Below are 56611 nucleotides of genomic sequence, written 5' to 3'. Positions count from 1 at the left end.
CGAAGCTGGAGAACCGGCATCGCTGGGGCCTGGTCGTGCTGGGTTACCTGCTGCTCGCCACCGCTTTCGCTTATGGCGCCTACCGCAACATCTGGCGCGGCAAGAAGCATTGATCCGAAGCGCCGGCCGTGACTGACCCGGCGCTTCTTTCCATTTCGATGTTGGCCGTCTTCGCGCTCGCGCTGGGCGGCGGCTGGATCGTGGTCAATCGAGCCGAAAAGCGCCAGGGCGTGCTGATGCTGGTGGCGGCCTTGGTCCTCCTCGCAAACGTGCTGATCTGGGCATGGCCGGTCCCAAAGCCGTAGGGTGAGTTTCCCGTTCGGCGGGAAACGGATAGAAGTCAGAAATGCCAGAAATCGACGATGCCACTGCCGCCGCCGCCTTCCGCCGCCTGGTGGCACATCTTCAGCACCGCACCGACGCGCAGAATGTCGATCTGATGGGGCTGGCGGGCTTCTGCCGCAATTGCCTGGGCGACTGGCTGTCGGAAGCGTCCCATGGAACGCTGACCAGTGCCGAAGGGCGGGAGCATGTCTACGGCATGCCTTATGCCCAATGGAAGGCACAGCACCAGCAGCCGGCCAGCGCCGAGCAGCTTCAGCGCATGGAAGAAAGCCTCAAGCGCAATCCCGCCTGATCGTCAGACGATATCGCGTCCGGTCGTGAAATTCGGCAGGATCGTCGAATGATGCTCTTCGTCCGCGCCAAGGCGTCCCGCGATAAGCTGGCGAACCGCTTCCTCGCGATCCGGTTTCGGATCGTCATGGCGGGATATCCATGCGTCGATCGCCGCCATCTGTTCGGCGGTGAAAACCACCGTGACCGTCGTTTCGGATGCTGGGCCTGACATATCCGCAAGCTGGCCGCTCGCTGCCGGCCGGTCAAGCGAATCTCCCTTCCGTTCGCCGGCCCGCAGCCGCTAAGCCTGCGCCGGTGAGCGGCGAACCAACCCCGATGATGGCGCAATATCTCGCGCTCAAGGCCGAGGCGCCCGATTGCCTGCTCTTCTACCGGATGGGCGACTTTTTCGAATTGTTTTTCGAGGATGCCCGGCTCGCCGCCGCCACGCTCGACATTGCGTTGACCGCGCGTGGCGAACATGACGGGGCACCGATCCCGATGTGCGGCGTGCCTGTCCACAGCCACGAAGCCTATCTCGCCCGGCTGATCAAAGGCGGCCACCGCGTCGCTATCGCCGAGCAGACGGAGAGCCCCGAGCAGGCGCGCAAGCGCGGCGGCAAGGCGCTGGTCAGCCGTGCGATCGTGCGCATCGTCACCCCTGGCACGCTGACCGAGGAGGTGCTGCTCGATGCGCGCGCCGCCAATTGGCTGGTCGCGGTCGCGCAGGCCGGCGGCGCACTGGGGCTCGCCGCCGCGGATATTTCGACCGGCCGCTTCGAGATCGCCAGCCTCGGCGCGACCACGCTCGACGCCGAGCTCGCCCGGCTCGGCCCGGCCGAAGTGGTCGTGCCGGAAAATTTCGATCTGGCGACGGATCACGCGCTCACCATCGCCGGTGGATTCGACAGCAATGCTGCCGAGCGTCGGCTCAAATCTCTGTTCAATGTCGCGACGCTCGATGGTTGGGGCGCGTTCAGCCGTGCCGAATTGTGCGCCGCCGGCGGCCTGCTCGCTTATCTTGAGCGGGCGGGGCAGGGCGCCTTGCCCTTCCTCCAACCGCCCGTGCGCCGTGCCGCCGCCGATCACATGATGATCGACGCCGCGACGCGCGAGAGCCTGGAAATCGTCTGCGCGACCAATGGCAGCCGCAAGGGCAGCCTGCTCGACGCGATCGACCGGACGGTCACCGGCGGCGGCGCGCGCCTGCTCGGCGGCGATCTGGCCGCGCCGCTGACGGATCGCGCCACGATCGACGAACGGCTCGATCTGGTCGGCTTCCTCCATGACGATGGCGATCTGCGCGCGCGGTTGCGGGCGACGCTGCGGGCGCTGCCGGACATCGGCCGGGCGCTCGGCCGGCTCGCCGCCGGGCGCGGCAGCCCGCGCGATCTCGGTCAGCTGCGCGACGGCCTCGATCAGGGCTACCGGCTGCACGAGATGCTGAGCGTCGCACCCCGCCCGGCGCTGCTGACCCGGCTGCTGCCCGCCTTCCTCGGGCATGGCGAACTGGTGGACCGTCTCCAGCGCGCACTGGTGCCGGCGCCGCCGATCGATACTGCCCAGGGCGGCTATATCGCCGAGGGCTATGATGCCGCGCTCGACGCCCTGCGCGCACGCGGCGGAGAGGGGCGGCGCGCGATCGCCGCATTGGAAGCGCGCTATCGCGCGTCGACCGGCATTTCCCAGCTCAAGATCCGCCACAACAATGTGCTGGGTTTCCATGTCGAGGTGCCGGCCAAGGTCGCCGATCCGCTGATGCGCGCGGACTCGGGTTTCACCCACCGGCAGACCCTGGCCGGAGTCGTCCGCTTCAATGCACCCGAATTGCACGACCATGCCAGCGAAGTAGGGCAGGCGGGCAGCCACGCGCTGGCGGCGGAGGCCGCTCATCTCGAGGAGCTGACCGCGCTCACGCTGGGCCATGCGCGGGAAATCGCCGTCACCGCCGATGCGCTGGCGCGCCTCGATGTCGCCGCAGGTCTGGCCGAACGTGCCGCCGAAGGGGGGTGGTGCCGGCCGGCATTGGTCGACCATCCCTGCCTGGAGGTGACCGAAGGGCGGCACCCCGTCGTCGAGAATGCCGTGGCTTTGTCGGGCGGACGGTTCGTCGCCAACGATTGCCGGCTCGGCCAGCATGACCGGCTATGGCTCGTCACCGGCCCCAATATGGGCGGCAAGTCGACCTTCCTGCGCCAGAATGCAGCGATCCTCATCCTCGCGCAGGCGGGCAGCTTCGTCCCCGCCGCCACGGCGACGCTGGGCCTGTGCGACCGCCTGTTCAGCCGCGTCGGCGCGTCCGACAATCTCGCGCGCGGCCGCTCGACCTTCATGGTCGAGATGGTCGAGACGGCGGCCATCCTTGCCCAGGCAACCGAGCGCAGCTTCGTCATTCTGGATGAGGTCGGGCGCGGCACCTCCACCTATGACGGCCTCGCCATCGCCTGGGCGGTGGTGGAAGCGGTGCACGACATCAACAAGTGCCGCTGCCTGTTCGCCACCCATTATCACGAACTGACGCGGCTGGCCGAACGGCTCGACGCGCTGAGCCTGCACCATGTTCGCGCCCGCGAATGGAAGGGCGAGCTCGTGCTGTTGCATGAAGTCGCCTCCGGTCCCGCCGATCGAAGCTACGGCCTTGCGGTTGCGCGCCTCGCCGGCCTGTCGCCGGCGGTGGTCGCGCGCGCCAAGGACGTCTTGAAGCGCTTGGAGGCAGGGAGGGCGGCCACCGGCGGGCTGGCCGCGGGGCTGGACGACTTGCCATTGTTTGCCGCGGCTGCGGCGGTCGAAGAGGCGCGGTCCGATCCGTTGCGCGAAGCGGTGGCAGGGATCGACGCCGACGCGCTGACCCCGCGCGAGGCGCTCGATCTGCTATATCGTCTCAAGGCGCTGCTCGCCGACGGCGGTTCATGACGCGGCAATCCGCCCTTGGCCAAGGCCCCGCTCATGCAGCGCCCTAGCCATATTCTGAACGCAGCGTCCAACCTGCTGGGGATCGCGCTGGTCATCATTGCCGGCCTCAATGTCAGCCACGTCGCCGACAAGAACTTCGCCGACGAGATTGCGTGGCTGGCGGCGATCTGCCTCGCGACCAGTTGCCTCCTGTCTTACTTGGCGCTGCGCCACGAACGGCGCGCCGCCGTCACCGAAAAATGGGCCGACCGCATCTTCCTGCTCGGGCTCGGCGCGCTGATCGGCTCGATTCTGGTGCTGGCGATCACCAACCGTTGAGCGCCTTGCCGCGACCGCGCCCCGCCGATTTTCCGATCCGGGTGACGCGGGCGGCAACAATCCTTATCTGCAGGCCATGGCCACACGTTTCGAAGCCCTGCCGCAGCGCCGCGCGATCATCGATCGGCGCGCACTTGCGGACGCGCTGGCGGCCCTGGGAGGCGAGGGGCCGGCCGTTTTGCGCGCCGCTGCCACCCCCCTGTTGCGGGATGCGCTCGAAAAAGGCCGCACCGAAATCGCGCGCCGCCTGGCCGAACATCCTAGCCGTGGCGCGGAAATTGCGGCTTCCTATGCCTTTCTCACCGATCAGCTCTTGCGGCTGTGCTTCGATTTCACGGTGCAGCGGCTCTATCCCAACAATCACCCGACCAAGGGCGAGCGCCTGACGCTGGTGGCGGTCGGCGGCTACGGGCGCGGCGAGATGGCGCTCCATTCCGATATCGACATCGCCTTCCTGACGCCGTGGAAGCAGACCGGCTGGGCGGAACAGATCATTGAATCGATGCTCTACATGTTGTGGGATCTCGGCCTGAAGGTCGGGCATTCGAGCCGATCGCTCGACGACATGGTGCGCATGGCAAAGAGCGACCTCACCATCTGCACCGCCCTGCTGGAGGGGCGCTATGTGTGGGGCGACCAGCAACTTTACGATGAGGGCGCCGCGCGCTTCGACCGCGAGGTGCAGGCCGGCACCGCCCGCACCTTCGTCACGAACAAGCTTCTGGAACGCACCGCACGGCATGAGCGGATGGGGGACAGCCGCTATGTGGTCGAGCCCAACCTCAAGGAGGGCAAGGGGGGGTTGCGCGACCTGCACACGCTCTTCTGGATCGGCAAATATGTCTACAAGGTGCGCAACGTCGCCGAACTGGTCGACAAGGGGCTGTTCACTGCCGACGAACTGCGCCGCTTCCGCCGTGCCGAGAATTTCCTGTGGGCCGTGCGATGTCATCTCCACATCCTCGCGCGGCGCGCCGAGGACCGGCTGACATTCGACGTCCAGGCGGAGATTGCTGCCCGGATGCATTATGCCGATCGGCCCGGGCGCAGCGCGGTCGAACGCTTCATGCGCCATTATTTCCTGACCGCGAAGGAGGTCGGCGATCTGACCGCGGTGTTCCTGGCGCATCTCGACGAGGAGTTCGCCGGCCGCGGGCGCCGCTTCGGGCTGCCGCATTTGCAGCGGCGGCCGCGCAAGCTGGACGGTTTCCTGCTCGATCGCGGGCGGCTACGGGCGCCGAATGACGGCTTCTTCGCCGCCGACCCTAAGCAGTTGATCAACCTGTTCGCGCTCGCCGATCGCCATGGGTTGGAGATCCACCCCCTCACCATGCGCCAGGCCGGGCGCGACGCTCGCCTGATCGATGGCAATTTACGGCAGGACGCGAAGGCCAACGCGCTGTTCCTCGACGTCCTGACCTCGCCCCGCAGCCCCGAGCGCGTGTTGCGCTGGATGAACGAGGCGGGGGTGTTCGGGCGGTTCATGCCGGACTTCGGCCGCGTCGTCGCGCAGATGCAGTTCGACATGTATCATCATTATACGGTCGACGAACATTCGCTGCGCGCGATCGGCCTGCTCTCGCGCATCGAAAAGGGAGAATTGAGCGGAGACCATCCGCTCATGTCGAAAATCTTCAAACAGATCGTGTCGCGCCGCGCATTATACGTGTCGGTGCTGCTGCATGACATCGCCAAAGGGCGGGGCGGGGACCATTCGATCCTCGGTGCTCAGGTCGCCGAGAAGCTCTGCCCCCGCCTCGGTATGAGCGCTGCCGAGACCGAGACGGTCGCCTGGCTGGTGCGCTACCATTTGTTGATGTCGGCGACCGCGTTCAAGCGGGATTTGTCCGATTTCAAGACGATCCTGGATTTCACCGCGATCGTACAAAGCCCCGAGCGGCTGCGGCTGCTGCTGGCACTGACGATCGTCGACATCCGCGCGGTCGGCCCGGGCGTGTGGAACGGCTGGAAGCGCCAGCTGCTCACCGACCTCTATGACGCGGCCGAAGAGGTGCTCCGGCTGGGTCACAAGCAGCGCGGCCGCGGCGAACGCGTCGCCGCCAAGCGAGCGGAGCTGGAAAGCCATCTCGGCTGGCCGCGCGACCGTTTCGAGGCCTTCGCCAGGCGTTTTCCCGAGAGCTATTGGGTCGCCGAGGGCATCGATATACTCGAGCGCAATGCCGGCCAGATCGCGGCAGCCGACGCCGCGGGCAATCCGCTGTCGATCGTCGCGCAGGCCGACCCGCAGCGCGGGGCAACCCTGGTGAGCATCTATGCCGGCGATCATCCCGGCTTGTTCTATCGCATCGCCGGCGCGATCCATCTCGCCGGCGGCAACATTATCGATGCCCGCATCCACACCACCCGTGATGGCATGGCGATCGACAATTTCCTGGTGCAGGATCCGTTCGGCCAGGCGTTTGACGATCCGCATCGGCTCGACCGGCTCGCCCGCGGGATCGAGGATGCACTGGCGGCGCGCAACCAGATGGCGACCAAGCTTGCGGCCAAGCCCGCGCCGCGCACGCGCGCCCATGCCTTCGAGACCGTGCCCAACGTGCTGGTCGATAACAATGCGTCCAACCGCTACACGGTGGTGGAGGTCAATGCCGGCGACCGGCCGGCGCTGCTATACGCACTCGCCCGCGCGCTTTTCCAGGCCAAGGTGACGATCCACTCGGCGCATATCGCCACTTATGGTGAACGGGCGATCGACGTTTTCTACGTGACCGACCTGATCGGCGACAAGATCGAGACGCCGGGGCGGCTGCGCACGATGGAGCGGCTGCTGCTGGAGGCGGCGGGCGGCGAGCCCGAGACCGCCGAGCGGAGCAGCGAAAGACAACCCGCGGCCGCCTGAAGCTTTGCGTGCCGGTCCGCTTAGCGGCCCTGCATATCGCGCGCTTCGGACGGGATGCGCACGGTCAGGCTACCCCATTCCTCCTCCAGCCAGATCTGGCAGGCGAGGCGGCTGGTGCGCGTCACATGAGCGGCGAGATCGAGCAGATCGTCCTCGTCGGCGCTGGCAACGGGCAGTTTGCCGAAATCCTCTTCGGAGACGATGACATGGCAGGTGGAGCACGCCATCTGGCCTTCGCACGTCCCTTCGAGCGGTTGGCCATCGGCTTGCGCGATATCGAGCAACCGCTCGCCCGCGGCTGCCTCCACTTCACGCACACTGTCCCCGTCGGCCGCAACGAACCTGATCTTCATGCCCACTCCAGCTGGCGTGCCGCCGCCGCCTTGATCGCGCCGGCGGCGGCAATAATCTCTTCCATCGTCGTATAGCGCCCGAAACCCAGGCGGATCGAGGAGCGTGCTTCTGCATCGCTCAACCCGATCGCGCGCAGCACATGGCTCGGCCTTCCCGACCCGCTCGCGCACGCCGAACCCGCCGAAAACGCGACGTCGCGCACCTCCGAAATCAACCGGCCGGCGTCGACCCCGGCACGGCGCAGGTTGAGGTTGCCGCGATACCGTGCCTGGCGATCGCCGTTGATCGTCCACTCCTCGAACGAGGCCTCGAGTAGGGAGGCCAAAACGTTGAGATGTCGATTATCTTCTTGGCGACGCTGGTCGCCAATTTGTGCGGCAATACCAAATCCGGCGCACAGCATCGGGCTCAGCGTCCCCGATCGCAGGCCGTGCTGCTGGCCGCCGCCATGGAGCAACGCAGGCCAGCGAAGGTCCTGCCGCAGCCAAAGCGCGCCGATGCCCTTGGGCCCGTGAAGTTTGTGCGCGGAGATTGCGACGAGATCGCAGGCAGCAAGCGGCAAATCGACCCGCGCAAAGCCCTGCACGGCATCGCAAAAGAACAGGGCACCCGCTGCGTGCGCCAGATCCGCCAGCGCCTGGATCGGCTGGATCACCCCGATTTCGTTATTGACGAGCATTGCGGCGACGAGGGCCGTGCGGTCATCAATCGCCGCGGCGGCGGCATCGAGATCGACGAGACCATTGGCATCGACGGGCAGCACGACCAGCTCGACCTGCGACCGTTCAAGCCAGCGCGCGGTATCGAGCACACAGGCATGCTCCGTCGCGATCGTCACGATCTTGCGCCGGATTCCTTCGGCCACGGCGCCCTGCAGCGCCCAATTGGCCGCCTCGGTCGCGCCCGAGGTGAAGATCAATTTTCCCGCAGCCGACATGTCCCCCAGCGCCGATCCGACCTGAGCGGCCGCCAGCTCGACTGCCGCAGCGGCCTCGCGGCCGAGGCGGTGGGGTGAGTGCGGGTTACCAAAGCTGTCGAGCCATGGGAGCATCGCCGCGCGCGCCTCAGGCGCGAGTGGGGTAGTGGCCTGATAATCGAGATAGATCATGCGGCCCGCCGCCGTTCGGCGATCGTGGCGAACACCTCCAGGAAACGCTCCACCTCTGCCTCAGTGGTTTCCGGAGCGAGGCTGACGCGGATAACCTCGCGCGCGGCCACTTCGTCCCATCCCATCGCCAGCAAGACCGGGCTGGCCTTTAACGTGCCGGAGGAACAGGCGCTGCCGGCGGAGACGGCGATTCCGGCCAGGTCGAGCGTGATCAATTGTGCCGCCGCGGCAACGCCGGGCAGGCGGTAGGAGGCGATCTCGGGCAGGCGGGCACTTGCCGCCGCTACCACGATGCCGCCCGAGCTGCTGACGCCATCGTCCAACCGCGCACGCAGCGACGCGAGCCGATCGCGCTGCCCACGGCCCTCGATCGCCGCGGCGAAGCCCATCGCGGCCGGCAAATTCTCGGTGCCGCCGCGATACCCTTTCTCTTGCCCGCCATCGGGAACAAGCACGGATAAATCCTTGATAAGCAAGGCGCCGATGCCGGGAGGCCCGCCGAGCTTGTGCGACGATATGATGATCATGTCGGCATCCGGCAGGGGCAATTTGCCGGCGGATTGGGCAGCGTCCGCAAGCCAAAGGCCACGGCGGTCGCCTATTGCCGATGCGATCGCCTCGACAGGCTGGATCACGCCCGTCTCGCTGTTGACAGTCTGGACGGCGACGAGGGCGGCCTCGGGCAGGTGATCGAGGTCGACCAGCCCGGCCGCGTCTACCCCGATTACAGCCGGCTGGTGGGCGGCCCGGCGGATCGCATCATGTTCGACCGCCGACACCGCCTGATTGCGCAACGTGGCGTGAGACAGTGCGAGGAGCGCGGCTTCGCTGGCACCGCTGGTGAAGATGAGCTCGTGCGCCCACCCCAGGGCCCGCTTGATTCGGCCCCGCGCGTCTTCCAGCGCAGCCCGCGCCGCGCGGCCTTCCGCATGCGGCGAAGATGGGTTTGCCCAGCGCGCCATCGCCTCCGCCATCGCCGCGCGCGCCGCCGGCACCACCGGCGTGGAGGCGGCATGGTCGAGATAGATGCGGGCACTCAAGACGACATATTCTCCACGATTGCGCCACCTCGGCCGCTTTCTATATAGGCCCGGTATACGCGCGTACCCAAGCGCCCCCCATTTCAGTCAAGCGAGAGCGATGCCAGACGTCATTTTCCCCGGCCCCGAAGGCCGCCTCGAAGGTCGTTTCAACCCAGGGCCGCGTCCGCGCGCGCCAGTCGCGATGATCCTGCATCCGCATCCCCAGGCCGGCGGCACGATGAACAACCGCATCGTCCAGGCGATGTATCAAACCTTCGTCCGCCGCGGTTTCGCGACCTTGCGCTTCAACTTCCGCGGCGTCGGCAAGAGCCAGGGCGTGTTCGACAATGGGATAGGCGAGCTGTCCGATGCCGCCTCGGCGCTCGATTGGGTGCAGTCGATCCACCCGGAGGCGCAGACGACCTGGATCGCGGGCGTCAGCTTCGGCGCATGGATCGGCATGCAACTGCTGATGCGTCGCCCCGAGATCAAAGGGTTCATCTCGGTCGCCCCGCCGGCCAATCTTTACGACTTCACCTTCCTCGCGCCATGCCCGTCGTCGGGCATCATCATTCAGGGCGAGAATGACGAGGTCGCCACCCCCGGTGCGACCCAGAAGCTGGTCGACAAGCTGCGGACGCAGCGCCACATCACGATCCATCACGACACCATCCCCGGCGCGAACCACTTCTTCGAGCATGAGATGACCGAACTGATGAAGTCGGTGGACGATTATCTGGACATGCGTCTGAAGGCGTAAAGCGTCCATCTGGCGAGATCATGGCTCGACTTTGCGGAACGGCCGTGACTAGGAACCGGTGAGCCCGAAGAAGCGAGAGGTATTCGTGTCGACCCAGTTTGCGCCGCGCAGCCGGAAGGTTCGCGTCCTCGCGACGCTCGGACCCGCGTCCAGCTCACCGGAAATGATCCGCAAGCTGTTCGTGGCGGGGGCGGACGCGTTCCGCATCAACATGAGTCACGGCGCGCATGCCGATAAGGTTCCGCTGGTCGACGCCATCCGCGCGATGGAAAGGGAGCTTGGACGCCCGTCCACCATCCTGTTCGATCTGCAAGGGCCCAAGCTTCGCGTCGGCAAGTTTGCCGACGGCAAGGTAGTATTGGAAACCGGTCAGCTGTTCGTGCTCGATCGCGATTCTACCCCGGGCGATGCGGATCGGGTCGAACTGCCGCACAAGGAGATATTCGCCGCACTCGAAGTGGGTGCGCGGCTGCTGCTGGACGACGGCAAGCTCGTGCTGCGCGTATCTGCGATACAACCCGACCGGATCGAGACGATCGTTGAAGTCGGCGGCCCCTTGTCGAACTCGAAGGGCCTTAACGTGCCCGACGTCGTGGTGCCGATGGCGGCGCTGACGGTAAAGGATCGTGCCGACCTGACCTTTGCGGTCGAGCAGGGGGCGGACTGGATCGCGCTGTCGTTCGTTCAGCGGCCCGAGGATGTGGCCGAAGCGCGCCGCCTGATCGGCGGCAAGGCATTGTTGCTCGCAAAGATCGAGAAGCCGGCCGCGGTCGAGCGGCTGGAGGAGATTCTCGAACTGGCCGATGCGGTGATGGTCGCGCGCGGCGATCTGGGTGTGGAACTTCCCCCGCAGCAGGTGCCGCTCGTCCAGAAGCGGATCGTCGAGACTGCCCGTCGTATGGGTCGCCCGGTCGTGGTCGCGACGCAGATGCTGGAATCGATGATCGTCTCGCCGAGCCCGACCCGGGCGGAAGTGTCCGACGTCGCCACCGCAATCTATGATGGCGCCGATGCGGTCATGCTGTCGGCGGAGAGCGCGGCCGGTGCCTGGCCGGAACTGTCGGTTTCGATGATGGATCGCATCGCGATCGCGGTCGAAAATGATCCCGGCTACAAGGCGCGGCTCCATTTCACGGAGACTTTGCCGGATCCGACCACGGCCGATGCCTTGTCGGAAGCGGCCAAGGAAATCGCCGAGACTATCTCTGCCGCGGCGATCATCTGCTTCACCAATTCGGGTGCCTCGGCGCGCCGGATCGCGCGCGACCGGCCATCCGTGCCGATGCTGGTGCTGACGCCGAATCGCGACACGGCGCGCCGCCTGGGGCTGTTGTGGGGCGCCCATTCGGTCGTGACCAAGGACGTCTCGAATTTCGAGGAGATGGTGGCCAAGTCGAAGCGGATGGCGCTGCGCAACGGTCTCGCCAAGGCGGGCGACAAGATCATCATCATGGCCGGCGTCCCGTTCGGCACGCCGGGATCGACTAATATGCTCCACATCCAGCGCCTGACCGGCAAGGAGCTTGACGGGCACGACGACTGAGCCGCCATTGGGATTGACAAAACGGAACAAAATGGGTACACAATCGTGTCGCCCGCGGTCCGCCTGTTTGGCGATCTTCTAGTTCGTTTCTGGTGTTTTTTTTCTTTAACCCGCCCCAGGCCGCACAACTTGGGGGATGAGGGGCGATCCGCCGGCGCCGCGCAAAGAAAAACGGCCGCGCTTGCGCGCGGCCGTCTCGAACCCCGCTCGGGGAAGGGTTTAGCCCTGGCGCGCCTTGAAGCGGCGGTTGGTCTTGTTGATGACGTAGGTACGGCCGCGGCGACGAATCACGCGGTTATCGCGATGGCGGTCCTTGAGCGACTTCAACGAATTGCGGATCTTCACGGGGCTAACCCTGCCTATCTAGTTTGAGCTGCGGAAAGTTGGCGGTTCCCTATGGGGCAGGAGGGTCTAAGTCAACTGCGGAGTCGTTTTACGACCATGCAGCGAAATCGTTGCTGTGGCGTTGCGATCGTAGATTTCAGGAGAGTTACCATGCGCAAGCTGATGATCGCCGCCATGCTGGGCACATTCACCCTGGCGGGCTGCGCGACCGGCCCGGCGACGCAGGTCACGCGGTTTCACCTCAACCAGCCGATCGCCCGTGGCCAGCTCAGCGTCGAGCCATTGCTGCCGGCGGATCGCAACAGCCCCGAATTTCAGACCTATGCCAATATCGTCGGCGCGCAGCTGGCGCGGCTCGGCTTCAACGAAGCGCCGGGCCTGGCCCAATCCGAGCAGGTGGCGGTCGTGCAGGTCGATCGCGCCTTCTTCGACGGGCCGCCGCGTTCCTCCTTCTCGATCGGCATCGGCGGGGCAACGTTCGGGCGGCATAGCGGCGTCGGCGGCGGCGTGAGCGTGCCGATCGCCGGCAAGCCCAGCCAGAACGTGTCGACGCGGTTGATCGTCCAGATCAAACGCCGGTCCGACAGCACGACGGTGTGGGAGGGCAGGGCGGAGACCAGCGCGCGCTTCGGCACGCCGGAATCGCAGCCCGCCGATACCGTGCAGCGTCTCGCCGCAGCGATGTTCCAGGACTTCCCCGGGGTTTCCGGCCGTACTATCACCGTGAAATGACAGCCCACATCTCCGCCGCATTCGACAGCGGCAATATTCGTGTCGTCCGCCAGGATGGCGACACGTTCGACCTGGAAATCGTCCAGGACCATCAGTCGGACTTCTACCAATGGTTTCACTTCCGCCTGCTGGGCGCGAAGGGGCGGACCGTGGAGCTGCGGATCGTCAATGCCGGCACCTCGGCCTATCCGCTCGGCTGGCCGGGCTACCGGGCGCGCTGGTCGGAGGATCGCGAGGACTGGCGGCTGGCGGAAACGGACTATGCCGGCAATGTGCTCACCATCCGCCATCGCTGCGAGAGCGATAGCGTGTGGTTCGCCTATTTCGCGCCTTATTCGATGGAGCGGCATCATGATCTGGTGGCGACGATCGCCGGAATGCCGGGTGTAACCTATGGATCGCTCGGCCAGACGCTCGACGGCCAGGAAATGGATTATCTGCGCATCGGCGAAGGCAGGATCCAGGTGTGGCTCTATGCGCGCCAGCACCCCGGTGAAAGCATGGCCGAATGGTGGATGGAAGGCGCGCTCGGGCGCTTGACCGATCCGGCTGATCCGGTTGCGCGCGTGCTGCGGCGCGAGGCAACCTTCCACATCGTGCCCAACATGAATCCGGATGGGTCACGGCGCGGGCACCTGCGCACCAATGCGGTGGGCGTGAATCTCAACCGCGAATGGCATGAGCCGACGCTCGAGCGCAGTCCCGAAGTGCTGTGCGTGCGCAACAAGATGGACGAAACCGGGGTTGATTTCGCGATGGACGTCCATGGCGACGAGGCGATCCCCTATGTCTTCCTTGCCGGCTTCGAGGGCATCCCCAATTGGTCGGATCGTCAGGGCGAGCTTTATGCGCGCTTCCGCGAGACGCTCGCGCGGCGCTCCCCCGATTTCCAGGTCGAGCATGGCTATGCCACAGCCGGCCCGGGCTCAGCCAATCTCACCATGTCGACCAACCAGCTCGCCAACCGCTTTGGCGCGGTCGCGATGACGCTGGAAATGCCGTTCAAGGACAATGATGCGCTGCCGGATGCGGACTTTGGCTGGTCCGCTGAGCGTTCGATGCAGATGGGCGAGGATTGCCTGGGTGCGCTGCATGAGATGATCGGCGCGCTCTCGACAAAGACCGCTCGTCCTGAGTAGCCACTGAACTCGTCGAAGTGGCGGATCGAAGGACGCTGCTTCGCGACGAGGCTTCGGCTTCGCTCAGCCTCTCCTCAGCATGAGCGGGGACGGATAGGATTGAGGGGCGGCGCATATGGCGTGGTGGAATCCCGGCGCACCGCAGCAGAGCGTGCAGGCGAAGCAACGCGACCGCGATTGGGAAACGGCGTTCGAGCAGGGCACGTTGCCGCAGCCGGTGCTCGAACGGCTGGCGGATGCCCGCGCCGGGCGGACGCCATGGGTCGCGACGATGACGCCCGCCGAATTGCTGACCGCGCGCAGCCATGGCTGCCGCCCGATCGCGACCGTGTCCGGCACCTGCTGGTATAATTTCGGCTATAGCTGGACGGAGGGTCATGCCGCGGGCTGGGCAAGCGCGCTCGACCGGATCCGGCGGGAGGCCTATGCCGCAGGGGCCAATGCAGTGGTGGACGTGCAGATGCGCACGATCCGCCATCGCTTTGGTCAGAGTATGGATTTCACCTTGCTGGGCACGGCCATCCGCGTCGATGGGCTGCCGCCGAGCTCGGACCCCGTCATAGCGACTGTCCCGGCGCTTGAATTCGTACGGCTCCTCGAAATGGGGATTGTGCCGACCGGGATTGCCGTCGGCGCACGCTACGAATGGCTAGGCAATTGGCGAGGCGGAGAACGCTGGGGCGGCTTCGCCAGTGGCAGTTGGACTGGCAGTGGCGTCACCACGCAAATGCAGACGAACTTTTTCGCTGGCAACCAGCCGCTGACCGAGCTCGGCCGCTTCTGGGAGAGCATCAGGCGCGACGCCCATGCCGATCTGCGCGCCCATGCCGCAGCGATGGGCAATGGCGTTCTGGCCCACACCAATTTCGGCCAGATCATCCGCCAGGAGCGCGACAAGCAGCCGCCCGCCTATCTCGGTCGCCATATCGTCGTCGGCACCGTGGTCGACACACCGTTCGGAGCGCCGGTGCCGCACGGCATCGAGCCGGTTGTCGATATGCGCGACAGCGACGTGCTGAGCCGGGCTGCAGGCCACCGCCATACGATTTATTCCGACAATCTGAGTGAAGGGGAGGGGCCGATCTGATGGCCGAAGAACAAAGCATCCCGCAGCATGCGTTGGCTCGGCTTCAGGGCTTGCGCAGCCAAGGGCATCCCGACGGGGTGTTCACGTCAGACTTTTCGGTCAACGAGTTCCTGCTGGTGCGCAAGGCGGGGTTCGAGCCGGTCGGCCTATGCGTCGGCTCATGTATCTATCATCTCGGCTTTCAGTTCGCCGGATGGGGCTCGAACGTCGAGCTCGAGCAGCTCAGCCTCGCCATGTATGAGGCGCGCGCGTTGGCGATGGAACGGATGCGGCTGGAGGCCGCCAACATGGGCGCCGACGGGATCGTCGGCGTGCGGCTGACGGTCAAGCGGCTCGAATGGGACAGCAAAATCCTGGAATTCGTCGCGATCGGAACCGGCATCGTCCACGCCAAGGGGCATCAAGGCTTCAAGGGTCCGAACGGCCAGCCGTTCACCTCGGCGCTATCCGGGCAGGATTTCTGGACCTTGCTCTCGGCCGGCTATCGCCCGCTAGAGATGGTGATGGGCAGCTGCGTCTATCACGTCGCGCGGCGCGGGCCGTTGGCAACGCTCGGCTCGGTCGGGCAGAATGTCGAACTCGGCAATTTCAGCCTCGCGCTCTACGAAGCACGCGAGATCGCTATGGAGCGGATGCAGCTGGAAGCGAGCAAGGCGGGCGCCGAGGGCGTCGTCGGTGCCGACCTTCACGAAGGCAGCCATAATTGGTCGAGCCATGTCATCGAGTTTTTCGCGATCGGCACGGCCGTGCTGCCGATCGAGGGCCATGAAGCGGACGATATTCCCGACCCAAAGCTGGTCCTGTCCGTTAACAGCTGACGAAGATCTCGGTCAGATCGAATCCGCCGATGGACGCAGCACGCAGATCGCGCTGCCCTCGGCATTGGGCAAGATAATCGGCTCCCCCTGGGGCAGCGTCGCGATATCGCGCAGCTCGCGCGGCGAGAGGCCGTCGAGTGATAGATAGCCTTGCGAGCGGACGAACTTGATGCCGTGTTTCGCCAACACTGCCGCAGCAGCCTCGAGCGAGTGGGCCGGGCCCAGATCGCGCAAAGTCGCCGGATCGAAGCGCTGCTCGGTCGAGAGTGCATCGCAATCGGCCTGGGCGACACCGAGCGATGGCGCCTTGGCCGGTGCCGGTCGCGCGGTGAGCGGGGCGGCAAGGGAGGCAAACAGGAAAGCGGTCGCGACGATCTTAACCATGCCTGCTAAACTCCCCAGCGCGCGTTATTTTCCCCGGTTTTTGCGATGCTCCGCCATGTCGAGCACGATCGTGTCGCCATCCGGCAACAAGCCCAGCCGCCGCGCAATTTCCTGATAGGCTTCGGCTTCTCCACCAAGATCCTGGCGGAAACGATCCTTGTCGAGCTTTTCGCCCGACGTCATGTCCCACAGGCGGCAACCATCGGGGCTGATCTCGTCGGCGAGGATCACGCGGGCATAGTCATTCTCCCACAGCCGCCCGAATTCCAGCTTGAAGTCGACCAGGCGGATGTTCACGCCCGCAAACAGCCCGGTCATGAAGTCGTTCACGCGGATCGCCATGTCGGAAATGTCGTGCATCTCATCCTGGCTCGCCCAGCCGAAGCAGGCGATATGCTCTTCCGAGACCAGCGGATCGCCGAGCGCATCATCCTTGTAATAATATTCGATGATCGTGCGCGGCAACTGCGTGCCTTCCTCGATGCCAAGGCGCTTGGCGAGGCTTCCGGCGGCGACGTTGCGGATCACCACCTCGATCGGGATGATCTCGACCTGACGGATCAATTGCTCGCGCATGTTGAGCCGGCGGATGAAGTGCGTGGGCACGCCGATATTGGCGAGCAAGGTGAAGACATGCTCGGAGATGCGGTTGTTGAGCACGCCCTTGCCGCTGATGGTGCCCTTCTTCTGCGCGTTGAACGCGGTCGCGTCATCCTTGAAATATTGGATGAGCGTGCCGGGCTCCGGACCCTCGTAGAGGATCTTGGCCTTGCCTTCGTAAATCTGACGGCGGCGGGACAAAGCAGTCTCCCAAAGGACCGAAACGAGAAGCGCCCCGACGCAGCCTAAAGGCGCGGGCGGGGCGACGAGCCGGGGATATAGCCCAGGATGTCCCGCACCGCAACGCGACCGACGCGTGGTGCTGGCTTCTCGGTTGGTTTGGGGAGCGCTGCTTATCGGCAGCGATCGATCCGGGCGCATTCGGTCGCCGGCCAGGCGCGATGCGCGCCCCACCAATCGACGAAGCGGTCGGTGACCGCGAGCGCCTCCAGCAGTCGTGCCGCGAAGCTGGGGACCGGGCGAACAGGCTTGCTGCTATTGGACATGACGACCTCCAATCCTGCGGCCAGAGCTGGGCCGCTGCCCATTCCAACTGGTCCAATTTGCACATCAATGCCAATCGAAGCTTGCGCTCAACCCATAAGCTGGGCTTATGGGCGGACATGCGTCGCCTGCCGCCCCTTGCCGCCGTGCGTGTATTCGAGGCTGCCGCGCGGCACCTTAACTTCACTGTCGCGGCAGCGGAACTTGGCATGACCCAGGCGGCGGTGAGCTATCAGGTCAAGTTATTGGAAGAGCGGCTTGGCGTAGCCTTGTTCCGCCGTGACGGGAGGGGCATCCAGCTTACCCCGGCGGGCGAGCGGGCGGCGCCGCAGGTGGCGCGGGGCTTCGATGCGCTCGACGCCGCCTTTGCCCGACTGCGCAGCGAGAACGAATCGTCGATGACGGTGTCGACGACCCAGACCTTCGCCAACACCTGGCTGGCGTGGCGGCTCGGGGGCTTTCAGATGGGCAATCCCGGCATGGCGGTGCGCCTGATCGCGACCGACGACATCACTGACTTCGCGCGCGACGAGGTCGACGTCGCCATTCGCGCCGGCCGCGGGCCCTGGCCCGGGCTCGAGCGGCATCTGCTGTTCCAGGTCGACTTCACCCCGATGTGCAGCCCGGAATTCCTTGCCCGGCACGGCGGCAGCATCACGGCGGAAGAGATCGTGAGATTGCCGATGATCAGCCCCAACGATCCCTGGTGGCCCCATTGGCTGCGCGAGGCGGGCGTGGAGCTCGACGAGAACGAGATTCGCCCGGGCGTGCGGCTCGACGTTCAGGCGCATGAGGGGCATGCCGCGATGGCCGGCCAGGGCGTTGCGATGCTGACGCCCTTCCTCTGGCGCAACGACATCGCTCAGGGCAGGCTGGTGCGCCTTTCGGATCAGCTTTCAACGCGCGGCTATGGCTACTGGCTTGTCTATCCGGAGGAGCGGCGGTCGGTCGCCAAGATCCGGCGCTTCCGCGAATGGTTGCTCAACGAGATCGAGGAGGAGCGGCACGATCCGCTTCGTGCCGCTCCCTGATCCTACGAAAGTCTAAGGAGCGGCGACCGCAGCCGCGAGGCCATGCACCTGATCCGCACCTTCTTTCACCTGCGCGCTCGACGGCTTGAGCGCGTCCCCGATCGGTTCCGCTCGGCCGCCGAGGCAAGCCGCGAGGAAATTCTCGGTAATGGCATTGAAGGCGATATTGTTGACCGGTCGAGCGAAGCCGTGGCCTTCGTCGGGGAAGACGACATAGGTTACCGGTATGTTCTTGGCCTTCATCGCGTCGACGATCTGCTGGCTTTCGCGGACATTGACCCGCGGATCGTTTTGGCCCTGGCCAATTAGCAGCGGTACCTTGATCTTGTCGGCCATGAATAGGGGGGAACGTTCGCGCAGCAGCGCCTTGCCTACATCGGTCGTGGGATCGCCCATACGCTTGTAGAATTGCTGCTTACCCGCCTCCCAATAAGGTGGGATCGTCTGTAGCAGGGTGAACAGGTTGGACGGCCCGACAATGTCGACGCCGCAGCGGAAGGCATCGGGTGTGAAGGCGACGCCGGCCAGCGTCGCATAGCCGCCATAAGAGCCGCCCGCGATCGCCACCTTGTCGGATGTGGTGACGCCCTGCCTGACCGCCCAGCCGACCGCGTCGAGCAGATCGTCATGCATCTTGCGGCCCCATTGCAGGTCGCCGGCGGAGATGAATTTCTTACCGAAGCCGGTCGAGCCACGATAATTGACCGACAACACCGCATAGCCGCGGTTCGCCAGCCATTGGTGCCAGCTATTATAGCCGAAGGCATCGCGCGCCCATGGGCCGCCATGGACGAACAGGACCAGCGGCACCGGATGGCTGGGCTTGCCATCGCCGTCCGGATCGCTCCCCGCCGGCAGCGTCAGGTAGGAGACGAGCGTCATACCGTCGCGCGCCGGAATCGCCTCTGGGTACATCGGCACAAGCGGCGCGCCGACCAATTCCGGACGGCCGACATAAAGCTGCTTGAGCGAGCGCGTCCGGCGATCGAACAGATAGGTTGCGCTCGGCGCGGTGACGGGGTCGACCGCGACCGTCCACAGATTGTCGGCATCGGTGCGCGAGGTGACGGCGATGTCGCCCTTGAGCTCTTTCTTGAGCCAGGCGAGGTCTTTGCCGATCGCGGGATCGCTCGCGATCCAGTCGTCGCGCAGATAATTGACCGACCAGGCCTGGACGACGCCGGTTTTGGGATCGGCCAGAACGCCATCGATGTCCGCGCGCGGATCCTGCGCAACGATCGTCTGCCGTCCGCTGGCAACGTCCTGCGCGATCAGGGCGGCCGTGTCGCGGCCGCGCGAGTCGAGCCAATAAAGGGTCTTTCCATCGGTGGTGAAGCCGGACGGCCCGGTGGTGAGCGAATCGTCCAGGCCGATCGTGGCGAACGGCGTCTGCTCGACCTTGCCGCCGGTCACACGATAGAAAGATTGGCCGCCATCCGGCCTCTGCTTGGTGGCGAGCCGCGGGACGAGCTGTTCGTCCGCGACGAAGCCAGCATAACCGCCGTCATTCTGCAGCACGAGGCTGAGCTTTCCGGTCGCGAGATCGAGGCCATAGACGTCGTGCCAGCGCGGATCGCGATTGTTGATGCCGATCAGGATGCGATCCTTCACGGCTCGGCTGATGTTGATCACTTCCACGCGCGTCTTATCGAACGGGGTCAGGCTCTTCTGCGCCGCGGTGGCGACGTCGACGCCGTAGAGCAGGAAATTCTCGTCACCGCCCTTGTCGTTGACGAACAGGATCGTCTTGGAATCCGGCGACCAGTAATAGGAACGGATCGGCCGCGTCTTCTCGGCGGTGAGCGGCTTCGCTGCGGCCGGATCGGCCACCGGCGCCACCCAGATGTTGAGCACGCCGTCGCGCGGCGCGATCCAGGCCAGCCACCTGCCGTCGGGGCTGAGGCGGCCGGCCGTTTTGCTGGGGTTGCCGAACAGCTTGGCGCGCTCGATCAACGGAACGGAGGGCGGCTGCGCGAGGGCGGGGGCGGCGAGGGTGAGAATTGCGGCGGAAGCGAATAACAGGCGCATGAGAGTCCCCTGTGTGGTATCATAGTAACACGCTACATGTGATCGGGCCGGGTGCAAAGCGACTTTGCGCAGCCGCTCGGGTCCGCTAGTCGCCGCTGCGATGACCGACCCTGCCGACCCCTTCAACCTGATCGTAGAAGCTCCGTTCGATAGCGCGCTGTCGGAACGCTATCTGGTCTATGCGCTGTCGACGATCACCGCACGCTCTCTGCCCGATGTGCGCGACGGGCTGAAGCCGGTGCATCGCCGCCTGCTGTGGGGCATGCGGCTGCTCAAGCTGGATCCCGCTTCGGGCTACAAGAAATGCGCGCGCGTGGTCGGCGACGTGATGGGTAAATATCACCCGCACGGCGACGCTTCCATCTATGACGCGATGGTGCGCCTCGCACAGCCTTTCGCGCTGCGTTACCCGCTGGTCGACGGGCAGGGCAATTTCGGCAATGTTGATGGCGATAATGCCGCGGCGATGCGCTACACCGAAGCGCGCCTGACACAGGCCGCAATCCTGCTGATGGAAGGCCTGGACGAGGCAACCGTCGACTTCCGCCCGACCTATAATGGCGAGGAGGAAGAGCCCGAGGTTTTCCCCGGCCTGTTCCCCAATTTGCTCGCTAACGGTGCCGCCGGCATCGCAGTGGGCATGGCGACGTCGATTCCGCCTCACAATGTCGCCGAACTGATCGACGCCGCGATGCACATCATCGACCAGCCGGAGGGCGATCCGCGCGAACTGATGCGCTTCGTCACCGGGCCCGATTTCCCGACCGGCGGCATCCTCGTCGACAATGCGGCGGCGATCGCGGAGGCTTATGCAACCGGACGCGGTTCGTTCCGCGTGCGCGCGCGCTGGGCGATCGAGGACCAGGGCCGCGGCACCTGGGTCGCGGTGATCAGCGAGGTGCCGTATCAGGTGCCCAAGGCCAAGCTGATCGAGGCGATCGCGACTTTGATCAACGACAAGAAACTGCCGATCCTGGCAGACGTGCGCGACGAGAGCGACGCGCAGATCCGGATCGTGCTGGAACCGCGCAGCCGCACGGTCGACCCGCAGACGCTCATGGACAGTCTGTTCCGGCTGACCGATCTCGAGACCCGCGTGCCCCTCAACCTCAACGTGCTCGATCGCGACCGCACGCCGCGGGTCATGTCGCTTAAACAGGCGCTTGCGGCCTGGATTGATCATCAGTTCGAAGTTCTGGTCCGCCGCTCGAACCACCGCCTCGCCAAGATCGCGGACCGGATCGAGCTGCTCGACGGCTATCTGATCACCTATCTCAACCTTGATCGCGTGATCCAGATCATCCGCGAACAAGATGAGCCCAAGCCGATGCTGATGGCCGAGTTCGAACTGACCGATCGCCAGGCGGAAGCGATCCTCAACATGCGGCTGCGCAGCTTGCGCAAGCTGGAAGAAATGGAGCTGCGCAAGGAGCGCACCGCCCTCGACAAGGAGGCACAGGAGCTGGAGGCGCTGGTCGCGAGCCCGGCCAAGCAGCGCACGCGGCTGAAGCGCGACCTTGCCAAGCTACGGGAGCGCTATGCCGAGACGACCGAGCTTGGTCGTCGCCGCACCCTGATCGAGGAGCAGGGGCCGGCGCGCGAGATCCCGCTCGAGGCGATGATCGAACGCGAGCCGATTTCCGTGATCCTGTCGCAACGCGGCTGGGTTCGGGCGATGAAGGGCCATATCGACCTCGCCTCGGCCGAGGCGCTCAAGTTCAAGGAGGGCGACGGCCCCGCCTTCGCCTTCCACGCCCAGACCACCGACAAGCTGCTGCTCGTGGCGGGGACCGGGCGCGTCTATACCTTGCCGGCGGACCGCCTTCCCGGCGGGCGTGGCTTTGGTGAGCCCGTCCGCCTGATGATCGATCTGGAAGGTGAAGCCGCGATCGTCGCGCTGCTGCCGGCCAGGAACGGCGAGCGGCTGCTGTTCGCCGCCAGCGACGGGAAGGGCTTTATCGCGAAGACCGCCGAGATCACGGGCGAAACCCGCAAGGGACGCCAGGTCGTCAATCTGCGCGCCGGATCCACGGTCAAGGTGGCGCGCCGGATCCCGAGCGACGACGATTATGTTGCGGCGATCGGCGACAACCGCAAATTGGTCGTGTTTCCGCTGACGGAATTGCCGGAATTGTCGCGCGGGCAGGGTGCACAGATCCAGCGCTATCGCGACGGTGGCCTCTCCGACGCGATCACTTTCCGCTTCGCCGACGGCCTGTCCTGGCCGATGGGCGGCGATAGTGGCCGCTATCGCACCGAAACCGATCTCGGGCCGTGGCGGGCGGCGCGCGGTGCTGCCGGGCGCATGCCGCCCACCGGATTCCCGCGCGACAATCGTTTCGGTACGGGGGTGGTCAGGGCCGAGCTGGTTAAGCCCTAGCCGCGTCATGGCCGTTGCGACGGTGACGCGATCGGTTAACGGCGTCGGACCTGTGCGACTTCCTCGTCTGCGATCGCCATGACCCGCGCCTTCTCCGGGAAACCCTCGTCGACCCAGCGCCGCTCAATCGCGTGCAGGGTTGCCGCAACGATCGGGCCGGCGGTGAGGCCGAGTTTCACCAGATCGCCGCCGCCGATCGGCAAGCGCGGGGGAGTCCAGCCGTAAAGCTGGGCTAGGCCGGCCGTCGGATCGTCGCTCCGCAGCAGCAGGCGATCGCGCGCTGCCGTCACGCCAATCGCGTGGGCCAGTAGGCGGGCCGGCTCGGGCTCACCCGGCTCGGCCGCGAGCATCAGCCGCTTGCGCTGGTTGTTGGAGAGCTTGAGGCGCGCGGCGACCTGCTCGGCAATCGTCGGATCTGCCGGCAGCAATGCCGCAAGCCTGCGCACGGCGTCCCCGCCCGACGCCCCTTCGCGTGCGACCAGCCTGGCCAGACGCGCCACGCTGTCGCCATCGACTTCGGGCAGGACCGGCGCGAAGATCCCGTGTTCGACCATTAGGGCGACGGTCGATGTGGGATCGGTCACGTCCAGCAACTTGAGTAATTCCTGCGCGATTCGCTCGCGTGACAAGGCCATCAGGTCGTTGGCCCTTGCCGCACAGGCCATGAGCCCCGCCCGATCCACGCCGCCACGGCCGAAGCGCGCGTGGAAGCGGAAGAAGCGCAGGATGCGCAGATGATCCTCAGCGATACGTGCGAGCGGATCGCCAATGAAGCGCACCAGGCCAAGCGCCACGTCGGCCACGCCCCCGAAATAATCGTGGATCTCGCCGGTAACGGGATCGGCCGACAGCGCGTTGATGGTGAAGTCGCGGCGGGCCGCATCTTCGCGCCAATCGTCGGTGAAGGCGACCGTCGCCCTGCGGCCATCGGTCGTGACGTCCCGTCTCAGCGTCGTTACCTCGACGGGCCCGTGCGGCAGCACTGCTGTTACTGTGCCATGGGCGATCCCGGTCGGCACTGCTTTGAGCCCGATCGAGCGCACGCGGCGCGAAACTTCCTCGGGTGACAGCGAGGTTGCGAGATCCAGGTCGGAGACGGGCAGGCCTAGTAAGGTGTCCCGCACCGCGCCGCCGACATAGCGCACGAGCCCGTCGCCGCTGCCGAGCGCCTCGGTCAGCCGCACCAGATCGGGCTGGTCCCGCCAGGCCGCATCCGGAAGGATCATGTCGCGGCGGCTTCCAGCCGTCGGGCCAGATTAACGATCATGTTCGCGGTTGCGCCCCAAATGCGCCGCTCCTCCCACAGGATTTCGTGGAAGCGTCGTTCCCGCCCCTCCCACATCACGGTCTTGAGGACATGATTGCCGCGCTCGAGCAGGAAGGCCAGCGGTGTTTCGAATACCGCCGCGACCTCGGCCTGATGCGGCGCTAGCGTGAGGTCGGGCGGAATGACGCCGATCACCGGCGTCACGGCAAAGCCCGTGCCGACGCGATACGTATCGCTGATACCGACGATATCGACCGCGCCAGGGTCCAGCCCGATCTCTTCCTGGGCCTCGCGCAATGCCGCGGCAACGGCGTCGCGATCCTCCGGATCCATGCGGCCGCCGGGAAAGGCGATCTGCCCGGCGTGACGACGCAGATGCGGCTGGCGCAGCGTCAGCAGCACGCCCGGCTCGGCCCGGTCGGTGATCGCCACCAGCACCGCAGCGGGCGCGTAGACGCCGCCGGCGCGATCATATTCGTCGCCCACGATCGGCACGTGCGAGCTTTCCCCGGCGAGCGCCGCGCGCAGCCGCTCCGTCAGGCTCATGTTCCGTCCAGCGGAAAGAAGACACCGTCGGACCAAAGGCCTGGCGGAGTGCTGTCCTCGCCCAGGGCCAGCTCGGCCAATTCGTAATAGACCGGCCGGGCGAGGCTTGCTGTGAGCCCGTCGCGCACCCTCAGGTAGGGCCGCCCGTCCACGATCTCGAGATCATGCTCGGGCCCGGCGACAATCGGTTCGTCGGTGTTGAGGCGGAAGGCAAGACGGCGATCGCGGCCGGTGCCTTCGCTCTTGACTTCGATAGCGACGAACGGTGCATCCTCGACCGCGATGTCGAGCTTTTCCACAGGTGTGACGAGCACGTGCCGCCCATCGGGCTCGCGCCGCAGCAGGCCGGCGAACAGGCGCACCATCGCCGGGCGCTGGATCGGCGCGCCTTCGTGAAACCAGGTTCCGTCGCGCGCGATGCGCATATGGCTGTCCCCGCAACGCGATGGGTTCCACTGCGCCACGGGCGGCAGCCGGCGCTCGGCGGCTGCGCGCGCGATCTCCGCCAGCGTCAGGCCGGCAAGCTCGGGCGGGGGCGGTGCGGTTTCGGGCATGGCCTGGGCGTTAGAGCCTGATCGCCATCGGTGGAAGCGCAGTGCGCTTTCATTGGTGGCCTGGACCAGTTTCTCGTCATTTTACCGGACCGCGGCCGCCTTTGTCTCGCGTCGTGGTCCGAGCATGCCGCCGTAGGGCAGCTCCCGCCCGCCGGTTCGCGCCAGCAACCGGCGCCGCTCGAACGGCCCGGGCAGTTCCCAATTGGCCGTCGCGTCCGCGGTGAAGCCGAAATGACGGCCATAATATTCGGCGTCGCCGATCAGAACGAGCGGCGGATAATCCCCGGCTTGCTTGAGCATCGCTTCCATCATGCGGCGGCCGATGCCCTGCTGCTGCCGACCGGGATCCACCGCGACCGGCCCGACCAGGACCAGCGACGTCTCGCCTTCCGACCCGTGGAGCGCGATCGGCCAACTCTGCAACGCACCCACCAGCCGATCATCCTCGAATGCAGCCAGCGAGAGTTCGGGAATGGCCGACATGCCTTCGCGGATCCGGTATGCGGTGCGCGTGCGGCGATGGGTCCCAAACGCGGCATCGAGCAGCTGCTCGACGTCGGCGAGCCTCGCTTCGGCAATAGGTGCAAGCGTGATCAACAAAGCGGGCTCCGGACGGGAAAGGGGTGCGCCCCATAACGCACTGCTGGCGAAAGGGAACCCGCCGGCAAGGCGCCGCGGTCACGAATGAACCCTACGCGCGCAGCGCTTCCACCGACGACGGTCAGGCTCTAAGGCGCGGCTGTTGCAATTGAGAGGCCCGATGACCGCAATCGATCACCCGACGCCACTGGTGCTGGTTCCCGAAACGGGCGGACCGGGCGATTTCATACGTCTGGAAGTTAGCGATCTCGTCATCGACGTGCTGACCGGCATTTATTCCGAAGAGACGCACATGCCGCAGCCGCTCAAGGTGTCGGTTGCTGCGGACATTCCCGCGCCCAGCCGATTCGCCCACGACACGCCGTTGAGCGCATCGAAAAATTATCTCGATCTTCGTCGCGCCGTAGAAGAGGGGCTGCCACGCGAACTGCACTTTACGCTGGTCGAGGCGGTGGCGGATCACATCATCGACACGATCTTCGGCGGCGATGCACGCGTGACCCGGGTCGAGGTGAAGATCGTCAAGCTGGCGCTTTCGCAGGCCGGCGAATCGATCGGGATGACACTGGTGCGCGAGCGGCGCTGATGCTGGCGCTGATCACCGGCGGGCTCCATCGCGTCGGGGCGGCGATCGCCGCGAAGCTGGCGGAGCAAGGCTATGATTTGGCCCTGCATGCACATCGGCTGGGAAGTCCCGATCCGGCTCTGGCGAAGGTGCTCGCGGATACGGGGCGCAGGTGGGCGGTGTTCCCGGCCGACCTCTCCGATGCATCCACTGTCGAAACGCTCATCGGGCGTGTAGCGGACTATTTCGGAGGTGCACCCGATGCGCTCGTCAACAGCGCATCGATCATCAATGAAGGGGCTTGGCGCGACGTTACGCAGGAGGATCTCTCCCGGCACCTTGCGGTCAACTTCGTCGCGCCAATGCTGCTCACGCGCAGCTTTGCCGGTGCGCTGGCGGAGGGGCAGGCGGGTGCGGTGGTCAATATCCTCGACCAGCGCGTGCGCAACCCCCCGATTGACCAGGCCGCCTATACGGCCTCGAAGCTGGCGCTGGCCGCCGTTACGCGAGTGACGGCACGTGCCTTTGCACCGTCCGTGCGAATCAATGCGGTGGCGCCGGGCATGACGCTTCCCGGGGAAGATTATAGCGCCGACCAATGGGACCGCCTGGCACAGGCCATGCCGCTGCAGAAGAATTCGGCGCCGGCGGAGGTCGCGGACGCCGTGGCTTATCTGCTTGGCGCCAGAGCGACGACGGGGCAGATCCTTTACGTCGACGGCGGTGCCAACCTCGAAAGCTATGCCAGGGACTTTGTGCGGCTGATGCGCGAGTGAAGGATCAGCCGGCGCAGGGCCCGAGGCCCTTGAGCACGACCTGATAATCTTCACGGGCGATTGCGGCATCCTCCGCGCCCATTGTTCCGAGCGCGCTGTCGGGCAGGGTGCGCGGCAAGCCGCAAGCCAGCCGGTACCAAAGCAGGCTGTCGGGGCGGGGCGGGGCCGCGCTATCGTCGACCAGCTCGGACAGGGCTACCGCCCAGCGCGGCTGCTCATGCGGACGGCGCAATATGGAGAGCGAGATCGGGCGGCGATCGCCCGTGCGCAGGAAGATCTGCGTCTCGCCTTCGCCGGGGAGCGATCCTGCGACATGGAAGGCGCGGGTAATGCCGGTGATGGCCGGCGGAGCATCGGACCTCACTGCTTCGGTGAGAATGGCACGCAACCGCGCTTCGTTGTCGGGGGTGCGGGGGACCTGCGCCCTTGGCCCGACCAGGCGCAACTCGCCTGGCGTGGCGCCGGTGGTGGCGAACAGCAGAACTGGCACGCCTTTGAGCTTGAGGCGCTTCCCCCTCGCGTCATTAGGCAGATCGACGAGATAGGTGACCCGTGCCGGCACCGCGCTGCCGCCGATCAGCGCCCGCACGTCGGCCTGAACATAATAGCGCGTCACGTCCGGCGCGACACCGGCTGCCGCATCGGCTTTCAGGGGTATCGCTTCGGCGATATCCGCGGCGATGACCACGCGTGCTGCCAGCGCCATGTTTGCCAGCTCGACATAGCTATAATCGGTTCTCAGCCCGGCAAAGGGCAGAGCGGCGGCCTGCGCCAGAGTGGCGGCTGATGCGGCGAATGCGATGGCGGCAGAACGATAAGCGACGGACATGGAGGCGATCCTGATAGGCGGCTGCGAAAGATTCAATCGGCTCATCGGGGGTTAACGCAACCATAAAGCGTTTGCATGGGTTGAATCGGCGCGATAGGAACACGGTGTGTCGCGAGTTTGGGACGATAGATCCCGACGCGTGCGTATCGGACAGGATGCCGGAAAGGGCGGTATCCACCTTACGGATCGGAGGGAGTGTCATTTTTTAATGGCTTACGCTGACCAACCAACAATGACTCCGCGCAAGGCGGTCGCCATCGGGCTGGTGGTCCTGCTCCATTTACTCATCGGATATGCGTTCATTACCGGACTTGCCTTCAACGTTATCAAGAAGGCAGCGCAGGATCTGAAGGTGGTGGACATCAAGGACCAGCCGCCGCCACCTGAGCAAAAGCCACCACCACCGCCGCCGCAGCAGCAGGCTACGCCGCCGCCGCCGTTGGTGAGCCCGCCGCCGCTCGTGCAGACCACGACGATGGCTCCTCCGATGGTCTCGGTACCGGTTGCGCCGCCGGCGCCGCCGCCCGTCATTACGCCTTCGGCTCCGCCGGCGCCCCCTGCACCTGTGATCTCGCAGGCCGCTGCGGCCAAGGGCGATCCTCGGACCTGGATCACCAATGACGATTATCCGCCTGGCGCCATGCGCGAGGAACGGTCGGGCGTCAGCGGTATCGCCTGGACGATCAACGAGCAGGGTCGTGTCGAGAATTGCCACGTGACGTCGCCGAGCGGCTCGCCCGATCTGGATGAGACCGCTTGCCGTCTGGTTACCCGCCGCGGCCGTTATGCGCCCGCAAAGGATCAGGCAGGCAACCCGATCAAGCAGACGTCGTCGATTCGCTTCCGCTGGGTGCTTCCCAGCGACTGACGCCGGTTGCGGTGTGGCGCGCTGAAACGTGCCGCACCGCTCAACTTATCGAAGAAGGATTGTTGAGACCATGACTACTCCCGCAGCCGGCGCCGCAGCCGCGAACGCTAATCCCTATGGCCTGATGGGCGCGCTCCATCAGGGTGGACTGATTGCCTGGACGATCTTCATCATTCTGGTGATTATGTCGGCCTCCTCCTGGTACATCATGTTCACCAAGCTGTTCGAGCAGCAGAAGATCCTGAATCAGGCGAAGCGGGTCCGTACCAGCTTCTGGGGCACTCCCACGATCAAGGACGGCTCGAGCAAGCTCGAGCGCAACTCGGCCTATCGCCAGATCGTCGAAGACGGCCTGCTCGCTCAGGACCAGCACAATCTGCTCACCGATCCGGTCGATCAGCATGAATGGCTCAGCGGCTCGCTGAACCGCAGCACTGCCGCGATCAACTCAAAGCTCGGCACCGGTCTGGCACTGCTCGCTACGGTGGGCTCGACCGCACCGTTCGTCGGTCTGCTCGGCACCGTTATCGGCATCTATCGCGCTCTGGTGAAGATCGGCGCTGCCGGTCAGGCTTCGATCGACGCAGTCGCCGGCCCGGTCGGTGAGGCGCTCATCATGACCGCACTCGGTCTGATCGTCGCCGTGCCTGCCGTTATGGGCTACAACTGGCTGATCCGCCGCAACAAGGTCATCGCCGAACAGCTCGGCACCTTCGCGACGAACCTGCACGGTTACATGGTCTCGAACGGCGCGCTTCGGCCTCAGCTCGCTTCGGTGAAGACTGCTCCGACCCCGCCGCTCAAGACGGGTTCGGCTGCGATCAACCCCAAGGCGTAACGCATGGCGCGGGCGGGGTTTCACCTCGCCCGCTGCCGTGATCCGGACTGCATTGCGCATCCGCGACAAGAATAGGAAAATCGTTCCATGGCGATGAGTGTCGGCCCCGCCGAAGACGACTCCCCAATGTCGGACATCAACACGACGCCGCTCGTCGACGTCATGTTGGTGCTCCTCATCATCTTCCTGATCACCGTGCCGGTCGTCATTCAGACGGTGCCCGTGCGCCTGCCCAAGGTCGCTTACGAGCCGACCACGAGCAAGCCCGAGAACGTCGTTCTGTCGGTGAAGGCCGGTAAGGGCGGTGACTGCGAGGTTTACTGGGGTCAGACCAAGATCACGGCGCAGGAATTGCTCGATCGCTCGGTCGCCAAGCTCAAGCTTGAGATCGACAAGCTCGGTGGTCCCGCCAACATCACGCCCGATTCGTTGCCGGAAGTGCATATCCGCAGCGATATTGACACGCCCTGGCGGTGTGTCGGCGGCGCGATGACAAACGTGGCTCGCGCTGGCTTCACCCGCGTCGGTTTCATCTCGCAGCCCGATCCCGGCCAATATCATGCCGCGGTCGAATAAGCGCCGGTTTTAGGAGTATATTGAAATGGCCATGAGCTCCGGCGGCGCCGAAGGCGAGCCGATGATGGACATCAACACGACGCCGCTTATCGACGTCATGCTGGTGCTGCTCATCATGTTCATCATCACCATTCCGGTGCAGACCCATGCCGTGAAGCTGGATCTGCCCCAGAATAATAGCGCGACCCCACCGCCGATCGACCCGGTCAAGAACGAGGTCGAGATCGACAGCCGCAACACGATCATGTGGAACGGCACGCCTGTCGATCTGACGGTGCTGCGCCAATATCTCGATCAGTCGCAGACGCTTAACCCCATCCCAGAACTGCATCTCCGTCCCGCTGCGGATGCGCGTTACGAGGTCGTGGATAACGTCCTCGCCGTGACCAAGCACGCCAACGTCACCAAGATGGGTTTCGTCGGGAACGAGGCATACGCCAACTTCTGATCGATCCCGTAACCGATCAATGAGGGGGCGGGCCGGTGGCTCGCCCCTTTTTTGTGCGGTTCCGGCCTCTGCCATACCATCTGGCTTGCCGACCGCCGTTAACGCCAGTTGCGCCAAGATCGGGAAGGCGTAGACTACTCGCACCGGACATGCTCCGTGATCGCGAGGAGTAGTTGAAATGGCTATGAACTCCGCCGGCACCGATGGTGCGCCAATGATGGACATCAACACCACCCCATTGATCGACGTCATGCTGGTGCTGCTCATGATGTTCATCATCACGATCCCCATGCAGACGCACGCCGTCAAGTTGGATACGCCATCAAAACCTGGGCGGTTTCTGCAACTTACCAAGAACGAGGTCGAGATCGACAATCGCGATAAGGTCAGCTGGAACGGGGCTCCGGTTGACCTGGTGGTGCTCCGCCAATATCTCGATCAGACCCAGATGATGGACCCCATCCCCGAGCTCCATGTGCGGCCTGCCGCGAATGCGCGTTTCGAGACGGTCGACAATGTGCTGGCGGTGACCAAGCGCGCCCACGTCGCGAGGATGGGTATCGTGGGCAACGAGGTTTACGCCAAATTCTGATTGTCATCTGCTGGAAGGTTGCTCGCGATCATTGGTCGCAAATATCCAATTCGGTCAGGTCCGCCGAGGCCATTGATCGAGATCAGTTGCGCCCCCGCGGCGATTGCGCAATTGTTTGATTGAGGGGGGACTTCGGTGGACGGCTGGGCTCTGCCCGCATTGATCCTGATGTGCAGCTATCTGGTCGGCTCGATCCCGTTCGGCGTGATCGTGACGCGGCTGGCTGGCGCCACCGATCCGCGCACTGTCGGCTCCGGGAATATCGGCGCGACCAATGTATTGCGCACCGGGCGCAAGGGACTGGCAGCGCTGACGTTGCTGTTGGACGGCGGAAAGGGCGCGGCTGCCGTGCTGGCGGCGGAAGCACTGGCACCGGGCACCGGCCCACTCGCCGCAGTAGGCGTCTTCTTCGGCCATATCTTCCCGATCTGGCTCCGCTTCAAAGGCGGGAAGGGGGTCGCGACACTGCTGGGAATTACATTGGCGGTGCATTGGCCCACCGGGCTGGTGGCGCTGATCGTCTGGGTTCTGGCGATGCTGTTGTCGCGCCGGTCATCCGTTGGTGGAATGGCCGCAGCGATCGTCACGCCAGTCGCGTCGGCCTATTTCTTCAAGGCGGATTTGACGCTGATGTTCCTCGCTTTGTCCCTGGTGGTGTTGTGGCGGCATCGCGGCAACATCGAACGGCTGGTCGATGGCTCCGAGCCGCGTATCAACGAGCGTGGCGGGGGCTGATCTGACGCTCGATGCCGACGGGATCGCCTCGCTGCGGCTGATCCGCACGCGCGCGGTCGGCCCAATCACCTATTTTCAGCTGCTCCGGCGGTTCGGATCGGCCCAAGCGGCGCTGGAAGCACTGCCGGACCTCGCCCGGCGCGGCGGCGGACCGCCGCCCTCCGTGCCGCGAATGGGGGAGATTGAGCGGGAAATGGCCGCCGTGGCGGCTAAAGGTGGCCATTACCTGCTGTTCGGCCGGGATCACTATCCGGCGCTGCTGGCGGAGACCGAAACCGCCCCGCCGGCGCTGATCGTGATCGGCAACGACACGCTGCCGGCCCGGCCTACGGTAGCCATGGTCGGCGCCCGCAACGCATCTGCCGCCGCGATCCGCTTCGCCCGCCAGCTGGCCCATGATCTGGCGGAGCGGGGCATCGTCATAGTGTCCGGCCTTGCGCGGGGGATCGATACCGCCGCGCATATGGGATCGCTCGCCGGCGGCACGATCGGTGTGATCGCCAGTGGCCTCGACATCTTCTATCCGCCTGAAAACGAAGCGCTTCAGCGCGAGATCGGGACGCGTGGGTTGATCGTGTCGGAACAGCCGCCAGGGACTGAGCCGCACGCGCGCCACTTCCCATCGCGTAACCGGGTTATTGCCGGCCTCGCCCAAGGCACGGTGGTGGTGGAAGCGGCGCCAAAATCGGGCTCGCTTATTACCGCGCGGCTGGCGGCGGATTATGGGCGCGACGTGATGGCGGTGCCCGGCTCGCCGCTCGATCCGCGGGCACAGGGGTGTAACCAGCTCATCCGTGATGGCGCGACGCTGGTGCAATCCGCCGCGGATATAGCGGAAGCTCTCCAGCCGTTCGGCCGCAACCATGTGGCCGCACCCGCCAGCGTTTACGCAACGGCGCCCCAACCCGACGATGCCAATGAGGCTGACCGGCGCGCGATCACGGCGTTGCTCAGCCCGAGCCCCGTCGCGGTGGACGAGCTGATCCGGCAGTCCGGCATCGCCCCCGCCAGCGTCCAGATGGTGCTGCTCGAACTGGAACTTGCGGGACGGCTCGAGCGGCATGCCGGCGGTCGGGTTAGCCTTGCCTGATGCGGGGGCGGCCGAGGCGGGCACGCCGCGGCAGGCTTCCCTGCGGCGCCGCCACCCCCTACATGGCCTCTTGACGCGTATCGTCGCGGCTCTCCACCCTCGCGCGTACACGTAAGGATACAATCCAGCCTCATGAAGCTCGTCGTCGTCGAATCCCCCGCCAAGGCAAAAACCATCGAGAAGTATCTGGGCCCGGGGCACCGGGTGCTGGCTTCCTATGGCCATGTCCGCGATCTGCCGCCCAAGGACGGCTCGGTCGATCCCGATAACGGCTTCGCGATGGAATGGGAGCCCTATGCCGACAAGGCCAAGCAGCTCAAGGCGATCTCTGATGAGGCGAAGACCGCCGATACGTTGATACTGGCGACCGATCCCGATCGCGAAGGTGAAGCGATTTCGTGGCATGTCCAGGAGGTGCTGCGCAAGCGCAAGGCGCTGCCCAAGAACGTACAGCGCGTCACTTTCAACGCGATCACCAAGGCGGCCGTGCTCGATGCGATGGCGCATCCGCGCGCGTTGGACGAGGATCTGATCGACGCCTACCGGGCGCGCCGCGCGCTCGATTATCTGGTCGGCTTCACGCTGTCGCCGGTATTGTGGCGCAAGCTGCCCGGCGCGAAATCAGCGGGCCGGGTCCAATCGGTCGCGCTGCGGCTGGTGGTCGATCGCGAGCGCGAGATCGAGCTGTTCCGCGCGCAGGAATATTGGTCGGTCGCCGCCGGCATGGAGCAGGACGGTGTTCCGTTTCTGGCCCGTCTGGTACGCTGGAAAGGCCAGAAGATCGATCGGCTGACGATCGGCAATGGTGGCGACGCCAATGCCGCCAAGGCCGATGTCGAGGCGGGCCGCTTCACGGTCACCAGCGTCGAGACCAAGCCGCTCACGCGCAGCCCGCCGCCGCCTTTCACGACCTCCACGTTGCAGCAAGAGGCGGCGCGCAAGCTCGGCTTCTCCGCCAGCCACACGATGCGGGTCGCACAGGATCTCTACGAGCAGGGCGCGATCACCTACATGCGGACCGACGGCGTCCAGATGGACCACAGCGCCATCTCGGCCGCGCGCGCGGCGATCGTCGATCGCTATGATGGCGGTTACATTCCCGAACAGCCGCGCCTTTATACGACCAAGGCCAAGAATGCGCAGGAAGCGCACGAGGCGATCCGCCCGACCGATTTCACCCGCGACCATGCCGGTTCGGGCGATCATGCGCGCCTGTACGATCTGGTCTGGAAGCGCGCTTTGGCGAGCCAGATGGCGAGTGCACGGCTCGAGCGCACGACCGTCGAGCTCAGCGACGGCACCGGCCAGCACAGCCTGCGCGCCACCGGCCAGGTCGTGCTCTTCCCCGGCTATCTCGCCCTCTATGAGGAAGGTCGCGACGACAGCGAGGATGAGGACAGCAAGCGTCTGCCGCGGATGAGCGAGGGCGATGCGCCCGCCAAGAAGAACGTCATTGCCGAGCAGCATTTCACCCAGCCGCCGCCGCGTTATTCGGAAGCGTCGCTGGTCAAGAAGATGGAGGAGGTCGGCATCGGCCGCCCGTCGACCTATGCCGCGACGTTGCAGACGCTGAAGGATCGCGATTACGTCACGCTCGAGAAGAACCGCTTCATCCCCCAGGAGAGCGGCCGCCTGCTGACCAGCTTCCTTGAACGCTTCTTCGAGAAATATGTCAGCTACGATTTCACCGCCGGGCTGGAGGAGGAGCTGGACGACGTGTCCGGCGGCCGCGCCAATTGGCAGTCGGTGCTCGACGCCTTCTGGCGCGACTTCAAGCCGAAGACCGCCGAGGTGATGGAGCAGAAGCCGAGCGAGGTCACCGCCGCGCTCGATGAATTCCTCGCGCCTTATCTGTTTCCGGACAAAGGCGACGGCAGCGATCCGCGTTTATGCCCCAATTGCGGCACCGGCCGGCTGGCGCTGCGTGGCGGCAAATATGGCGCGTTCGTCGCCTGCTCCAACTATCCCGACTGCAAATATACCCGCCGTTTCGCCCAGGGCGGAGTGGAGGATGCCGCCAACGATACTGGCCCGTCCGAGCTCGGCCCCGATCCCGAGACCGGCGAGATGGTCACGCGCCGCGCGGGACGGTTCGGCCCCTATATCCAGCTGGGTGAGGGCAAGGAGGCCAAGCGTTCATCTATCCCCAAGGATGTGCCTGAGCTCGATCTGCCGATGGCGCTCAAGCTGCTGGCGCTTCCGCGCGAGATCGGCGCGCATCCCGAATCGGGCAAGCCGATCACGGCCAGCATCGGCCGCTACGGTCCCTATCTGGCGCATGACGGCAAATATGCGAAATTGCAGTCCACCGCCGAGGTGTTCGAGACCGGCATGAATGCCGCCGTCGCCAAGCTCGCCGACGCGGCCAACGGCGGCGGACGCAGCGGGGGCGCATCGCGCGAACCGATCGCGACGTTCGAGGAAAGCCCCGTCACCGGCAAGCCGGTCAAGGTGATGGAGGGGCGCTTCGGCCCCTATGTCACCGACGGCACCACCAACGCGACGCTGCCAAAGGGTACCGATCCGGCGACGCTTACCGCCGAGCAGGCGCTGACGCTGCTGGCCGAGCGCGCGGCCAAGGGCCCCGCCAAGGGCAAGCGCAAGCCCGTCCGCAAGGTGGCCGCGAAGAAGAGCCCCGCTAAGAAAAGCGGGCCTAAGAAGAGTGCCGCAACACAGTGAATGATCCGCCGACTGCGCAACCGGCGCGCGAACTGGCCGTGCAGGCGCAGCTGCTGCGGGATCAGGGCCGCTGGTCCGAGGCATTGAACGCGGACTTCGCGGCCGCGCAGGCGGACCCGGACAATCCGGGGATCCTGCACAATCTCGCGGTGCTGCTGACCAAATTCGGTCGCTTGGAGGAGGGGGAGGCGGTCGCCCGTCGCGCCCTCGCGCTTGCGCCCGATGCGCCGATCCTTGCCAATACATTGGCGCATAACCTGCTGGCGCAGGGCCGCTTGACCGAAGCATGGCCGCTCCACGCCGCACGCGCGCAGCTGCCCGAACTCAATAACGGTTTTCCGCGAAACTTCCCGTTTCCGCACTGGCAGGGCGAGGTCCTTAGCCGCAAGCATATCGCGATTTTCCCGGAACAGGGCTTTGGCGATCAGATTCAACTCGCGCGCTTCCTGCCGCAGATGATCGCGCGCGCCGGGCAGGTGACATTGCTCACCAGGCCTCCGCTAGTTGCGCTGTTCGAACGGAACTTTCCGGGGCTGCATGTCGTGCCGGCAGAGGGCAATACCGAATTCCCCGATCCCGATTATTGGGCAACCATGTACGATCTTCCGGCCATGCTCCGGGTCGGCCTGGATGATGTGCCGGCCGCGCCTTATCTCACGGCGCCGGCGGCGGCGCCCGCTGCGGCTGACGGTTTCCGGGTCGGCCTGCGCGAGACCGGCAATCCCGACCATATCGACGATCGCTTCCGCTCGCTTCCCGACGCGATGGCGCAATACCTGCGGCAGGCCTTGCCGGGTACGATCGTCGATCTCGATCCCGCCAGGAGCGGCGCCCGCGACTTTGAAGAGACCGCGGCGATCATCGCGTCGCTCGATCTGGTGGTCTCGGTCGACACGGCCGTCGCCCACCTTGCGGGCGCGCTCGGCAAGCCCTGCCTGCTGCTCGTCTCCGGCTTCTCGCCAGATTGGCGCTGGATGTTCGATCGTGACGATTCCCCCTGGTATCCGCGCCATCGCCTCTATCGCAGCGAAACGGACGGAAATTGGGAGCCGGCGGTCACGCGGCTGATTGCCGATGTGCGCGCGATTGCGGCCGGTGGCAGCGGCCCCACATTGCCCTAGCGAGCGCAGCCGCCTAAGCACCGCCCGCCCAGAGCCTGATCGCCAGGCTCGCCTCGAATTGCCTGAGCGGAGCCCGATGCGCCTTTCCCGTTATTTCCTGCCCGTGATGAAGGAATCGCCCGCCGACGCACAGATCGTCAGCCATAAGCTGATGCTGCGCGCGGGGCTGGTGCGCCAGACCGCCGCCGGCATCTACGCTTGGCTGCCGCTGGGGCTGCGCGTACTCCAGCGGATCGAGCAGATCGTGCGCGAGGAACAGGATCGCGCCGGCGCGATCGAACTGCTCATGCCGACGCTACAGTCGGCGGACCTGTGGCGCCAGTCGGGACGCTATGACGATTATGGCGCGGAGATGCTGCGGATCAGGGATCGTCACGATCGCGACATGCTGTACGGTCCCACCAACGAAGAGATGATCACCGCCATCTTCCGCGATGCCGCGCGTTCCTATCGTGATCTGCCGCGCACGCTTTACCACATCCAATGGAAGTTCCGCGATGAGGTTCGCCCGCGCTTCGGCGTGATGCGCGGGCGCGAATTCCTGATGAAGGACGCCTATAGTTTCGATCTCGACGAGGCGGGTGCCCGCCACAGCTACAACCGCATGTTCGTGGCCTATCTCAACACGTTCGCGCGGATGGGGCTGCGCGCCATCCCGATGCAGGCCGATACCGGCCCGATCGGCGGCGATCTCAGCCACGAATTCATCGTGCTCGCCCCGACCGGCGAGAGCGAGGTCTTCTATCATTCGAACTGGGAGAAGCCGGCCGAACTGTCGAACGTTGATTTCGACGATGTCGGCGGTCTGCAGGGGATCGTCGGTGGCTATACCGCCGATTATGCCGCGACCGACGAGAAGCGCGATCCGGCGCGCGAGGCCGAAGCCGGCGAGGCGCTGCGCCAGTCGCGCGGGGTCGAGGTCGGTCATATCTTCTATTTCGGCACCAAATATTCGGCCGCGATGGGCCTCAAGATTCAGGGCCAGGACGGGTCCGAGATCGTGCCGCAAATGGGCAGTTACGGCATCGGCGTCTCGCGGCTGATGGCCGCGATCATCGAAGCCGGCCATGACGACAAGGGCATCATCTGGCCCGACGCGGTCGCGCCTTATGCGGTTGGCCTGATCAACATGCGCGCCGACGACGAGGCCTGCGCCAAGGCTGCGGACGAGCTTTATGCCCAGTTGCAGGCCGCCGGCGTGGACGTTCTCTATGACGATCGCGACGAACGCGGCGGCGCCAAGTTCGCAACCATGGACCTGATCGGCCTGCCCTGGCAGATCGTCATCGGCCCCAAGGGCCTCGCCAACGGCATCGTCGAACTCAAGCGACGTGCGACCGGCGAGCGCGAGGAGCTTGCTCCCGCGGATGCGATTGCGAGAGTGAAAGGGTGATCGCCCTTTGTCATGCTGAACTTGTTTCAGCATCCATCAAGCCACAAACGATTACGCCCGTGGGACAATGGACGCTGAAACAAGTTCAGGGTGACGGCAGGGCTTACGAATCATGATCACCCGCTACGAACGCACCATCGCGCGGCGCTATCTATGGCCCGGCAAGGGCGAGGGCATCATCGCCGTCGTCGCCAGCTTTTCTCTGCTGGGCGTCACGCTCGGCGTCGCCGCGCTCGTGATCGTCACCAGCGTGATGAACGGCTTCCGCGCCGAGCTGTTCGACAAGATAACCGCCTTGAATGGCCATGCCGTCGTTCAGGGCTATGACGGGCGCCTCGATGATTGGCGGCAGGTGCTCGCCGAAACGCGCGCCACGCCCGGCGTCACCCAGGCGACGCCGCTGATCGAGCAGCCTTTGATGGGTTCCACCGCAGGCCGCGTCGAGGCGGTTCTCGCGCGCGGTATGACCGAGCAGGATATCCAGGGGCCGAGCATCGCCGGCAAGGTCGTGGTCGGCCGGATCAGGGACGTGACGCCCGGATCGGGCAATGTCGCGATCGGTGCGCGGCTCGCCGAGGCCCTCGGCGTCAATGTCGGCGGCCAGATCAGCCTGATCAGCCCGACCGGACAGACTACCCCATTCGGCACCGTGCCACGCATCGTCGCCTACCGTGTCGCCGCCGTCTTCGAGGTCGGCGTCTACGAATATGATAACAGCTATGTCGTCATGCCGATGCAGGATGCGCAGACCCTGCTGATGCTGGGCGACAGCGTCGGGCTGATCCGCATCCAGACACGGGACGCCGATCGCGTCGATCGGATCCTCGCGCCGCTCGCGCCCAAGGTGCACCGGGTCGGCCAGATCCAGGACTGGAAGCAGATGAATTCGTCCTTGTTCGAGACGATCGAGATCGAGCGCGTGATGATGTTCATCATCCTGTCGATCATCATCGTCGTTGCCGCCTTCAATATCCTGTCGTCGTTGATCATGCTGGTGCGCGCCAAGACGCGCGATATCGCCATCCTGCGCACGATGGGTGCGACCCGCGGCGCGATGATCCGGATTTTCGTGACGATCGGCGTCACCATCGGCGTGCTCGGCACCGGGCTCGGGCTGCTGCTTGCGGCGATATTCCTGTACTATCGCCAAGGTGTGGTGAACGTCGTTCAGCGTATCACCGGTCAGAATTTGTGGGATCCTTCGATCCGCTTCTTGACCGAGCTGCCGTCACGCACCGATCCGTTCGAGGTTGCCATGGTCATCATCATGACTTTGATCCTGGCTTTCCTGTTCACCCTCTATCCGGCGCTGCGTGCCGCGCGCACCGATCCCGTCCAGGTCCTGCGTTATGAGTGATCCGCTCGTCGTCGCAGGGCTGAGCCGTGCCTTCGTGCAAGGCGACCGCACGATCGAAGTGCTGCGCGGCGTCGATCTGGCGCTCGCCCAAGGCGAGATCGTTGCGCTGCTCGGCCCCTCGGGCTCGGGCAAGTCGACGCTATTGCAGGCGGTTGGATTGCTCGAAGGCGGCTTCTCCGGCTCGATCCGCATTGGGGGCGAGGAGGCGAGTCAGCTCGACGACAATGGCCGCACCCGCCTGCGCCGCGATGCGATCGGTTTCGTCTATCAATTCCATCACCTGCTTCCCGATTTTACGGCCGAGGAGAATGTGGTCCTCCCCCAGCTCATCCGCGGTGCCGCACCCGATGGGGCAGGGGGGCGCGCGAAGAGCCTGTTGAGTGCGCTGGGCTTGGCGGAACGGCTCGATCACCGCCCGTCGCAGCTTTCGGGGGGCGAACAGCAGCGGGTCGCCGTCGCCCGCGCGCTCGCCAACCGGCCGGCCTTGGTGCTGGCCGACGAGCCGACCGGCAATCTCGACGAAGCTACCGCCGATCGCGTCCTCGGCGAATTCCTGCGGCTGGTACGCGAGGAAGGCGCCGCCGCGCTCGTCGCCACCCACAACGAACGGCTCGCCGCCCGCATGGACCGTGTCCTGCGCTTGCACGAGGGCGTGCTCGCCTGAGGCGGCGGGGAACTGCACCGCCGCTACGCGGCGATTAGCTGCCTTCCTAGCTAGCGCGAACTCGAGCGGGGGGCGCTTTCTTGGTGTCCTGCCGAATGACGCAGCAGCGAAGAAGAGTGGCACACCCCAACAAGGGGGAAGAAGCCGCCGAGCGCTCAGAAGCGCTGCAAGATTGACGCGACGATGTCGGTGACGCCAACGCTTTTGGCGATGTGAAGTATGATCGGCATTAGGAAAAAGATCGACACGGCGCGTGCCAACCAGCCTGGTTTGTCCACCCTCCTGAAATACCGGGCGGTAGCTAGGGCGCCCGCCGCATAGAACAGCGGTATAATGGCGAGAATACGCCACTTGGGGATGACGATCTCGAATACGCTCCATGCGATAACAATGCTAAACAGCGTCGATAGCCATAGCAGGATGCGCGTCGGCCCGACGCGCTCGGACCAACGATTGAACTTGTCCTCAGCGGAACCCGGCTTCGCTATCCATGCCATCCTCCCGTGATGGCCCCTGCGCCAATTGGGCGCAATGGCGACGGCGGTATCCGCATCGTCGGGTCCACAAGGACCTCGCCAGCGCATGGATCGCGTCGTGCGCTTACACGCGGGCGGGCTCGCCTAGCCATCACCCGTCCGGGACCCCGGCCTCAAACCGGGGTTCCGCTTATGTCAATCCCGCCGGTGGTGGCGCGCAAACTCGTTTGAAAATGTGTCGGTTGCCGCAACCCTACACCGAAGCGTTGGGGCGCGGCGGCTGTTCCAGCATCGCGGCCTGGAGCAGCGGTGCCAATTCCGTCAGCGAGAAGGGCAGCACGTCTTCGGGATGATCGACCGGGGGTATCCGCTCGACCGCCCGCTGGACCCCGATTACGACTTTAACCGACGCGAACCGCTCTTCGATGGAACCCGCGATCCGCTTCATTCGGGCTGATCCGCGCGCATCGAACAGGCCGAGTAGGCAGATGATCTCCGCCTCGACGGGTTCCGGCGCGCCGGCGACGCGGCGCAACTCATCGCGCGATTGCTCTGCCACTTCGCAGCCGGCGCGGCGCAGCAACTGCGCGGCCATCATCGCCACGGCCGCATCGAGCGGGCCCGAGCCCGGCACGCAGATTACGCGGCGGCCACGGAGCTCGGCCCAGTTTGTGGGGATGCTGTCTGAGGATGTGTCCCCGGCCACATCCTCATGATCGGCCAGCGTGGTGATCATGTCGATCGTGGCCTCACAGATCGCGGGCATTGCTGAGCGCAGGACCGCCCCCCGATCGACATCGGCCGCTGCCAGCCGCAATCCGGCGAGCACAACCTCGTCATAAAAGGTGGCGAGTGGCATGCTGTCGAGCAGATCTTCCGCCTGCTCCAGCGCGTCCTCCGCGTGGCCGGCCAGTGCGCGCTGATAAAAGGTCTCTGCGGGGGAGAGCGCCGGCCTGTCCCCCAGCATGATGTCGAAAAATTCGAATGCCGGGACATGACGGCCAAGCACGACCAGCATGAGCGTGAGCGGCATGGACAGGACTAGCCCGATCGGTCCCCAGATCCACGTCCAGAATAAGGCCGCGACGACCACCGACACCGGCGATAGCCCCGTTGAATGGCCATAGAGCAGGGGTTCGATGGCGTAGCCGATGATCGGCTCCACGATCAGGAACAGCAAGGCGACCCAGATGATCAGGCTCCAACCTGGATCGATCGCCGCCGCCAAACCAAGCGGGCCGATCGCGGCGACGAGACTGCCAACATAGGGCACGAAGCGCAGCAGCCCCGCCAAAATCCCCCACAGGCCGGGCGATGGCACACCGAGCGCGAACAATCCGCCCCAGATGATCGCGCCGAACCCGCAATTAACGACGAACTGCGACAGGAAATAACGGCTCAGGCGTTGCGCTCCATCGGTCAGCGCGACAGTGGATCGATGCAGATCGGCCGACCCCATGAGGCGGATCAGGCGATCGCGTAGATCCTCTTTTTGAAACAGGATGAAGATCGTCACCACCATGACGATCAGTGCAGTCTCCACGGGGGCGAGCGCAGGCAGGACGACGTTGCGGATTTCGGCGATCGCTGTGGGTGGCGGATCGTGGACCTCGACCGGGATCGCATTGCCGGCTGGCCGGCCGGATAATTGCTGCACGCCCTGCTCGCGCGCACGCTGCGCCTTGCGATGTCCGCTTCCTCCCTTGCCGCTTTCACGCGTGAGGAAACTGAGCCTGCGCTCGATATTCGCACGCGCGCTCGCCACCTTCCCGGAGATCCGCTCCGCATAGGCTGGTGCGTCTTCGCTGAGCGTGGACGCCTGGCTGACGATCACCGCGCCCGTGACGCCCATGCCTCCCAGCGCCAGCGCCACCGCCAGCAGGACGGAGAGGGTGCGGGGCAGGCGCAACCGGCGAAAGCCGCCAACGATCGGCGCGAGCAGGAAAGACAGCAATATGGCGAGCGTAAGCGGGATCAGGACAGTGCGGCCGAAGTAGAGCCAACATGCCGCTATCGTACCGATCATCCACGGTACCAGCGGCCCCAGTTCGGACAATACGCGACGATTGGCGGGTCCGCGCCGATGTGGAGGGAGAGGGCCATTCTTCCTATCGGGCGACATCAGCATATTTGTGCCCGCTCTCCTTCGCCGCGATCCTTACGAGATCGCGCATTCCTCACCTCTTATAAAGACTTGCTGCGATATGGGTAGCAGCTGGATGGGGCCGCAAATCTGGTTCTAATCAACTGGGTGACCTCGTCCGGGAGATCTCCATCGCGACTGTAAACGCTCCGCCCCGATAAGCGCGACCCCGGGTCGAGGCCGGGTGGCAAAAACGGAGTGGTCCGCGTTGGGGCGGTGCGTTCACGGCAGTCCGGCCCAGCCCGGCAGCGACGTCTCAGGCGGCAGCCCGCTCCGTGATCGGCCGCCGACGCAGCGTCGGCTGCGTGAGGGATGGTGGCAGATAGGCGGCGCCTTCCAGCGGCGCGATGTCCCGGCCGGGCGGCACGATCTCGTCGATCCGATCGAGGAGCTCGTCGCTCAACGCGACGTCGACTCCGGAGAGCAGACCGTCCAGCTGCTCCATCGTGCGCGGTCCGATAATTGCCGAGGTCAGCGCGGGGTGCGCGATCACGAAGGCGAGCGCCATATGTATGAGCGAAAGGCCGGCCTCCTGCGCCAGCGGGATCAGCTGCTCGACTTTGTCGAGACTCCCTTCGTCCGCCATCGCCTTGGGCATGTATCGCGCGCGCAATGTGTCCGGCAGGGGCGCGCCTTTACGATATTTGCCGGTAAGCATGCCCTTGGCGAGTGGGCTCCACGCCATCACGCCCATGCCATAGCGCTGGCAGGTAGGAAGCACCTCGCGCTCGATCGACCGGTTGAGGATTGAATATGGCGGTTGTTCGGTGCGGAAGCGCGCGAGACCGCGGCGTTCTGCGACCCATTGTGCCTCCACGATGTCCGACGCGGGATAGGTCGACGCGCCGATCGCACGGACCTTGCCCTCGCGCATGAGGTCGGTGAGCACCGACAACGTCTCCTCGACGTCGGTGTCCGGCGTCGGACGATGAACCTGGTAGAGGTCGATATAGTCGGTCCCGAGCCGGCGCAAAGAATCCTCCACCGCGCGTGTCAGCCAGCGCCGTGACGTGCCGCGTGCGTTCGGGTCCTCGCTCATCGGGTGGAAAGCCTTGGTGGCGAGCACCACCCCGTCGCGCCGCCCCTTCAACGCCTTGCCGACGATCTCCTCTGACTCGCCCTGGCTATACATATCGGCCGTGTCGAGGAAGTTGATGCCGGCATCGAGCGCCTTGTGGATGATGCGGACGCACTCCTCGTGATCGGGATTGGCGAGCTTTCCGAACATCATCGCGCCCAGGCAGTAGGGGCTGACCTTGATGCCGGTTCGGCCGAGCGGGCGGTATTGCATATCAATCTCCTGGAAATAGTCTGGCGCACGTCCGAAAAGTGGCTTACCAGCCGAAACGGAACTGCTGTCCGTTTATACGGAACATTGTTCCGTTTATCAAGGGGCGTTGAGTGGGCACGCGCGAGATTCACCTGCCGGAGGCTGCGAGCGGACACGAGCGCCCCGTGCGGGCCGACGCCCGTCGCAACGTCGACGCGCTTCTGCGCGCGGCGATGACGGTCTTCGCCGGGGCCGGCGTGGACGCGCCGATGCGGACCATCGCCAGGGAGGCGGGCGTCGGCGTCGGGACCATATATCGGCACTTCCCGCAGCGATCGGATCTCATCAAAGCGATCATCCAGCGCGAGGTCGATGCATGCGTGGCGGCGGCAACGACGCTGGCTGCCTCACAGAAGCCGGCAGACGCACTGGCGTCCTGGGTGCAGCGTCTGGTGGATTTCGTCGCGACCAAGCGAGGCCTGGGCGCTGCGCTCCATTCCGGGGACCCGGCCTATCAGGCACTTCCGGACTATGTATTGGGCCAGCTCACCCCCGCCTTGGCCCATTTGCTCGACGCCGCCGCCTCGGCCGGCGCGATTCGCCCCGGCGTCGATGCCGGCGAATTGCTGCTGGCGACGTTGCGGCTTGCCGCTCCTGCAAGTGACGGCGACGCGGCCCAAGCGCGGCGCATGGTGGTGCTGCTCGTGGACGGGCTGCGCTTCCAGGCCGAGGAAGGCGCCAATACCGGTGTCGGTTAGCAACCCGATCTTAACTGTGGATAGAAGCCTTGTGGTGCTTTCCCTCGTCGCACCGGCTGCATAGATAGGGGTATGGCCGCTTCCCGCTTCGTGCCGCTGCGCATCTTTTCGGCCTTCACCATGCTCGAAGGCGCGATTGATCCCAAGGCGATTGCCGCCCGTGCGCGCAAGCTCGGCTTTCCGGCCGCCGCGATCACGGATCGTAACGGTCTCTATGGCACGATGGCGTTCGGCGATGCCGCCAAGAAGGCCGGTGTCCAGCCGATCGTGGGTGCCTTGCTCGGCGTCGCCCGGCCGGGCGGGGCGGAGGGCAAGACGCCGCAGATCGACTGGCTGCCGCTCTATGCGCAGGACCAGACCGGCTACGACAATCTGTGCGCGCTCGTCTCCGCCGCTCATCTCGACCGGCCGCAGCATGAGGATCCGCATGTCGGGCTGGAGGCGCTGGCGGCGCGCAACGAAGGCCTGATCGCGCTGACCGGCAGCGCAGAGGGCGCGCTCGCCCGCCTGATCGCCGAAGGGCAGCAGGACAAGGCCGAACGCTATCTCGATCGGCTGGAGACGCTGTTCCCGGGCCGCCTCTATATCGAACTGGCGCGCCGCGACGATCCGATCGAGGAGGCGGCCGAGGCTGGGCTGATCGATCTCGCTTATGCGCGAGATCTGCCGCTGGTCGCGACCAATCCCGCCTGCTTTGCCGAGCCCGATTTCCACGCCGCCCATGACGTCATGTTGTGCATCGCCAGCTCCTCCTATCTGGAGGTGGACGATCGCACCCGCTCCTCGCCGGAGGCGTGGATCAAGCCGGCCGACGTCATGGCGGAATTGTTCGCCGATCTGCCCGAAGCCATCGCAAATACGTTGGTGGTCGCGCAACGCTGTGCGATCGCGGCGCCGGAGCGCAAGCCGATCCTGCCGAGCCTTGCCGGCGATCCCGCTGCCGAGGCGGAATTGCTGCGCCGGGACGCGGCGGCGGGGCTGGAGGCACGGCTCGACAAGCTTGCAACCGCCACCGCCGACCGCGCGCCCTATCGCGAGCGGCTGACGTTCGAGCTCGACGTCATCATCCAGATGGGGTTTCCGGGCTATTTCCTGATCGTCGCCGATTTCATCAAATGGGCCAAGGAGCAGGGCATACCGGTCGGGCCGGGCCGCGGATCGGGCGCCGGCTCGGTCGTCGCCTGGGCGCTGACCATCACCGATCTCGATCCGCTGCAATTGGGGTTGCTGTTCGAACGCTTTCTCAACCCCGAGCGCGTGTCGATGCCCGACTTCGACATCGATTTCTGCGAAACCCGGCGCGGCGAAGTGATCAGCTACGTCCAGCAGAAATATGGCAGCGACCATGTCGCGCAGATCATCACCTTCGGCCGGCTGAAGGCGCGCGCCGTGCTCAAGGATACCGGCCGTGTCCTGCAGATGAGCTACGGCCAGGTCGATCGCCTGGCAAAACTCATTCCCAACCATCCGACCGATCCCTGGACGCTGGAGCGTGCGCTCAACGGCGTTTCCGAATTCCACGCCGAATATAAGGCCGACAAGCAGGTCAAGCGGCTGATCGACCTTGCGATGAAGCTGGAGGGTCTACCGCGCCACAGCTCGACCCATGCGGCCGGCGTCGTGATCGGCGATCGTCCGCTCGACCAGCTTGTCCCGCTCTACCGCGATCCCCGCTCCGAATTCCCGGTAACGCAGTTCGACATGAAATATGTCGAAAGCGCGGGCCTGGTGAAGTTCGACTTTCTCGGGCTCAAGACCCTGTCAGTGCTGCAGAAAGCGGTCGAGATGCTGGCGGACAAGGGCGTCGCCCTCGATCTGCTCGCGCTCGAGCTTGATGATCCGGCGGTCTATGCCTTGCTCCAGAAGGGCGACACGGTCGGCGTGTTCCAGCTGGAATCGGAAGGCATGCGCCGCACGCTCTCCGCTGTCCGCCCGACCAGTTTCGGCGACATTATCGCGCTCGTCTCACTCTACCGGCCGGGCCCGATGGACAATATTCCGATGTTCGGCGACCGCAAGAATGGGCGCGCGAAGATCGAATATCCGCATCCCCTGCTCGAGACGATCCTCGCCGAAACCTACGGCATTTTCGTCTATCAGGAACAGGTGATGCAGGCGGCGCAGATCCTCGCCGGCTACAGCCTGGGCGAGGCCGATCTGCTGCGGCGTGCGATGGGCAAGAAGATCCAGGCGGAAATGGACGCGCAGCGCCAGCGCTTCATCGATGGCTGCGCTGCCAACAATATCGCGCCGCCCAAGGCGAACGAGCTGTTCGACTTGATCGACAAATTTGCGGGCTATGGCTTCAACAAGAGCCACGCCGCCGCTTACGCTTTGCTCGCCTATCAGACGGCGTGGCTCAAGGCACACCACAAGCCCGAATTCTTCGCGGCGTCGATGTGCTACGACCTCAGCCTGACCGACAAGCTCGCCATCTGGGCCGATGACATGCGGCGCTCGGCGGTCACATTGCTGCCCCCGGACGCGAATCGGTCGCAGGCCGAGTTCAGCGTGGAGGATGGCGCCGTCCGCTATGCGCTGGGGGCGCTCAAGGGCGTCGGCGAAAAGGCGATGGAGCAATTGGTCGAGGAGCGGCGCGCGTTCGGGCCGTTCAAGAGCCTCGATGACCTTGCCGACCGCATCGATCCGCGTCTGTTGAACCGCCGCCAGCTCGAAAGCCTGGCCGGCGCCGGAGCGTTCGACGCCTTCGTATCCGACCGCGCGGCCGTGTTCGCCGCCGCCGAGACGATCCTCGCCCATGCCGCCAGCGCGCATGATGCGCGCATCAGCGGGCAGGGTGGCCTGTTCGGCGGGGAAGCCAATGCCGGCGTGCCGCCGATCCGCCTGCCGAAGGACGCGCGCTGGTCGGTGGCCGAGCGCATGTCGGCGGAGAAAGAAGCGTTCGGCTTTTATTTCTCGGCACATCCGACCGATCGTTACCGCCATGTCGCAAGAAGCGAAGGCGTGCGCACGTTCGAGCAGCTCGGCCAGATGGGCGCCCCGTCCGAGCCCGATCGCGACGAACGTGGCCGGCCGGTGCCGCGTGCGACCTTGCGCATGGCGGCTTTGGTCGAGGAAGCGCGCTGGCGGACGTCCGCGCGCGGCAACCGCTATCTGCTGGCGACCTGTTCCGACGCTTCGGGCCAGTTCATCGCCAGCGCTTTCGACGAGGAAGCGGCCACCGCGATGGAGAGCGCCGCGCGCGCCGGCGCCTGCCTCTTGCTGTCGGTCGAGGTCGACAAACGTCCCGGCGAGGAAACCCCGCGCGTCACCGTCCGCGCCGCGCGCCCGCTCGACGGTTTGTCCTCCAATGCGCGCCTGCGCATGGAGATCGAGATCGCCGACGAAACCGCGCTCGCGACGCTCGCCGCATCTTTGGGTGAGGCCAAGGGCGGGCGTGGCGAGGTGCATCTGATCGTCCCCGCCGGCACCGCCCAGACCCGCTTGCGCATCGGCCGCGATTATCGCCTCGACGGCGAATTGGTTGAAGCCATCGAACGCATGCCGGGTATCGTCAGCGTCCAGCTCGAACCGCTCGAATCACCCCGCCTGGCGCTGGTCAGCTAAGGCCCTTACTCGCGATCATTCCGGCGAAGCCGGGATCCATCGTTCGGCGAGGCGCGCCCCGCGATTGGAACCACGGCGTCTGCGGCTGGATCGACCCCTCCTGATTGCTTCGCTGCGCTCGCAATGACGGTTTGAGAGGACGGCCTAAAACAAGCGCATCTGATCGCCCTCCGGCGGCCGGAACAAATCGGTCCGCAGCGCCAATCTCTCCTTGTTCAGCCCCAGCCGGTTGCACGCGATCTTGAAGCGCGTGCGCAGCAGCTCCGCCCACGGGCCTTGCCCCTGCATGCGCGTAAAGAAATTGGGATCATTGTCCTTGCCGCCGCGGATCGACTGGATCGTCGCCATCACCTTCGCCGCGCGATCGGGATGATGCACGTCCAGCCAGGCGCGGAACAAAGGCGCCACCTCGTGCGGCAGCCGCACCGGCAGGAAAAAGGCGCCGCGCGCCCCGGCGGCGGCCGCCGCCTCCAGGATATGCTCCATCTCGTGATCGGTGATCTGCGGCACCACCGGCGCGAGGCTGACATGGGTGGGGACGCCGGCCTCGATCAAGGTCTTGACCGCCGCCAGCCGTTTGGCCGGTCGCGGGCAGCGCGGTTCAAGCGTCCGCGCCGTGGCCGGATCGATCGTCGGGATCGAGATCACCACCGCAGCCAGTCCTTTCGCCGCCATCGGCGCGATCAGATCCATGTCGCGCACTACCCGGTCTGACTTGGTGGTGATGGTGAACGGGTGGCGCGTCTCGACCAGCACCTCCAGGCACGCGCGGGTGATGCGCCACTCGCCCTCGATCGGCTGATAGGGATCGGTATTGGTGCCGAAGGCGATCGGGCGCGGCACATAGCCCTTGGCGGCGAGCTCGACACGCAACAGCTTGGGCGCGTCCGGCTTGGCGAACAGGCGCGTCTCGAAATCGAGGCCTGGCGAAAGATCGTGAAAAGCGTGGCTCGGACGGGCGAAGCAATAGATGCAGCCATGCTCGCAGCCGCGATAGCCGTTGATCGATCGATCGAAACCGACATCGGGTGACTGGTTGCGGGTGATGATCGTGCGCGGCCGCTCGACCGTCACCGTCGTACGCAGCGGCGCCGCGCCTCCGTCCAGATCCTCCCGCGCATCGAGCCAGTCGCCATCGTCCGCCCGCGCCTTCAGGTTGAAGCGCTGCGGCGTCTCGTTGAGCGTCGCGCCGCGTCCGGCGCGCGGGGGCAGGGGAGGCGGCGACTCCATGGCAGAAGCTTACGCTCTGCTGAGAACAGAGCAAGAACATTCGCGAAGAGCGGGTTATCGCTCGCGCAGGCGCGGCATCAGCTCGACGAAGTTGCAGGGGCGGTGGCGGCTGTCCAACTGGGTCGCGAGTATCCCGTCCCAGCCGTCCTGCACTGCGCCGGTCGATCCCGGCAGCGCGAACAGATAGGTGCCGCGCGCGACGCCGGCGGTCGCGCGCGACTGGATGGTCGACGTGCCGATCTTGGCGTAGCTCAGCCAGCGGAATAGCTCGCCAAAGCCTTCGATCTGCTTCTCGCACACGCGCGCGAACGCCTCCGGCGTCACGTCGCGTCCGGTCAGGCCGGTGCCGCCGGTCGAGATCACGCAATCCACCTGCGGATCGTCGATCCACGCTTCGAGCCTGGCGGCGATAGCATCGCGATCGTCCACCACGATTGCCCGATCGGCCAGGATGTGGCCGGCCTTGGTCAGCCGCTCCACCAGCAACGCGCCCGAGCGATCGTCGGCGATCGTGCGGCTGTCGGAGACGGTGAGAATGGCGATCCGCACCGGCACGAACAAAGCGTGCTGGTCGATTCCCATCAGTTGGGCGCGTGGGTCGCCGCGGCGGCGCTGGCGGTCTGGACCATACGGGTCGGGAATAAGGGCCAGCGGCCCTGCGCCATTGCCGTCAGGCTCGGCGTCGCCGCACCGGTTTCGCGCTGATAGATCCAGTAATTGCGCAGCACGATCGCGACATAGGCGCGCGTCTGCAGGAACGGGATCGATTCGATGAACAGCAAGGGATCGTCGCCGCCAGCCGTCCACCGCGCGACATTGTTCGGGCCGGCATTATAGGCGGCGATCACCTTCGGCAGCAGCCCACCCGTGCCGCCGGCACTCGCCAGCTCCTCCAGATAGGACTGGCCATATTCGAAGCTGACCGACGGATCATTGAGCGACCCGACGCTGTCGCCCTTGTGGCGCGCAATCAAAGATGCCGTCGCCGGCATGAGCTGCATCAGCCCGCGTGCGCCGGCGCTGCTTACGGCGTCGGTGCGGAATTCCGATTCCTGCAGGGCATGGGCGTAGATCAGCGCCGGATCGACGCGCCAGCCCTGCGCGGGCGACCAGGCCGGCATCGGGAAGCGCGCTGCGAAGCTGGTGCGCGTGCCGGTCGGCGCATTCTGCGTGAGCCAGATCTGCGTCGCAGGCAGGCGCAACTTGGCGGCGAACGCGATCAGCGCGGCATGTTCGGCCGGCGCGCCGATCCGCGCCTGATAACGGATCAACTGATCGGCCAGCGCGGTTTCGCCAATCTCGACCAGGGCCGCCGCGGCCCGCAAATTGGAATGGCCGAGCAAGCGGTTGGTATCGCCGGCCTCCGCGAGCCCAGCGGGCGATAGCGGAAGGCCGAGGGAGGCATTGGCGAGCATGCCGTAAAAGCTCTCGCTGAGGCGGCTGGCGGACCTTAGCCGCAGCTCGGCCGTGGCTGCGTCGCCGGCAGCTTTGCTGCTGCGCGCCGACCAGAACAGGCCGGCGGCACGGGTCTCGTCGTCGCTGGCGTTCGACGCCACCCGCTGGAAGGCGTCGGCTGCCGCCGGATAATCGCCGGTGCGCCACGAGGCGAGGCCGTTCACCCAGGCTGCGTCCACTGCCCAGTCGCCGGCGCCGGCCTGCGCCAAAGCGGCAATACGACGGGCGGAGGCGGCATCCCCGCTCTGGAAATAGGCCCAGGCGACTTTCTGGCGCCACTCGGTCACCGCCTCCGGTGTGAGCGTCGCGGCGGCCGCCTCGACGATCGGTTCGGCAGAGACCGGGTCGCCTGCCCTGAGCAGAGGTTGGACCCGTGCCGCCAACGCGGCGCAATCCCGGCTGGGCCGCGTTGGCGCGCGCTTGCTTGGGCCCGCCGGGCGGATCAGCGCACGCTGAACGGGAAGGGCGACCTGCGCTCCTGCCGCTCTTGCCAGCACGGGCGCCTGCGGCAATTCGGGGGCTGCTCCCAGCAGGGCCAATACGGCCGCCGGATCGCGACCGGAAGGATTGGCAATGAACAAGTCGGCACGCGCGACCGCCGTCAGCGGGCCGCTCGGCTGCGCGTCCAGCAATGTCCCGGCGGCGGCGAAATTACGGTCGCGCAGGAGTTGAAAATATTGGCGATAAGCCAGGCGATCGGCATCGTTCAGCTGGCGCAGAGTGTCCGCCTGGACGGGCGCCGAAAGCATCGCCGGCACATCCGCCGCTGCCGGTGCGGCAAGCGCCAGCGCCAGAGCGGAGAGGGCGAGTTTATGGATCATAAAGCCGCAAACCGTTGAAGATCGTCCCATACCAGCGGCCGGTAATCGCGCTTGAGATGGACCAGCCGGGGGTGAATCGACGCGACGGTGGGAATCTGGCGGCCGCCAATCTCCACCTGGTGCACAATTTCGCGCGCCTTGGCGGCCGGCATGCGCAGCACCGCCTGCACCGGCGCATCGCCCAGCAGCAGCAGCCGCTTGGGCTGGGCAAGCGCCAGATGATGAAGCAGCAACGGCGAGAGGGCGGCGAGATCCGCGTCGCCGACGCGGCCCGTGGTCGAACGGGCGGGCGAGAAGGGGAGCAGATAGATATCGGCCCGGCTGAGCTTGATCGCGGCCAGCATCCGATTGAACAAGGCGCCGACCTCGCCAGACAGGAGCGTACCGGACGTGCGGTCCTCGGCTTCCGGCATATCGACGACGATGATCGCGCCGGTCGCATGATCGCCCATCGCGTCGATGCGGCCGCGAACGGCGCCCGGCACCGATGCGTCGGTCAGCATCCAGGCGCGAAAAGCCTGGATCGTGCCGGGAAGGGCGGGTGCGGCGGGCTTTGCCTCGGTGACAACAGCAGGTGCGGCAGGCGCTGCCTGCGCCAGCCAGTTGTGGGGCAGATCATCAGCGAGCGTATCGACGCCCGCCTCCGCCCACCAATCAAGCGCGCTATATGCGACGCCATCGACCATTAAAGCATCCCCGCTACCCGCAACTTCCTCTAGAGGGATGGTTGACGAGGGGGTCAATCTGCGCGCACCGGCTTTATGACGAGGCGTTCGGGCGATACGATGACCGGACTTACCGAAGACGCATAGAGGCACGATGTCCGACCGCGAGAGCATGAATTACGATGTCGTGATCGTCGGCGGGGGCCCAGCTGGGCTCTCGGCCGCGATCCGCCTCAAGCAGATCAATCCCGAGCTCGCGGTGTGCGTGCTGGAAAAGGGATCGGAGATCGGCGCGCACATCCTTTCCGGCGCGGTCATCGATCCGATCGCGCTTGACGAACTCATCCCCGACTGGCGCGATAAGGGCTGCCCCCTCGAAGTGGCTGTGACCGAAAACCATCACTGGTTCCTCAGTGCCACCGGCAGGTCGTCGCTGCCGCATTGGCTGATGCCGCCCTTCATGAGCAACAAGGGCACCTATACCGGCTCGCTCGGTAATCTCTGCCGCTGGCTGGCGGGGCAGGCGGAGGAACTCGGCGTCGAGATCTTCCCCGGTTTCGCCGCGGCTGAGATCCTGTTCAATGATGATGGCTCCGTCCAGGGCGTCGCCACCGGCGATATGGGCGTGGCCCGCGACGGCACGCACAAGCCCGATTACCAGCCTGGCATCGAGCTGCATGCCCGCTACACCTTCTTCGCCGAGGGCGCCCGCGGCAGCCTCACCAAGGAGGCCAAACGGCTGTTCGACCTCGAACGCGATTGCCAGCCGCAAGTCTACGGGCTGGGCATCAAAGAGCTTTGGGATATCGATCCGGCCAAGCATGTGCCCGGCCGGGTTATTCACACGCAGGGTTGGCCGCTTACCGGCGAGGTGGGCGGCGGCTTCCTCTATCACCAGGCCAACAATCAGGTCGCGCTCGGTCTGGTAGTGGGACTGGGCTACAGCAATCCGCATCTGTCGCCCTTCCATGAATTCCAGCGCTGGAAACAGCATCCTGCGATCCGCGCGATCCTGGAGGGTGGGCGGCGCGTCAGCTATGGCGCGCGGGCGATCAACGAGGGCGGCTGGCAGTCCGTGCCGAAGCTCGCTTTTCCCGGCGGCGCTTTGATCGGCTGCTCGGCCGGGTTCGTGAATGTGCCGCGCATCAAGGGCACCCATACTGCGATGAAATCCGCGATGCTGGCGGCGGAGGCGGCGGCCGCGGCGATCGCGCAGGGACGGGGTAGTGACACGCTCGAAGCCTATCAGTCCGCGGTCGAGGGGAGCTGGATCGCGACCGAGCTCAAGAAGGTTCGCAATGCCGAGCCTGCCATCGCCAAGTTCGGGCCGGTGGTGGGCACATTGTGGGCGGGCGCCGACATGTGGATGCGTCAGCTCCGGATCGGGCTACCCTACAGCTTCGGCCACCACCGCGACAGCAAGACGCTGTGGCGCAAGGACATGGTCGGGCCGATCGATTATCCCAAGCCCGATGGCGTGATCAGCTTCGATCGGCTTTCCTCGGTGTTCCTGTCGAACACCAATCATGAGGAGGATCAGCCGATCCACCTTACGCTCAAGGATCCGGACGTTCCGATCACCGTCAATCTCGCGCTCTACGACAGCCCCGAGCAGCGTTATTGCCCGGCCGGCGTCTATGAGATCGTGGAAGGGCCGCGGCTGCAGATCAACGCGCAGAATTGCGTCCACTGCAAAAGCTGCGACATCAAGGACCCGACGCAGAACATCAACTGGGTCGTGCCCGAGGGCGGCGGTGGTCCCAATTACCCTAATATGTGAGTGATGCGCGTGCGGTACCTGCCCTCGATTTTCGGAACCGCGATAGTGCTTCTCGCCGCGGCATCTGCACCGGCGATCGTGCCGCGTGCGTCGCTTGCCAGCCTGTATGTCCGCGCCCGTGCCGCCGAGGTAGCGGGCGACAGCCGTACCGCTAACGCGGGCTTCGCCGCGCTGATGGCGCAAGATCCTGGCAATATGGCGATCGCGGCGCGCGCCTATCGTCAGGCGATTGCGGCGGGAGACATCGCACTGGCGCTGCGGGCCGCGCATGCGCTGGAGACCAAGGCGGCGCTGCCGCCCGACGCCCACGCGCTGCTGGCGATCGAGCAGATTCGCGGCCGGGATTGGGTCAAGGCGCGCGCGGCAACCGAGCGGCTCGGCCAGGATCGCGTTTTTGGCTTTCTCGCTCCCTATTTCAGGGCGTGGATCGCCCTCGATTCTGGGAGCGGCGATCCTCTTGCGCTGGCGGATGGCGGGCGCGCTTTGCCGATGGCTGCCCCTTATCACGCAGAGCAGCGCGCCTTCTTGCTGATTGCCATGGGGCGTGCCGACGAGGCCAGAAAGGAAAATGCGGGGCAGCCGGCCATACGCCTGCCCGATAGCGTCAAGGGAGCGAGCGAGGGCGTCGCTTTGCTGATGGCGCATGTGTCTGCCGATTTCGGCCGGCAGCGCCTCGCTCCACTCGGTCTAGTGATGGCGCGGCTGGCCACCTATTCCGCACCACAATTTTCCACCGCATGGCTGTTGCTGGCCGAATTGCTGCGCACGGTGCATCGCGCCGATCTCGCGCTCGAAGCTCTGACCCATATCGGTCAAGGCGATCCGCTCGCAAGCAGTGCCCAGGCGATGCGCGTTGGGCTGCTCAGTGATAGCGGCCGGAACGACGCCGCGCTGGCCGAGGCGCTGAATGCTGCCCGCCGCACCGGCGGAGCGGAAAATTGGGCGCGCGTCGGCGATCTCCACATGGCGATGGACCGCCCCAACGATGCTGCGGAGGCCTATAGCAAGGCGGTGACTGCGGCGGGCGACGCCAAGTTCTCCCCCGATCAGACGTGGCCCTTGCTGCTGCAGCTTGGCGGTGCGCTCGATCAGGCGGGAGACGGGCGGCGTGCCAAAGAGGCGCTCGAGCGCGCTTATGCGATCGCGCCCGACCAGGCGATCGTGCTGAACCAGCTCGGCTATTCGCAGATCGAGCATGGTGAAAATCTCGATCGCGCCAGCGCCATGATCGAGCAGGCGAGCAAACTCCGGCCCGACGACGCCGCGATTACGGATTCGCTCGGTTGGGCGCTGTTCTTGCGCGGCAAGGCGGCGGAGGCCGTACCTTTGCTGGAGCGCGCGGCGACTAACAGCCCCGGCGAGCCCACGATCAACGAGCATTTGGGCGACGTCTATTGGACGCTCGGCCGTCAATATGAGGCGCGTTATGCCTGGCGGGCTGCACTCGTCACCGCTTCCGATACAGACCGGGTGCGGATCAACCGCAAGATCGATACCGGACCGGACCGGGCGACAGCGGCGCCGTGATCGCTAGCGAAACGGCGTTCGCCAAGATCAATCTCGCGCTGCACGTCCGCCGGCGGGATGCGGACGGCTATCATGCGATTGAAACCCTGTTTGCCTTCGCGGAGGATGGCGATGTGCTGCGCCTGACCGAAGAGCCGGGACTGGCCGTGACCGGCGCGTTTGCCATTGCGCTTGATCGCGGAGACAATCTCGTTCTTCGGGCCGCCCGCGGCTTCGCGGATCTCACGGGGCAGGGCGGTGACGTCGGCTTCCTGCTCGACAAACGTCTGCCCGTCGCGGCCGGCATCGGCGGCGGATCGGCCGATGCGGCGGCCGCACTGCGCCTGTTATGCATCCGCCATGGGCTCGACATTGCCGATCCGCTGATAGCCCGGTTGGCAGCTTCGCTGGGAGCCGATGTCCCGGCGTGCCTGGTGTCGCGGCCGATGCGCGGCGAAGGACGCGGCGATCGGCTAGCGCCGATCGGAGGAATCTCCCCCGGCCAGCCGCTGTTGCTGGTCAATCCGGGACTGCCGCTCGCCACCGGCCCCGTTTTCACCGCATGGGACGGACTTGATCGTGGCGCCCTGAACGCCGGCGACGCGATGGATGCAGCGCTTTCGGGCCGCAACGATCTTGAGACACCCGCGATTTCGCTACTGCCGGTCATCGGCGATGTGCTTGGCCTGCTGCGCGCGCAGGCGGGTACGACATTGGTGCGGATGTCCGGATCGGGAGCAACCTGCTTCGCCTTGTTCGAGGACGACACGGCACGCGACCAAGTGGCAAGCGCGATCAGAAGAGCGCAACCGGCTTGGTGGCTGCTTGCGAGCAGGCTGCGATGAGCCAGAGCTGGATCGAAATCGCCGGCGATCCTGCGACGGGCATGTTGCTCATC

General features: G+C 65.6%; 55 protein-coding genes (2 of these 55 only partly in view). 34 read left to right on the top strand and 21 right to left on the bottom strand.

Annotated elements, in window-relative coordinates; all coding sequences use genetic code 11:
* The 3 genes in view from DX905_RS01875 to DX905_RS01870 are tightly spaced (at most 41 nt apart) and all read left to right on the top strand, a layout consistent with a single transcriptional unit that may run on beyond the window.
* Positions 1 to 113 carry the final stretch of a cytochrome c1 gene (locus tag DX905_RS01875; protein WP_116089817.1) on the top strand. The gene continues 730 nt to the left of window position 1, outside the view, so only the last 113 of its 843 coding nucleotides appear in the window; its start codon lies off the left edge, out of view; it ends in the stop codon at positions 111 to 113.
* 15 nt (positions 114 to 128) lie between these two features.
* A complete protein-coding gene (locus tag DX905_RS15890) occupies positions 129 to 305 on the top strand; it encodes a hypothetical protein (RefSeq protein WP_162875385.1) in 177 nt (58 codons plus the stop codon).
* A 41-nt stretch (positions 306 to 346) separates the two neighbouring features.
* On the top strand, positions 347 to 637 hold the full coding sequence (locus tag DX905_RS01870) for a DUF1244 domain-containing protein (RefSeq protein ID WP_116089816.1): 291 nt from the start codon (positions 347 to 349) through the stop codon (positions 635 to 637).
* A 3-nt stretch (positions 638 to 640) separates the two neighbouring features.
* Here the strand turns inward: DX905_RS01870 and DX905_RS01865 are convergent, their stop codons facing one another.
* Positions 641 to 850, bottom strand: a complete 210-nt coding sequence (locus DX905_RS01865) for a hypothetical protein (protein WP_116089815.1) — start codon at positions 848 to 850, stop codon at positions 641 to 643.
* Between the two features lie 104 nt (positions 851 to 954).
* On the opposite strand from DX905_RS01865, the gene mutS reads away from it, so the two are divergent.
* From mutS to DX905_RS01850, 3 genes are all read left to right on the top strand, one after another.
* On the top strand, positions 955 to 3531 hold the full coding sequence (gene mutS / locus DX905_RS01860; protein WP_116092250.1) for a DNA mismatch repair protein MutS: 2577 nt from the start codon (positions 955 to 957) through the stop codon (positions 3529 to 3531).
* A 33-nt stretch (positions 3532 to 3564) separates the two neighbouring features.
* Complete coding sequence (locus tag DX905_RS01855; RefSeq protein ID WP_116089814.1) at positions 3565 to 3849, top strand: hypothetical protein; 285 nt, start codon at positions 3565 to 3567, stop codon at positions 3847 to 3849.
* A gap of 76 nt (positions 3850 to 3925) precedes the next feature.
* Positions 3926 to 6709: a [protein-PII] uridylyltransferase gene (locus tag DX905_RS01850; protein ID WP_116089813.1), complete on the top strand. Its 2784-nt coding sequence runs from the start codon at positions 3926 to 3928 to the stop codon at positions 6707 to 6709.
* Between the two features lie 20 nt (positions 6710 to 6729).
* Here DX905_RS01850 and DX905_RS01845 read toward each other — a convergent pair whose 3' ends face one another.
* From DX905_RS01845 to DX905_RS01835, 3 genes are read right to left on the bottom strand one after another with little or no spacing between them, the layout of a single operon-like run.
* Positions 6730 to 7062: a 2Fe-2S iron-sulfur cluster-binding protein gene (locus tag DX905_RS01845; protein ID WP_116089812.1), complete on the bottom strand. Its 333-nt coding sequence runs from the start codon at positions 7060 to 7062 to the stop codon at positions 6730 to 6732.
* Positions 7059 to 8171, bottom strand: coding sequence for a cysteine desulfurase family protein (locus DX905_RS01840; RefSeq protein ID WP_116089811.1), 1113 nt, complete (start codon positions 8169 to 8171; stop codon positions 7059 to 7061). The genes DX905_RS01845 and DX905_RS01840 overlap by 4 nt, the downstream gene beginning before the upstream one ends.
* On the bottom strand, positions 8168 to 9211 hold the full coding sequence (locus DX905_RS01835) for a cysteine desulfurase family protein (protein WP_116089810.1): 1044 nt from the start codon (positions 9209 to 9211) through the stop codon (positions 8168 to 8170). The genes DX905_RS01840 and DX905_RS01835 overlap by 4 nt, the downstream gene beginning before the upstream one ends.
* A gap of 100 nt (positions 9212 to 9311) precedes the next feature.
* On the opposite strand from DX905_RS01835, the gene DX905_RS01830 reads away from it, so the two are divergent.
* Together DX905_RS01830 and pyk are read left to right on the top strand one after the other, a co-directional pair.
* A complete protein-coding gene (locus DX905_RS01830) occupies positions 9312 to 9953 on the top strand; it encodes an alpha/beta hydrolase (RefSeq protein ID WP_116089809.1) in 642 nt (213 codons plus the stop codon).
* 85 nt (positions 9954 to 10038) lie between these two features.
* Positions 10039 to 11496: a pyruvate kinase gene (gene pyk / locus DX905_RS01825; protein WP_116092249.1), complete on the top strand. Its 1458-nt coding sequence runs from the start codon at positions 10039 to 10041 to the stop codon at positions 11494 to 11496.
* 219 nt (positions 11497 to 11715) lie between these two features.
* Here the strand turns inward: pyk and ykgO are convergent, their stop codons facing one another.
* Positions 11716 to 11841 carry a type B 50S ribosomal protein L36 gene (ykgO, locus tag DX905_RS01820; RefSeq protein ID WP_003046794.1) on the bottom strand — a complete coding sequence of 42 codons (126 nt, stop codon included), beginning with the start codon at positions 11839 to 11841 and terminating at the stop codon, positions 11716 to 11718.
* Between the two features lie 150 nt (positions 11842 to 11991).
* Here ykgO and DX905_RS01815 point away from each other — a divergent pair, with 150 nt between their 5' ends.
* The 4 genes from DX905_RS01815 (at position 11992) to DX905_RS01800 (ending at position 15617) form a co-directional block, all read left to right on the top strand.
* Positions 11992 to 12573 (top strand): DUF4136 domain-containing protein, encoded by a 582-nt coding sequence (locus DX905_RS01815; RefSeq protein ID WP_116089808.1) that lies wholly within the window; start codon positions 11992 to 11994, stop codon positions 12571 to 12573.
* The gene (locus DX905_RS01810) at positions 12570 to 13712 is read left to right on the top strand and encodes a M14 family metallopeptidase (protein WP_116089807.1); all 1143 of its coding nucleotides are present in this window, start codon (positions 12570 to 12572) and stop codon (positions 13710 to 13712) included. Before DX905_RS01815 ends, DX905_RS01810 begins: the two co-directional genes overlap by 4 nt.
* Positions 13713 to 13827: 115 nt before the next feature.
* On the top strand, positions 13828 to 14799 hold the full coding sequence (locus DX905_RS01805; protein ID WP_116089806.1) for a hypothetical protein: 972 nt from the start codon (positions 13828 to 13830) through the stop codon (positions 14797 to 14799).
* Positions 14799 to 15617, top strand: a complete 819-nt coding sequence (locus tag DX905_RS01800; RefSeq protein WP_116089805.1) for a heavy metal-binding domain-containing protein — start codon at positions 14799 to 14801, stop codon at positions 15615 to 15617. Before DX905_RS01805 ends, DX905_RS01800 begins: the two co-directional genes overlap by 1 nt.
* 12 nt (positions 15618 to 15629) lie before the next feature.
* On the opposite strand, the gene DX905_RS01795 is transcribed toward DX905_RS01800, so the two are convergent.
* The 3 genes from DX905_RS01795 to DX905_RS01785 form a co-directional block, all read right to left on the bottom strand.
* On the bottom strand, positions 15630 to 16001 hold the full coding sequence (locus DX905_RS01795; protein ID WP_116089804.1) for a hypothetical protein: 372 nt from the start codon (positions 15999 to 16001) through the stop codon (positions 15630 to 15632).
* A gap of 24 nt (positions 16002 to 16025) precedes the next feature.
* Positions 16026 to 16802, bottom strand: a complete 777-nt coding sequence (gene purC / locus DX905_RS01790; RefSeq protein WP_116089803.1) for a phosphoribosylaminoimidazolesuccinocarboxamide synthase — start codon at positions 16800 to 16802, stop codon at positions 16026 to 16028.
* Positions 16803 to 16954: 152 nt separating this feature from the next.
* The gene (locus DX905_RS01785; protein ID WP_162875412.1) at positions 16955 to 17107 is read right to left on the bottom strand and encodes a hypothetical protein; all 153 of its coding nucleotides are present in this window, start codon (positions 17105 to 17107) and stop codon (positions 16955 to 16957) included.
* Positions 17108 to 17224: 117 nt separating this feature from the next.
* Here DX905_RS01785 and DX905_RS01780 point away from each other — a divergent pair, with 117 nt between their 5' ends.
* The gene (locus DX905_RS01780; RefSeq protein ID WP_116092248.1) at positions 17225 to 18136 is read left to right on the top strand and encodes a LysR substrate-binding domain-containing protein; all 912 of its coding nucleotides are present in this window, start codon (positions 17225 to 17227) and stop codon (positions 18134 to 18136) included.
* A 12-nt stretch (positions 18137 to 18148) separates the two neighbouring features.
* Here the strand turns inward: DX905_RS01780 and DX905_RS01775 are convergent, their stop codons facing one another.
* The gene (locus DX905_RS01775; protein ID WP_116089801.1) at positions 18149 to 20164 is read right to left on the bottom strand and encodes a S9 family peptidase; all 2016 of its coding nucleotides are present in this window, start codon (positions 20162 to 20164) and stop codon (positions 18149 to 18151) included.
* Between the two features lie 100 nt (positions 20165 to 20264).
* Between DX905_RS01775 and parC the strand changes: the two genes are divergently transcribed.
* Positions 20265 to 22544 (top strand): DNA topoisomerase IV subunit A, encoded by a 2280-nt coding sequence (parC, locus tag DX905_RS01770; protein WP_116089800.1) that lies wholly within the window; start codon positions 20265 to 20267, stop codon positions 22542 to 22544.
* 35 nt (positions 22545 to 22579) lie between these two features.
* Here the strand turns inward: parC and DX905_RS01765 are convergent, their stop codons facing one another.
* The 4 genes from DX905_RS01765 to DX905_RS01750 all read right to left on the bottom strand — a co-directional run bounded on the left by DX905_RS01765 (position 22580) and on the right by DX905_RS01750 (position 25511).
* Positions 22580 to 23770, bottom strand: coding sequence for a CCA tRNA nucleotidyltransferase (locus DX905_RS01765; RefSeq protein WP_116089799.1), 1191 nt, complete (start codon positions 23768 to 23770; stop codon positions 22580 to 22582).
* Positions 23767 to 24357, bottom strand: a complete 591-nt coding sequence (locus DX905_RS01760; protein ID WP_116089798.1) for a CoA pyrophosphatase — start codon at positions 24355 to 24357, stop codon at positions 23767 to 23769. Before DX905_RS01760 ends, DX905_RS01765 begins: the two co-directional genes overlap by 4 nt.
* Positions 24354 to 24911 carry a DUF1285 domain-containing protein gene (locus tag DX905_RS01755; RefSeq protein ID WP_116089797.1) on the bottom strand — a complete coding sequence of 186 codons (558 nt, stop codon included), beginning with the start codon at positions 24909 to 24911 and terminating at the stop codon, positions 24354 to 24356. The genes DX905_RS01760 and DX905_RS01755 overlap by 4 nt, the downstream gene beginning before the upstream one ends.
* Positions 24912 to 24992: 81 nt before the next feature.
* The gene (locus DX905_RS01750) at positions 24993 to 25511 is read right to left on the bottom strand and encodes a GNAT family N-acetyltransferase (RefSeq protein ID WP_420822129.1); all 519 of its coding nucleotides are present in this window, start codon (positions 25509 to 25511) and stop codon (positions 24993 to 24995) included.
* A gap of 160 nt (positions 25512 to 25671) precedes the next feature.
* Between DX905_RS01750 and DX905_RS01745 the strand changes: the two genes are divergently transcribed.
* Together DX905_RS01745 and DX905_RS01740 are read left to right on the top strand one after the other, a co-directional pair.
* On the top strand, positions 25672 to 26097 hold the full coding sequence (locus DX905_RS01745) for a dihydroneopterin aldolase (protein WP_116089796.1): 426 nt from the start codon (positions 25672 to 25674) through the stop codon (positions 26095 to 26097).
* Positions 26097 to 26852, top strand: coding sequence for an SDR family oxidoreductase (locus DX905_RS01740; RefSeq protein WP_116089795.1), 756 nt, complete (start codon positions 26097 to 26099; stop codon positions 26850 to 26852). Before DX905_RS01745 ends, DX905_RS01740 begins: the two co-directional genes overlap by 1 nt.
* Before the next feature lie 4 nt (positions 26853 to 26856).
* Here DX905_RS01740 and DX905_RS01735 read toward each other — a convergent pair whose 3' ends face one another.
* Positions 26857 to 27681 carry a hypothetical protein gene (locus tag DX905_RS01735; RefSeq protein WP_240320680.1) on the bottom strand — a complete coding sequence of 275 codons (825 nt, stop codon included), beginning with the start codon at positions 27679 to 27681 and terminating at the stop codon, positions 26857 to 26859.
* A 139-nt stretch (positions 27682 to 27820) separates the two neighbouring features.
* Between DX905_RS01735 and DX905_RS01730 the strand changes: the two genes are divergently transcribed.
* The 12 genes from DX905_RS01730 to DX905_RS01675 all read left to right on the top strand — a co-directional run bounded on the left by DX905_RS01730 (position 27821) and on the right by DX905_RS01675 (position 40042).
* A complete protein-coding gene (locus tag DX905_RS01730) occupies positions 27821 to 28549 on the top strand; it encodes an energy transducer TonB (RefSeq protein WP_338053749.1) in 729 nt (242 codons plus the stop codon).
* Positions 28550 to 28619: 70 nt separating this feature from the next.
* The gene (locus tag DX905_RS01725; protein WP_116089793.1) at positions 28620 to 29387 is read left to right on the top strand and encodes a MotA/TolQ/ExbB proton channel family protein; all 768 of its coding nucleotides are present in this window, start codon (positions 28620 to 28622) and stop codon (positions 29385 to 29387) included.
* An 87-nt stretch (positions 29388 to 29474) separates the two neighbouring features.
* A complete protein-coding gene (locus tag DX905_RS01720) occupies positions 29475 to 29963 on the top strand; it encodes an ExbD/TolR family protein (RefSeq protein WP_116089792.1) in 489 nt (162 codons plus the stop codon).
* A 25-nt stretch (positions 29964 to 29988) separates the two neighbouring features.
* The gene (locus DX905_RS01715; RefSeq protein WP_116089791.1) at positions 29989 to 30411 is read left to right on the top strand and encodes an ExbD/TolR family protein; all 423 of its coding nucleotides are present in this window, start codon (positions 29989 to 29991) and stop codon (positions 30409 to 30411) included.
* A gap of 178 nt (positions 30412 to 30589) precedes the next feature.
* The gene (locus DX905_RS01710) at positions 30590 to 31003 is read left to right on the top strand and encodes an ExbD/TolR family protein (protein WP_116089790.1); all 414 of its coding nucleotides are present in this window, start codon (positions 30590 to 30592) and stop codon (positions 31001 to 31003) included.
* 168 nt (positions 31004 to 31171) lie between these two features.
* On the top strand, positions 31172 to 31738 hold the full coding sequence (plsY, locus tag DX905_RS01705) for a glycerol-3-phosphate 1-O-acyltransferase PlsY (protein WP_116092245.1): 567 nt from the start codon (positions 31172 to 31174) through the stop codon (positions 31736 to 31738).
* Positions 31725 to 32828, top strand: coding sequence for a DNA-processing protein DprA (gene dprA, locus DX905_RS01700; RefSeq protein WP_240320679.1), 1104 nt, complete (start codon positions 31725 to 31727; stop codon positions 32826 to 32828). The genes plsY and dprA overlap by 14 nt, the downstream gene beginning before the upstream one ends.
* A 132-nt stretch (positions 32829 to 32960) precedes the next feature.
* The gene (topA, locus tag DX905_RS01695; protein ID WP_116089788.1) at positions 32961 to 35507 is read left to right on the top strand and encodes a type I DNA topoisomerase; all 2547 of its coding nucleotides are present in this window, start codon (positions 32961 to 32963) and stop codon (positions 35505 to 35507) included.
* The gene (locus tag DX905_RS01690) at positions 35504 to 36628 is read left to right on the top strand and encodes a glycosyltransferase family 9 protein (protein WP_116089787.1); all 1125 of its coding nucleotides are present in this window, start codon (positions 35504 to 35506) and stop codon (positions 36626 to 36628) included. Before topA ends, DX905_RS01690 begins: the two co-directional genes overlap by 4 nt.
* Before the next feature lie 76 nt (positions 36629 to 36704).
* Positions 36705 to 38021, top strand: coding sequence for a proline--tRNA ligase (gene proS, locus DX905_RS01685; protein ID WP_116089786.1), 1317 nt, complete (start codon positions 36705 to 36707; stop codon positions 38019 to 38021).
* A gap of 109 nt (positions 38022 to 38130) precedes the next feature.
* Positions 38131 to 39378, top strand: a complete 1248-nt coding sequence (locus DX905_RS01680; protein WP_116089785.1) for a lipoprotein-releasing ABC transporter permease subunit — start codon at positions 38131 to 38133, stop codon at positions 39376 to 39378.
* Positions 39371 to 40042: an ABC transporter ATP-binding protein gene (locus DX905_RS01675; RefSeq protein WP_116089784.1), complete on the top strand. Its 672-nt coding sequence runs from the start codon at positions 39371 to 39373 to the stop codon at positions 40040 to 40042. The genes DX905_RS01680 and DX905_RS01675 overlap by 8 nt, the downstream gene beginning before the upstream one ends.
* A 155-nt stretch (positions 40043 to 40197) precedes the next feature.
* On the opposite strand, the gene DX905_RS01670 is transcribed toward DX905_RS01675, so the two are convergent.
* From DX905_RS01670 to DX905_RS01660, 3 genes are all read right to left on the bottom strand, one after another.
* The gene (locus DX905_RS01670) at positions 40198 to 40539 is read right to left on the bottom strand and encodes a hypothetical protein (protein WP_116089783.1); all 342 of its coding nucleotides are present in this window, start codon (positions 40537 to 40539) and stop codon (positions 40198 to 40200) included.
* A 232-nt stretch (positions 40540 to 40771) separates the two neighbouring features.
* Positions 40772 to 42544, bottom strand: a complete 1773-nt coding sequence (locus DX905_RS01665) for an AI-2E family transporter (protein WP_162875411.1) — start codon at positions 42542 to 42544, stop codon at positions 40772 to 40774.
* A gap of 373 nt (positions 42545 to 42917) precedes the next feature.
* On the bottom strand, positions 42918 to 43952 hold the full coding sequence (locus DX905_RS01660; protein ID WP_116089781.1) for an aldo/keto reductase: 1035 nt from the start codon (positions 43950 to 43952) through the stop codon (positions 42918 to 42920).
* 110 nt (positions 43953 to 44062) lie between these two features.
* On the opposite strand from DX905_RS01660, the gene DX905_RS01655 reads away from it, so the two are divergent.
* Both DX905_RS01655 and dnaE read left to right on the top strand, forming a co-directional pair.
* Positions 44063 to 44689 carry a TetR/AcrR family transcriptional regulator gene (locus DX905_RS01655; protein WP_240320678.1) on the top strand — a complete coding sequence of 209 codons (627 nt, stop codon included), beginning with the start codon at positions 44063 to 44065 and terminating at the stop codon, positions 44687 to 44689.
* Between the two features lie 72 nt (positions 44690 to 44761).
* Positions 44762 to 48256 (top strand): DNA polymerase III subunit alpha, encoded by a 3495-nt coding sequence (gene dnaE, locus DX905_RS01650; protein ID WP_116089780.1) that lies wholly within the window; start codon positions 44762 to 44764, stop codon positions 48254 to 48256.
* A gap of 144 nt (positions 48257 to 48400) precedes the next feature.
* Here dnaE and DX905_RS01645 read toward each other — a convergent pair whose 3' ends face one another.
* The 4 genes from DX905_RS01645 to DX905_RS01630 are packed head-to-tail and all read right to left on the bottom strand — an operon-like array spanning position 48401 to position 52448.
* Positions 48401 to 49486, bottom strand: coding sequence for a PA0069 family radical SAM protein (locus DX905_RS01645; protein WP_116089779.1), 1086 nt, complete (start codon positions 49484 to 49486; stop codon positions 48401 to 48403).
* 54 nt (positions 49487 to 49540) lie between these two features.
* On the bottom strand, positions 49541 to 50068 hold the full coding sequence (moaB, locus tag DX905_RS01640; protein ID WP_116089778.1) for a molybdenum cofactor biosynthesis protein B: 528 nt from the start codon (positions 50066 to 50068) through the stop codon (positions 49541 to 49543).
* Positions 50068 to 51762 carry a lytic transglycosylase domain-containing protein gene (locus DX905_RS01635; RefSeq protein WP_162875410.1) on the bottom strand — a complete coding sequence of 565 codons (1695 nt, stop codon included), beginning with the start codon at positions 51760 to 51762 and terminating at the stop codon, positions 50068 to 50070. The genes moaB and DX905_RS01635 overlap by 1 nt, the downstream gene beginning before the upstream one ends.
* Positions 51759 to 52448, bottom strand: a complete 690-nt coding sequence (locus tag DX905_RS01630; RefSeq protein ID WP_162875409.1) for a uracil-DNA glycosylase family protein — start codon at positions 52446 to 52448, stop codon at positions 51759 to 51761. Before DX905_RS01630 ends, DX905_RS01635 begins: the two co-directional genes overlap by 4 nt.
* A gap of 133 nt (positions 52449 to 52581) precedes the next feature.
* On the opposite strand from DX905_RS01630, the gene DX905_RS01625 reads away from it, so the two are divergent.
* The 4 genes in view from DX905_RS01625 to DX905_RS01610 are tightly spaced (at most 45 nt apart) and all read left to right on the top strand, a layout consistent with a single transcriptional unit that may run on beyond the window.
* Positions 52582 to 54207, top strand: a complete 1626-nt coding sequence (locus DX905_RS01625) for an electron transfer flavoprotein-ubiquinone oxidoreductase (protein WP_116089775.1) — start codon at positions 52582 to 52584, stop codon at positions 54205 to 54207.
* 45 nt (positions 54208 to 54252) lie between these two features.
* Positions 54253 to 55734 carry a tetratricopeptide repeat protein gene (locus DX905_RS01620; protein ID WP_162875408.1) on the top strand — a complete coding sequence of 494 codons (1482 nt, stop codon included), beginning with the start codon at positions 54253 to 54255 and terminating at the stop codon, positions 55732 to 55734.
* Positions 55734 to 56558, top strand: a complete 825-nt coding sequence (locus DX905_RS01615; RefSeq protein WP_116092243.1) for a 4-(cytidine 5'-diphospho)-2-C-methyl-D-erythritol kinase — start codon at positions 55734 to 55736, stop codon at positions 56556 to 56558. Before DX905_RS01620 ends, DX905_RS01615 begins: the two co-directional genes overlap by 1 nt.
* On the top strand, positions 56555 to 56611 hold the start of the coding sequence (locus DX905_RS01610) for an N-formylglutamate amidohydrolase (RefSeq protein ID WP_116089773.1). It continues 669 nt past the right edge of the window; only the first 57 of its 726 coding nucleotides appear in the window; the start codon lies at positions 56555 to 56557; its stop codon lies beyond the right edge, outside the window. The genes DX905_RS01615 and DX905_RS01610 overlap by 4 nt, the downstream gene beginning before the upstream one ends.

It is taken from the genome of Sphingomonas crusticola (assembly GCF_003391115.1).
GTDB classification, from domain to species: Bacteria; Pseudomonadota; Alphaproteobacteria; order Sphingomonadales; family Sphingomonadaceae; genus Sphingomonas_I; species Sphingomonas_I crusticola.
The sequence above is the reverse complement of the archived record's forward strand: the minus strand, read 5'-3'. Positions and strand labels throughout refer to the sequence as shown.

Bases quoted from the DNA above. Each gene is read 5' to 3' on its own strand.
- parC (WP_116089800.1), top strand. From the start codon at position 20,265: ATGACCGACCCTGCCGACCCCTTCAACCTGATCGTAGAAGCTCCGTTC.
- DX905_RS01850 (WP_116089813.1), top strand. From the start codon at position 3,926: ATGGCCACACGTTTCGAAGCCCTGCCGCAGCGCCGCGCGATCATCGAT.
- DX905_RS01805 (WP_116089806.1), top strand. From the start codon at position 13,828: ATGGCGTGGTGGAATCCCGGCGCACCGCAGCAGAGCGTGCAGGCGAAG.
- topA (WP_116089788.1), top strand. From the start codon at position 32,961: ATGAAGCTCGTCGTCGTCGAATCCCCCGCCAAGGCAAAAACCATCGAG.
- DX905_RS01845 (WP_116089812.1), bottom strand. From the start codon at position 7,062: ATGAAGATCAGGTTCGTTGCGGCCGACGGGGACAGTGTGCGTGAAGTG.
- DX905_RS01755 (WP_116089797.1), bottom strand. From the start codon at position 24,911: ATGCCCGAAACCGCACCGCCCCCGCCCGAGCTTGCCGGCCTGACGCTG.
- DX905_RS01870 (WP_116089816.1), top strand. From the start codon at position 347: ATGCCAGAAATCGACGATGCCACTGCCGCCGCCGCCTTCCGCCGCCTG.
- DX905_RS01740 (WP_116089795.1), top strand. From the start codon at position 26,097: ATGCTGGCGCTGATCACCGGCGGGCTCCATCGCGTCGGGGCGGCGATC.
- DX905_RS01865 (WP_116089815.1), bottom strand. From the start codon at position 850: ATGTCAGGCCCAGCATCCGAAACGACGGTCACGGTGGTTTTCACCGCC.
- DX905_RS01665 (WP_162875411.1), bottom strand. From the start codon at position 42,544: ATGATCGGTACGATAGCGGCATGTTGGCTCTACTTCGGCCGCACTGTC.
- plsY (WP_116092245.1), top strand. From the start codon at position 31,172: ATGTGCAGCTATCTGGTCGGCTCGATCCCGTTCGGCGTGATCGTGACG.
- dnaE (WP_116089780.1), top strand. From the start codon at position 44,762: ATGGCCGCTTCCCGCTTCGTGCCGCTGCGCATCTTTTCGGCCTTCACC.
- DX905_RS01725 (WP_116089793.1), top strand. From the start codon at position 28,620: ATGACTACTCCCGCAGCCGGCGCCGCAGCCGCGAACGCTAATCCCTAT.
- DX905_RS01715 (WP_116089791.1), top strand. From the start codon at position 29,989: ATGGCCATGAGCTCCGGCGGCGCCGAAGGCGAGCCGATGATGGACATC.
- DX905_RS01765 (WP_116089799.1), bottom strand. From the start codon at position 23,770: ATGATCCTTCCGGATGCGGCCTGGCGGGACCAGCCCGATCTGGTGCGG.
- DX905_RS01720 (WP_116089792.1), top strand. From the start codon at position 29,475: ATGGCGATGAGTGTCGGCCCCGCCGAAGACGACTCCCCAATGTCGGAC.
- DX905_RS01735 (WP_240320680.1), bottom strand. From the start codon at position 27,681: ATGTCCGTCGCTTATCGTTCTGCCGCCATCGCATTCGCCGCATCAGCC.
- DX905_RS01775 (WP_116089801.1), bottom strand. From the start codon at position 20,164: ATGCGCCTGTTATTCGCTTCCGCCGCAATTCTCACCCTCGCCGCCCCC.
- DX905_RS01675 (WP_116089784.1), top strand. From the start codon at position 39,371: ATGAGTGATCCGCTCGTCGTCGCAGGGCTGAGCCGTGCCTTCGTGCAA.
- DX905_RS01800 (WP_116089805.1), top strand. From the start codon at position 14,799: ATGGCCGAAGAACAAAGCATCCCGCAGCATGCGTTGGCTCGGCTTCAG.
- DX905_RS01795 (WP_116089804.1), bottom strand. From the start codon at position 16,001: ATGGTTAAGATCGTCGCGACCGCTTTCCTGTTTGCCTCCCTTGCCGCC.
- DX905_RS01630 (WP_162875409.1), bottom strand. From the start codon at position 52,448: ATGGTCGATGGCGTCGCATATAGCGCGCTTGATTGGTGGGCGGAGGCG.
- DX905_RS01840 (WP_116089811.1), bottom strand. From the start codon at position 8,171: ATGATCTATCTCGATTATCAGGCCACTACCCCACTCGCGCCTGAGGCG.
- DX905_RS01810 (WP_116089807.1), top strand. From the start codon at position 12,570: ATGACAGCCCACATCTCCGCCGCATTCGACAGCGGCAATATTCGTGTC.
- proS (WP_116089786.1), top strand. From the start codon at position 36,705: ATGCGCCTTTCCCGTTATTTCCTGCCCGTGATGAAGGAATCGCCCGCC.
- DX905_RS01670 (WP_116089783.1), bottom strand. From the start codon at position 40,539: ATGGCATGGATAGCGAAGCCGGGTTCCGCTGAGGACAAGTTCAATCGT.
- DX905_RS01625 (WP_116089775.1), top strand. From the start codon at position 52,582: ATGTCCGACCGCGAGAGCATGAATTACGATGTCGTGATCGTCGGCGGG.
- DX905_RS01780 (WP_116092248.1), top strand. From the start codon at position 17,225: ATGCGTCGCCTGCCGCCCCTTGCCGCCGTGCGTGTATTCGAGGCTGCC.
- DX905_RS01745 (WP_116089796.1), top strand. From the start codon at position 25,672: ATGACCGCAATCGATCACCCGACGCCACTGGTGCTGGTTCCCGAAACG.
- DX905_RS01635 (WP_162875410.1), bottom strand. From the start codon at position 51,762: ATGATCCATAAACTCGCCCTCTCCGCTCTGGCGCTGGCGCTTGCCGCA.
- DX905_RS01660 (WP_116089781.1), bottom strand. From the start codon at position 43,952: ATGCAATACCGCCCGCTCGGCCGAACCGGCATCAAGGTCAGCCCCTAC.
- DX905_RS01760 (WP_116089798.1), bottom strand. From the start codon at position 24,357: ATGAGCCTGACGGAGCGGCTGCGCGCGGCGCTCGCCGGGGAAAGCTCG.
- DX905_RS01855 (WP_116089814.1), top strand. From the start codon at position 3,565: ATGCAGCGCCCTAGCCATATTCTGAACGCAGCGTCCAACCTGCTGGGG.
- DX905_RS01645 (WP_116089779.1), bottom strand. From the start codon at position 49,486: ATGGAGTCGCCGCCTCCCCTGCCCCCGCGCGCCGGACGCGGCGCGACG.
- DX905_RS01815 (WP_116089808.1), top strand. From the start codon at position 11,992: ATGCGCAAGCTGATGATCGCCGCCATGCTGGGCACATTCACCCTGGCG.
- mutS (WP_116092250.1), top strand. From the start codon at position 955: ATGATGGCGCAATATCTCGCGCTCAAGGCCGAGGCGCCCGATTGCCTG.
- DX905_RS01710 (WP_116089790.1), top strand. From the start codon at position 30,590: ATGGCTATGAACTCCGCCGGCACCGATGGTGCGCCAATGATGGACATC.
- DX905_RS01830 (WP_116089809.1), top strand. From the start codon at position 9,312: ATGCCAGACGTCATTTTCCCCGGCCCCGAAGGCCGCCTCGAAGGTCGT.
- moaB (WP_116089778.1), bottom strand. From the start codon at position 50,068: ATGGGAATCGACCAGCACGCTTTGTTCGTGCCGGTGCGGATCGCCATT.
- DX905_RS01785 (WP_162875412.1), bottom strand. From the start codon at position 17,107: ATGTCCAATAGCAGCAAGCCTGTTCGCCCGGTCCCCAGCTTCGCGGCA.